Here is a 57,671-nt window from a genome sequence, read left to right as displayed (position 1 = left end):
GCAAGCTCCTAATATGTGCTTTTGTCATTCTTACTTTGAAGATATGAGCAAAAGCCGTTTGGTTAAATATTCACTTTAAGCGGCCTTCTGTTCTTAACCAGAATGAGTTCGTTACCGGAACTTATAGCGTGCCAAAAGCAAAATAGTTTAAAGCCCCGCCGACCCTTCCATTATAGGATGTCAGCAAAGGCATAATGAAATAGTGCTAGAAACGATGCTCTAGCTGTCATAGCGCCAGCTGTTTAATTGGCTGCGCATATATAATTCAGTGGTGTGTATTATACATAGTATTTCACTCATTGCAAGGGTAATATCGGCAGTGTTTTGAGATATCCCCCTTTATAAACAAGCGTTTTTATCGATAGTTTCCTTATCAAAACCTCATTTAAGATACTTTATAATGGTATAAGTTTACGCTGGCGCTAGTCCAAAACGATGTCATATTGCTCTTGGGTATAGAGATTTTCGACCTCAAAGGTAATCACTCTACCTAATAGATACTCTAAATCTGCCACGGTGTCTGATTCGCTGGTCAATAGTAAGTCAATGACGGCAGCATGAGCAACCACGGTAAACTTCTTAGGCGAGTTATAGGTGCGCGCACAGCGCATAATCTCGCGAAATATCTCAAAGCAAACGGTTTCAGCCGTTTTAACAAAGCCGCGACCCTGACAGGTTGAGCAAGGCTCACAAAGCTGCTGCCCAAGCGACTCACGGGTGCGTTTACGCGTCATTTCAACCAGCCCAAGCTCACTGACTTGGGTGATTTTGGTTTTGGCGTAGTCTTGCGCTAGCTGCGCTTGCAGGCTCTCTAAAATATCGTCTTTATGCTGCTGCTCAAGCATATCAATAAAATCCAAGATAATAATGCCGCCAAGATTACGCAGGCGTAGCTGGCGTGCGATGGCGTGGGTGGCTTCTAAATTGGTTTTATATACCGTATCTTCTAACGAGCGACCGCCGACAAAAGAGCCAGTATTGACATCGATGGTGGTCATGGCTTCGGTTTGATCGATAATCAGGTAACCGCCAGACTTTAAATCAACACGACGTTTTAAGGCATCACGCAAATCATCCTCGACACGGTGGACATCAAACAAGGAAGGCTCGGCGGTATAATGCACAATACGGTCATAGACGAAAGGCACAAACTCTTTAGCAAAATAACGGACTTGCTCATAGATTTGCGCGTTATCAATCACTACTTTTTCGGTATCGGCATGCACCAAGTCACGAATGGAGCGCAGCGGCAGTGATAATTCTTGATAAATAAGCTCAGAGCTTTGATTTGGTTTTGTTTCTTGGCGACGGGCGCAAATGGTGCGCCAGAGCTGCAATAGATAGTAAATATCTTCTTCGAGTTTATTAACCGGTACGCGCTCAGCGGCGGTACGCGCAATCAGGCCACCTTGTAGGTTGACCGTTTGCATCAGGCTCGCCAGTTCAGTCTTGAGACGAGAACGTTCTTCTTCGCCATCAATACGCTGCGAGATACCGATATGATCGCTCGATGGCAGATAGACCAAGTAACGTGATGGCAGCGATATATTGGTAGTTAAACGCGCGCCCTTGCTACCGAGCTGGTCTTTGGTCACTTGCACTAAGATACGTTGGCCTTCGTGCAGCCGATGCTGGATAAGAGATTTTGTAACGACCACGACCTCAGTACTGTGCGCACTGACCACAGGTGGCGTTACCGCCAAATCATCAGCGGTAGGTTCGATAAGAGGACGTTCGTTATCAGTATTTTCTGAGGTCTTACTTTTGCTCTCGCTGACAGGACGCGGTTCGCGCTGCATATCATTGACATGTAAAAACGCTGTGCGTGACTGGCCGATATCGACAAAAGCCGCTTGCATACCAGGAAGCACGCGTACTACCGTGCCCAAATAAATATTACCGACCAAGCCCAGTTTATGATGACGCTCGATATAAATCTCGCCCAACACCCCGTTATCTAACACGGCGACGCGCGATTCCATGGGACTAATATTAATCAGCAGCTCTTCGGACATAATATTTTCTCTTAGCACTCAGCTTTCTTGTGAAGCGTTCATCGTTTGGTAGCCTCACAGTGTACCAAATGCACCTTGGGTTTGCCCATTATCCTAGCGTGTCATTATGTGCAAATGATTGAGTGATAGCCTTTTGCCAGTTCATATAAAATTAGCCGTTTAATTGTCTTAAACCAAATACGCTCTACTCTAACCTATTTATTTGCCCAGTTTATTTCTTCAGTGCTTAGGCTTTATCGTTGGCGCTGATAGCTGTGATATTTTTAATCAACGCCACAGTTTGTGCCAGCGGTAAACCAACCACATTGGTATAGCTGCCATTAATGCGGCTTACCCAGGCGGCGCCCAAACCCTGAATACCGTAGCCACCAGCTTTATCAGCAGGCTCGCCGCTGTCCCAATAGTTTTCCATCATCTCTTCGGTTAAAGGAATAAAGGTGACATCGGTGCGCTCAGTGATTTGTTGTTGATTCACGATTTGAAATGTTCTGCCGGAGTTTGGAGAGCTTGAAGGCTTAACAGATAACAATACTTGAGTTGCTTGTACCGCTGTCCATACTTGGTGGGTGTCATCAGACATCTGTTGCCACATGCGATAAGCGTCTTCACGGCTATCAGGTTTAACCAATACCGTTTTACCATCGGCTAAGACGCCAATGGTATCAGCGGTTAAAATAATAATTGATTCAGATAAATCAGTTTGCCTGTCGTTTAACTTTTTATTTAGCTCTTTATTTAATTGCTCTAGCGCCGCTTCTGCTTTGCTAGCAACCATACGTTCAATATAATCTTTAGGAGATTCATTCACATGCGGCGTTTCATCAATATCGACGCTCATGACCGTAAAGTCGAGTTGCGCTCTGGTTAGCAGCTCATGACGACGCGGCGAGCCAGACGCTAAAATGAGATTCATTGTGTTAACTCTTATTTTATAAATTTATGGTTTTTCAGCTTTATGAAACAAATAAATGTAAAAAACTAGCGGGCAAATCTCCGTAATGCCAATAGCACCAATGGCCAGCTGATGATACTCATAAGCAACGATAGAGCAGATTGGGCAACAAAGGTATTTTGGATAAATAGTTGCAATATCCATAAGCTGACTTGGAAAACAACCAATCCTAGGCTTGCAATAAGCCAAGCGCTAATGGTATTAAGCTGTCTGATATAAATACTGGTGATTTTTATGACCATTGCGACCATAACGGCGGCGAACGCTTGCTGACCTAAGTGAGTATCCATTAATAAATCGGCGATAATACCAATAGCAAAGGCGCTGAAAATCCCGACATAGCGCGGCTGAAACAGTAACCAAAAAATCAGCACCATGACCATGACCATTGGGCGCAGTGCGGCCATACTTGGGCTTAAAGGATAGACGCTCAGCGATGAGGCAATAATGAAACTCAGTATAATCAAGGCTGGGAGTACGCCAGTTGCATCATCAAAATCCGCGTATGCCATGAATACTTACCTTTAGCGAGAGTTTAGCAGCTATTTAATCGTTCAGTTAATATTGAAAAGAGTAGCAGCGCTAGTTGACCAAACAATTTTGAATACTATTTATCTTATCTGTCTATCCAGACGTCTATGTAAATGTCTGTGCAAAAGTCTATGCTATCAATAATGACGCGCAATGCGGACTTATGAGTAAGCTGACAAGCCCTTAGTTTTCTTTAATACCCGCATTTCTTCTATTAACCAGTTTATCTTGCAGCACCAAGACATAAGCATTGTCGATAAAGTTTGCCGCTGGCGTGACTTCAATACTTCTAAAGTTATCTTCTTGCGTGTCTTCGACATGGGCGATACGACCAACGCGGTAGCCCGCCGGAATACGTCCGCCCAAGCCTGATGACACCAGCTCATCACCGACACGCACATCTGAGGTTTTAAAGACGTAGTTAAGGCGTAATGAGGTCGGTATGCCCTCGCCCGTGACGATAGCGCGCTGTCCCGTGCGTTTGACGGTCACAGCAACCGATTGCTGCTCATCGGTAATCAGCAATAAGCGACTGGTATTGGGATAGACATTAATAATCTGACCTAAAATGCCCACTTCATCGATGACCGTTTGACCGACTTGTACGCCATCTTGCTCGCCTTTATTCAGTACCACAATTTGCCTGAGCAGATTGGTATCCGTTCCAATCACTTGCGCTAGGTTTAAATCAAATTGCTCAGGGCGCGTGGTCGATAAGATACCTTGCAAACGCGCGTTCTGTGCCAAGACATAATCCTGCTGCTGCAGCTTAGCTTGGGCATGGATAAGTTGCGTTTTTAGCTGCATGTTTTCGCGGCGTAGCGCTTCTTTCGACTGCAAGCTACCACTTGACCAATGTTTTGCGTAACTTGGTAATAACGACAGCTCATAAATAGGCTGCATGGCGGCATGGGTGGTCGAGCGTATCGGCTTAAACCATTCTGGATTTTTGCTATCAAACCACATCAACACCAGCGCCACTATCAATACGATAGCAGTCTTACGAAGCGCGAGCGGCTGACGAGCAAAAATACTTGGAATCATAATTGGTCTAATCTAGAGGTTTTAAGGTGAGCAATATCTGCGACGCGCCATAAGAGCAACAAATATCAGCCTATAGCGTCAGTTTAAAATAATGTCGATATATTATTAGCGACGTTTAGCTGATATCGTACTGCTATCGCATTTTGGTATGGCTAAATGTCATTAAAGGCAACCTTATTGGCTACCTTTAATAAGAAAAAATAAATAGGATCAAACAATTTTTATAGCGCTTTAATATTCACAACTTAAACAAAAATCATATTTAGGCTTTTGTTGTTGATAAAATCAAGCGCAATACCGCCGCCACGGCTGACACAAGTCAATGGCTCTTCAGCGACCGTCACAGGCAGACCGGTTTCTTTAGAGATAAGCTTGTCTAAATCACGCAGCAACGCGCCGCCGCCAGTTAAGACAATACCGCGCTCAGCGATGTCTGATGACAATTCAGGTGGCGTTTGCTCAAGTGCTGCTTTTACTGCGCTCACGATACCGCTTAATGGGTCGCTGAGGGCCTTTTGTACTTCTTCAGAATTGACCGTAAAGGTCTTTGGCACACCTTCTGCCATGCTGCGACCGCGAACTTCAACTTCTAATTGGCTGTCTTCATTTAATGCCGAACCTACTTCTTGCTTGATACGCTCAGCGGTGGTTTCACCTATCACGCAGCCATGCGTACGGCGCACATGAGTAATAATCGCTTCATCAAACATATCGCCGCCGATACGAATCGACTCGGCATAGACGCAGCCTGACAGCGCGATAACAGCAATCTCAGTGGTGCCACCGCCGATATCAACGACCATAGAACCACTGGCTTCATGCACGGGCATGCCCGCACCGATTGCGGCAGCCATTGGCTCTTCTAGCAACAATACTTTGCTCGCGCCAGCCGACGATACCGCTTCACGAATCGCTTTACGCTCAACCAACGTCGATTTGCAAGGCACACAAACCACCACGTTGGGCTGCGCCATAAAACGCTTGGCTTTTACTTTAGTGATAAAATGCTTGAGCATTTTTTGTGTCACTTCAAAGTCTGCAATCACGCCATCTTTTAATGGGCGAATAGCCGTGATGTTGGCAGGCGTACGCCCTAGCATCTGTTTGGCATCAATACCAACGGCGGCGACGGTAGGGTTTTGGGTACGATTACTACGTAGCGCGACCACTGTAGGCTCGTCGAGCACCACCCCTTTACCAGGAATAAAGATAAGGGTGTTCGCAGTACCGAGGTCGATTGCGATATTATTTGATAAAAATCCAAACGGGTTCATGGCTAATATATCCAGCGTATTACAAATGAGGCGAACGAAATTGACTGAGGGTTACTCGTCAGTGTTGAGCAGGTCGTCGTAAGACATGACCGATGGTGCGAGTTTATCATCGCAGCAAGTCAAACCGAAGCAATAATGATGAAATGAAAAAACTGAGCTAAATTATACCGATTTAGCTCAAAAAAAACACAGAAATTTGCATAAGTACGCTAGGATTTTGCCGTTAAACGCGAAAAGATGTTACAAAGTTTGAAATGACAGAGCAGAGCATGCCATTTAATGAAACATCATTTAATTCAAACACTAACAAGGCGCGATCACCAAGTATTATTGCTGCGGCGGGTTTTGCTAAGTCATTTAAAGGCATTTACTTAACGTTTCGCTGAGCAGTGGCTGCATACTGTAACGTATTTCTGAACGCAATGCTGAGCAATTGACAATCAATCCATAACTATTCGGTCAATTTTGTAACGCTCTTATTTGAGTAAAGTTAGTAAAGATACAGCAGCAATCGATGCCCTGCTCTGTAATCTTCGGTGAGATGCTTTATAATAAAGGCACTCTTTATAAAATACTCAGGTAGATTGTTTATTTGCGTGTATTTTAGACATGATTACTTTATTTAGTTATTAGTCATTACCTATTTTTATCCCTACTCTAATAAAAACCATCCTTCACTGGAGAAACTATGTCACAGCAAACCCTCGCCGCTGAAAGCAATGTCAGCCGTCAAGAAATCTTAGAAGTCGCCCGTCTTGCACGCCTCGGTGTTGATGAAGACACCGCCAACAGCTACGCCGACGATATCAGTGATGTATTAAAATTGATGCAAACGCTTGGCAGTGTCGACACTACTGGTATCAAACCTCTATCAAACATTCATGAAGTTTGCCAAGATTTGCGCGCCGATGTCGCCAAACACGATATCAATCGCGAGCGTAATCAATCGGTCGCGCCTGCTGTTGAAGCGGGTTTATACCTTGTGCCACAAGTGATTGAATAATTTGCTCTACTTTTCCCACCTTTATTTATTCTATTTAATGTTATTCACATTTTGACGGACGACACCTTATGTCTGAACTTCACCTTTTAAGTACCCAGCAGCTGATTACGGGCTTGCAAGACAAACAATTTAGCAGTGCGGAATTAACTGAGCACTATATCAAGCGTATCGACGCGCTCGACAGTAAGATTAACAGCTTTATCACCCACACCTCCGAAACCGCGCGCGCGCAAGCAAAAGCCGCTGATGAAATGCGTGCCCAAGGTGACAAGCGCCCCCTGCTTGGTGTGCCAATGGCGCATAAAGATATCTTTTGTACCCAAGGTGTCTTAACGACTTGTGGCTCAAAAATGCTGCATAACTTTGTGTCACCTTATGATGCCACTATCGTCACCAACATCGATAAAGCCGGCATGATTAGCCTTGGTAAGCTCAATATGGATGAGTTTGCGATGGGCTCGGATAATGAAAGCTCGCATTATGGCGCGGTACACAATCCTTGGAATCTTGAGCGCGTCCCAGGTGGCTCATCAGGTGGTAGTGCCGCTGCCGTCGCCGCAGGATTTGTTCCGGTTGCTACGGCCAGTGATACTGGTGGCTCTATTCGTCAACCTGCTTCATTTTGTGGTTTAACCGGTATCAAACCGACTTATGGCCGTATCTCGCGCTTTGGTATGATTGCTTATGCGTCAAGTCTTGACCAAGCGGGTAGCATGGGCCGTAGTGCTATGGACTGCGCTTATTTATTGCAGCCGATGATTGGTCACGACCCACGCGACGCCACTTCTATCAAGCATGATATGCCAGATTACGTGCAAGACTTAAATAATGCCGTCACTGCCGCTGGCGACACCGCCAAGCCATTAGAAGGCTTACGTATTGGCGTTGCAAAAGAATACTTTACCAAAGGCTTAGATGCTGAGGTCGAGCAAGCCGTACGGGCAGCGCTAAAGCAATACGAAGCGCTTGGTGCGACGATTGTAGAGGTCAACATCACTGACCCTGAAATTACCCTTGCGACTTATTATATGCTCGCCCCTGCTGAAGCATCATCGAACCTATCGCGTTTTGATGGCGTGCGTTTTGGCTACCGCTGTGAGAATCCAACTGACCTGCTTGACTTATATACGCGCTCGCGCTCAGAAGGCTTTGGCCCTGAAGTACAACGCCGTATCTTGACCGGAACTTACGCGCTATCAGCCGGTTACTTTGATGCCTATTACACCAAAGCTCAAAAAGTACGCCGCCTTATCGTGCAAGATTTTGAAGACGCCTTTGCTAACTGTGATGTCATCGCCAGTCCAACCGCGCCAACAGCAGCTTATAAACTTGCTGAAGACCTCGACCCTGCAACCATGTATTTGGGTGACGTATATACCATCGGTGTCAACTTAGCCGGTCTACCTGCCCTTAGTCAGCCGGTTGGTTTAACCACAAACGGTCTACCAATTGGTCTGCAATTGATTGGTCAATATTGGCAAGAGAGTAAACTACTCTCTACCGCGCATTTATTTCAGCAGCATACCGACCACCATTTACAACACTCTACCATCGCGAAGGAGACGGTATAATGAACACAGCAACTACTACTGATAATGCCGCTCAGCAAGATATCGTCCGCAAAGAGCTGTTTGTCGACGGCTATGAAGTGGTCATCGGGATTGAGATCCATTGCCAACTTAATACTGAAAGTAAAATATTCTCCAGCGCGCCGACTGACTTTGGTCATGAGCCAAATACCCAAGCCAGTATCGTTGATTTAGGGCTGCCTGGCGTATTGCCTGTATTGAATACGGGCGTGGTCGATCGTGCCTTAAAGTTTGGTATCGGTGTCAATGCTGAGCTGGGGTTATTTAATACCTTTGACCGTAAAAACTACTTCTATCCAGATTTGCCTAAAGGCTATCAAATCACCCAAATGGCCAATCCTATCGTTGGCAAAGGTTACATCGATGTGGTAGTCAATGAAGGCGAGAAAAATGAATACCCTAAACGTATGGGCATCACCCGCGCGCACCTAGAAGAAGATGCGGGTAAATCCGTACACGATGCCGTCGATGGCATGACGGGTGTCGATCTTAACCGTGCTGGAACGCCATTAATCGAAATCGTCTCTGAGCCTGACATGCGCTCAGCTGCCGAAGCGATTGCTTATATCAAAGCCATTCACCAGCTGGTCACATGGCTTGGTATCTCAGATGCGATTATGGCAGAAGGCTCATTCCGCTGCGACTGTAACGTCTCTGTGCGTAAACCGGGCGCAGATTTGGGAACACGTACGGAGTTGAAAAACCTCAACTCATTCCGCTTTATCGAACGCGCCATCAATCGTGAAATCGAGCGTCAAATCGACATCATCGAGGACGGTGGTAAAGTTATCCAAGCGACGATGCTATACGATCCTGAGCGCGATGAAACCCGCACCATGCGTACCAAAGAAGACGCCAACGACTATCGCTACTTCCCTGACCCTGACTTATTGCCAGTGCGTATCGAGCAGCATACGGTCGATGCCATCAAGGCTGCGATGCCCGAACTACCTGTTGCTCGCCGTGCACGCTTTGAAGAAGCGCTTGGACTATCAGAATACGACGCTCGCATCTTGACCGGTAGCCGTACGCTCGCCGATTATTTTGAAAATGTCGTCGCTGAGGTCGGACAACAAGACGCCAAAATGGCGGCTAACTGGGTCATGGGTGATCTACTCGGTGCCCTTAATAAAGATGATACAGACATCGCCGACTCGCCTATCAGCGCCAAGCAATTGGCAGGCATGCTGGCACGTATCAAAGATGACACTTTATCGGGTAAATTAGCCAAAAAAGTCTTTAGTGCGCTTTATGAGCGCGAAGGCGGCGATGCTGATGACGCTGCTGATAAAATCATCGAAGAAAAAGGGCTTAAGCAAGAAACCGATACAGGCGCGATTAAAGCCATCGTCGAAGAGGTCATTGCCAAAAACCAAGCGATGGTCGACGAGTATCGCGGCGGTAAAGAAAAAGCCTTTAACGGTCTGGTTGGGCAAGTGATGAAAGCCAGCCGCGGCAGTGCCAACCCGCAACAAGTAAACCAAATCCTAAAAGAGCTATTGGGTTAAGGTTGAATAACTATGTATGCAACTGACTGTGATAAGTAAAATGCCATTGTAGATTTTGGCTAAAATAAATAGCCCTTGCAATATGCATAATTTTGCGTAAAATAGTCAGTCATTCGGGGCGTAGCGCAGTCTGGTAGCGCACTACACTGGGGGTGTAGTGGTCGCAGGTTCAAATCCTGCCGTTCCGACCAAACATAGTAGTTAAACAAAAAAGCCAACCATTGATATCAATGGTTGGCTTTTTTTATGCTCATTATTCTTCATAAAGTATTACAAAGACGCCTTAGTAATCGCACTTAGCGCTTCATTGATAACAAAGATTTTGGATTTGATATCTTTAAAACCAAATGAAGTCAGTCTTTGGGTATGCTTTTCTAAATAACGATTGGCATCGTCCAAATTATCAAACACATAGATACCGCCCGCTTCTTGCGTTGCTTCGTTTTCTGTCCATAGCTTATAGACCAAACCGTTTTCGGTTGCGATATCTTCAGCCAGCTCTTTCATGGCATCAAAAAACGCACTACCAAAAGGACCGCTATAAGGAAAGTCGATTTGCAAAAGGTACTTCATAATTTAGTCCTCTGTATTACTGAAAGGTTGGCAATCATATATTCTGCCAGATGACTACAATCTTAACATATTACGATTCGCTATAGACTTTTAGTAAGCAAGTCGCTAGGGTAAATACTTTATATTTACTCTGGTTTGTCCTATGTCTGAGCTTACGCCGCGCCTTTATAGCTATGCACCTTGGGAAGCTTATCGGCGACCTTTTGTGCGTGATTTGGCGTATGTACTCGCCTGCCCTAACGTCTTGACGACGTGGTTGGATTTCGCACCGCATCAAACTACCCACAAAGTTGCAATACATAGCGCAGACTTTTGGCAACAGCAGTTTGAAGCTTATAAGCCGCGTTTAAAAGAGTTGGATACCACCAATGACTATCAGGCATTAACCCGCTATTTATTAAAACGTCCTAGCCCCAATCGCTTGGGTTTTCACTTTGAAGGATTGTTATCGTTTTGGCTAGAAGATGGCTTTGCACGCAAATTACATCGGTACGAGACGCTTGCCAATAACGTGCAGTTATACAATGGCAAGCAGACAACAGGCGAGCTTGATTTGATTTTGTATAATCATGAAGACAATCTGGTTGAGCATTGGGAATTAGCGATTAAGTTTTTTATGGGGTCAGCGCCGTTTGCGCCGCTAAATTGGGTCGGTATCAACTCCAACGATAATTTACAGCGCAAAATGACCCACATGCAAACCAAACAGTTTCGTACAGTGTGGCTAGATACCAAAGCACATGGACAAGTGAAGATTGATAAACGTTATGGCGTCATTAAAGGACGTTTCTTTTTGCCAATTGGCACTCATAATTTTAATTACCCTGCGTGGCTAGCGCCAAGCTTTCCGATGCACGAATGGTGCGATAAAACTGATAATGCCACGCTTGCAACGATTGATGTAACCGCATTACGCGCCGCCCATTATATTGAATGGTTTAGCAAGCGCGACTTTTATGACAATCGTCAGTTATCCCTTATCTATTCTGAAAACAGTATTTTAAGAACAGGATTATATTTTGAAGGTGACAGGCTGATTGTGATTTATCCTAAAAAGCCTGACCCAGCAAAAGACATACGTTAAGCTTTTATTATAAACTTAATAACTCTCAATCACTTGCATCAGCTCATATCTGAGCATATCGGCACTCGGCATGCGTTCGGCGTGAAAACGTACGATAGCAATACCGGCACTGGCAAGCGCTTTGTCTTTTTTATCGTCCGCCTTTTGCCGCGCTTTACTATTATGTGTCCAATCATCAAGCTCGATAGCGAGCAAGGTAGTCTGCGCATCGATATCAACAATCACATAGTCGACGCTTTGGCGACAAATGCGATTAAACCAAAAGCTACGCTCCGAGGTTTCGTCACTGTTTGCTTCAATGATACGAGACAGCTGCACTTGCACAAAGATATGATATTCAGGCAGCGCATTTTTTAACTTTTTAAAAAAGATCACTTCCGTATCGGTCATGATAGGCATCGGCGCAAATGGCCAGATAGCCAGCTCATCACCGCGTACAGGTGGTGGCTCAGGCTCAGTGACCTGCTTATTAGAAAACAGTTTTGGCAGGGTGATCAGCCCGACAAATCCAACTGCCAATATTAAAAATATAACGCCAAATGACATGGTTTTACCTTATACATAATGAAAGCCGTCAGCTACGTAGAGGATGTCATTAAATAAAATGACGACACATAGCTAACCGCGACAGGGCAGCCTTTATAGGCTGACAGGTTATACAGTACAGAAAAGAACAGGAGGAAACAGAAAATAGCGGCGCACATCGTAACCAAGCTGGCCCCAATCGGCAAACGAAAAACACGACAATAGATGTCGTGTTTGAATAAAATTAAGGAGAAAGATGAAAGTAAAACGGGCGTAAATAAAATTGTGCGGTTTATTTAGCGCTAATGGCTATCATATTACAGCAACTTAAATCCATTTTAGCGCCAGTATAAAACCCAAGCACTGGTGGTATTCACTTTCGGGTCGCTATTAATCTTATCTTTTAGCGCCAAAGCGGCTACTTTGCCGCGCTCAGGGCCAACGATAACGCGCACACCACGACTGGTAGGACTGGTTTTGACTTGATAGCCCGCTGATTGGAATTTTTTTGCCAACTCATCCGCTTTGGCTTGGTCATTCGCCAGTGCCACTTGTACACCAAAACTGCCTTTAGCATCGGTTTCTTTCACCTCTTTACGCGCTGCGCTCAGTTTCTGCTGCGCTTCACGCTTGGCATCGGCCGATTTCTTCGCTAACGCTTCTTCTTTTTGACGCTTTTCTTCACGCGCTTTTTCAGCAGCCGCTGCTTCACGTGCTAGGCGATCTACCTGCTGGCGCGATGGGATGATAATATTTTGACCCAGTTGTAGCGCTGTCGATGGCGAAAGGTTATTCGCTTGTGCCAAGACTTCTACGGGCATATTGTGTTGCCGCGCCAGTTTAATCAGCCCATCACCCTTTTTGACCTGATAATCCGTAGGCGATTTTGGCGCCTCATTTTTAGCGATTTCTGCAGCTTTTTGTTTTTTCTCAGCTTCAGCTTGTTTTTTAGCCTCTGCCTGCTTTTTTGCTTCCGCTTCCTTTTTACTCTCTGCTAGCTTTTTAGCGGCCGCTTGTTCTTTAAGCACAGCTTGGCGCTGAGCTTCTTGTTGCGCTTGAGCGGCTTTTTTCTGCTCACGGGCACTATTATCATTCTCAGTTGTCGTGGCAGTATTATTGCTATCCGTCCTAGATTTGGTCGCTGTCAAGGTATCTGTTTCAGCGCCATTACTGTCCTCGGCTTCTTTGTCTTTAGCAGGTGCGGTGCTCGCCAAATACTGCTGACTTTCAGCGCGCGCTTTGGCCAATGCTTGCGCTTCAGCCGCTTCTTGCTCGCTTAAAAATTGCTGTGCACGTCTTTCTTGCTCTGCAACGCGGGCAGCACGCTCTTTTTGTTTTTGTGCCAAGATGCGCTTTTCAGTCTCGATATCAGTCGTCAAGGGCTGTGGAGATTCTTGCGCCGGGCTTTGTTTTTCTATCATCGTTGAAGCAGGTTTTGTTTTATTGCTATCGCCAATTTGTTGCACCATGGCGTATAGCATCACGCTACCGCCGATAATCATCCCAATGCCCAATAAGGCTTGTCTCGAAAAGTTCATCCGTTTACGTCTCTTAGTTGGTAATAAGGTTGATTGAGCGGCGCAACTATCGTCCCAAGCTATGTTTATATAGCTTTAATAAACAATTTTGAAACTTAATATCGCCGCCAGTTATGTCCAGCCATTTTTAAATGCTAAGACAAGCTGTTTATAGCCATTTTAATTTGTACATAACATTGTATAGCAGTATGGTAAAGCAGTTTGATTATAAAGCATATTTTTTATACTGTCTGCCATCATGCTTCTGCTAAGACTAACATTAAATCAGCAAGATTTTAATTTAAATTATCAGCAGCGAGAGCCGCTAGCACCTCGCCAATCGTATGGAACGAGCCACATACCACGATTAAGTCTTGCGCTTGGCTGCCCTTTATAACGGCAGCGGTCGCTTCTGGTAAACGTTTAAACGCATGTATTTGTGCCTTATCAACATAACTCGCTAAGATGCCTTGTAGCTGCTCAGTGCTGGCTGCGCGTGGATAATCGATCTCAGCGATAAACCAAACGCTAATAGGCAAGCCCGCTTCAGTCAAACGCTGCACGACTTTCTTGATATCTTTATCGCCCAACATAGAAAACAGCATTTTAATGTTGGCAGGTTTACTACTTAAGTGTGCGCAACTATTTTGCGTTGCTAGATGCTGCTGCCAAAGCGGTAATAATTGCGCCAATAAAAACTCAACGCCTTGCTCGTTATGCGCCACATCAAACAGCCAATGACGGTTATGGGTCTCACGATAATCAAAGCGACCGGCAAGCTTGACCGTTTGCAATGCCTTTTCAATAGCACTTTTATCGATATTTAACGGGCTTGCCAGCACCGCTGATAAAGCATTGGCCGTGTTAGTCAAGGATAGTGCGGGGCGCGGTAGTTGCATAGTGACAGCGGCATTACTATATTGCCAAACATCGTTATCTACTTCACGATAATCAAAGTCTTGCCCAACTTGATAACAGCTTGCCTGATGCGTGGTAATCGCTTGTTGTACACTAGCTGGCATCTCCTTGTCGCCATAAATTAGGGTAATACCATCGCGTAGGATTCCTGCTTTTTCACGGCCGATATCTTCGACATTATCGCCTAGCCAATCGACATGATCGATAGCGATATTGGTAATCACCGCCATATCAGGATCAATGATATTAACCACATCTAAGCGACCGCCGAGCCCAACTTCTAACACCCAGACATCGCAGTCTGCTTCAGCAAAGATTAATAATGCTGCCAATGTTGTCATCTCAAAAAATGATAAGGTTAAAGCGCACTGTAACCTTGCTACCTCTACTTTGCTAAAGGCATCAATCAACGTCTCGTCGCTGACCATCTCGCCATTGATACGCACGCGCTCGTTAAACACACTCAGATGCGGTGACTGATACAGCGCGGTTTTATAACCTGCCGCTTGGCACATCTGCGCGATGACCGCGGTCGTTGAGCCTTTACCATTAGTGCCCGCTACAGTAAACACATAAGCATCGTCTTTGGCTGACTGTACCACGCCTAACGCCTCAGCAACCGGCAATACGCGTGACAAGCCCATATCTATCGCCGAGACATGAATTTGCTGCATATAATCAAGCCATTCGGACAAACTCGAGTGCTCATTAGGAATATTAGAATTAGAAACGGTAGAGTCAGACATGGGCGGAACCTATATGAAATTTTTCGGGAAAATAGAGAATGAGAAAATGCTTAATTAGGAATTAGAGACAGTATATAACTACCTAGCCAAAAAGCAAAAATAGCATTTACCGTGATTGACGATAAATGCTATTAAGTCATAACGAGCTCAATTACCTGTTTGCTAAGCTGCTAAGCATCAACATTAGGCACGCGGCATAGTTTTGCTAGCAGACGGTAAATGGTATCAATGAGCTGATGACGGTGCACCACTTCATCAACCACGCCATGCTCTAACAAGAACTCGGCACGCTGGAACGGCTCTTCTAGCGTCTCGCGCACCGTTTGTTCAATCACGCGCTTACCAGCAAAGCCAATCATGGCCTTTGGTTCTGCCAAATGGATATCGCCAAGCATAGCAAGCGATGCCGTCACTCCGCCATAAACAGGATTGGTCAATACTACGATATATGGCACACCAGCTAAGCGCAAACGCTCAATCGCCGCCGCCGTACGAGCCATTTGCATCAAGGATAGCAGACCCTCTTGCATACGCGCGCCGCCAGAGGCCGCAAAGCAGACTAAGGGTACTTTATCTTTAAGGGCTTTTTCAGCGGCTTCTACAAAACGGTCGCCAACCACCGAGCCCATAGAGCCACCCATAAAACGAAAGTCAAAGGCACACGTCACGATATCAAGATTGCGCAATTTACCATACATCACAATCAGTGCTTCAGACTCGCCGGTTTTGTCTTGTGCTTCGCTCATACGCTGCGGATACGGCTTACTATCCACAAAGCTCAATGGGTCTTTGGCAGTGAACTGCTGTCCTAGCTCACCTTCTACTTGATCGAGCAACCAGTTTAAGCGCTCACGAGCACTCATCGGTAAATGATGGTCACAATGCGGGCAGACATAACAATTAAAAATCAGAGCCGTATTGGTAATCATCGAATGACAGCTGCTACACTTGGTTGACGGTTCAGTTTCGACAGCCGTCAAAGGTGCAGTCAATTGCTGTTTAATGCCCGGTATCGGGCGCTCAAACCATGATTGCCCAGCGGAACTGCCATTTTTTTCAGTCGTGCCTGTTTCAGTATTATTTGCAGTGGTCATATCAGGTTTTGTTATCGTATCAGTCATAATATTCGCCATTATCAAAGGCTTATCAACAAGTTGGCCAGGTTCGTTTAATTGGCTTAGTCTCTTGTCCCTAAGAAGTCCGTTTATAAGAATCAATTTAAAAGTCACATATCTTTATAACATCAGCAGTTATAAAGCACGCTTATGCGCAACTGTAACAATTTATATGTGATGTTAGTTTACACACGTAAACTAACTTTAGCAAAGTCATTTGCCTGTGTCTTTATAAACATTGTTATAAAAATTGCGCTGGCCTTCTAAGCCTCTCAAATTTTGATACCAATAAACTCGATATAATATTAGGCGGTTAAACTATCAAGTGCACCGCGTAGCTCGTCCATTTTTACCATAATTTTTTGCTGAGCAGTTGCAACTGCAGTCGCATCTTTAGCATCGATATCAGCAAAATTTTGCACCAGCGCACTACCGACAATAATACCATCGGCGTGCTGGCCAATTGCTTTGGCAGAAGCAGCATCACGAATACCAAAGCCCACACATACTGGCAAATCGGTTTCGGCTTTAATCGCTTGCACTTGGGTAGCCACATCATCGGTATCGAGCGTCGCCGAACCGGTTACGCCTTTTAATGACACATAGTAAATATAACCACCGCAATGGGTCAGAACTTGCTCGCGGCGCTCAGGCAAAGTCGTTGGCGATAATAAAAAAATCTCATTCATCGCATGCTCAGTCAAATGCTGCGTAAAGCTGCCCGCCTCGGCTGGTGGCAAATCAACCATTAAAATACCATCGACGCCTGATTGCTCACATAAGGCGACAAAATTGTCATAACCGATGATTTCCACGGGATTCAGATAGCCCATTAGGATAATTGGTGTTTGCGTATCTTGTTTGCGGAATTCTGCCACCATGTTTAGCGCATCACGCGTACTAGTACCGGCTGCTAACGCGCGCTCGCCAGCCAATGCAACAGTTGGGCCATCGGCCATTGGATCAGAAAACGGCAAGCCTACTTCAATCATATCTGCGCCATGCTCAACCAAGTCATGTAGTAAGCCAACAAAGTTAGCAGGCGTTGGATCGCCTGCCATGACATAAGGAATCAGGGCTTTTTTATTTTGCGCTTTTAAGGTTTCAAAGGTGCTTTCAATTCGGGTCATAGTGTTCTCTACAATTAATTCAAACTGGCTATATTGGCTCTATATATATTAAAAAGAGCCAATCAATTTATTTTATAAAAGTGGATTTATAGGGTGCAGTACAATACGTGGCTACAGCTCAATCCCTTCTGCCTTCATTACTGAATGCAAATCCTTATCACCGCGACCTGACATATTGACGATAATACTTTGCTCAGGCGTCATGGTTTTAGCCAGCTTCAGCGCATAGGCGACCGCATGAGCGGATTCAAGCGCAGGGATAATCCCTTCTTTACGTGTCACTTCATGAAAGCCCTCTAGCGATTCTTTATCGGTACAGCCAACGTATTCAACACGCTTCATGTCTTTTAAGAAGCTGTGCTCAGGGCCAACGCCCGGATAATCAAGACCCGCTGAGATAGAATGCGTCTCTTGGATTTGGCCTTCATCGTCCGCCATCAAATACGTACGATTACCATGCAGTACACCAATGCGACCAGCGGCCAATGGCGCTGAATGGCGACCCGTTTCTATACCGTCGCCCGTTGCTTCGACGCCATACATTTTGACGTCAGTATCATTTAGGAAATCAAAAAATAGACCAATCGCGTTTGAGCCACCACCAACACAGGCAACCAACGCATCAGGCAATTTGCCCGTTTTTTCTAAATGTTGAATACGCGCTTCTTTACCAATAATCGCTTGGAAATCACGTACCAGTAGCGGATAAGGGTGCGGCCCTGCAACGGTGCCAATAATATAATAAGTCGTATCGACATTGGTCACCCAGTCACGCATCGCCTCGTTCATGGCATCTTTCAGCGTCCGCGAACCTGAAGTCACTGGCACCACCGTCGCACCGAGCAAACGCATACGATAAACGTTCATCTTTTGGCGCTCGACATCATCGGCACCCATATAAACGATACACTCTAACCCTAGGCGCGCAGCTATCGTGGCCGTTGCGACGCCATGTTGTCCCGCCCCAGTTTCGGCGATAATGCGTTTTTTACCACACATCTTGGCAAGTAGTGCCTGCCCGATGGTGTTATTCACCTTATGCGCGCCCGTATGATTTAAGTCTTCACGTTTAAAATAAATCTGCGCGCCGCCAATCTCATCACTTAAACGCTTGGCATGATAAAGCGGCGTTGGACGACCGACATAATTGACCAAGTCGTTATGATACTCTTCCCAAAACGCCGGATTGGCTTTGACTTTGGTATATAAGGTTTCAAGTTCTTCAAGCGCTGCCATCAGGGTTTCAGAAACAAAACGACCACCGTGAACGCCGAAATGTCCGCGCGCATCAGGATATTGGTTAAAGTCTTGGACGTTTTCTGGATTGGTAAAGGTATTGATGGCTTTAGCAGTAGCAGATACATCTTTGCTTGCGACATGACTCATGATAATTCCTACTATAATAAGTGGTATTTTTTAGAATAAATAAAGGGAAAGATTTTAGGTAATGAGCTATTTAACAAATAGAAATCCACCGTTAAAAAGCTAATTACTGATATTCGAAGGTTCGCTCGGCGTCTCGTTTTGCCATCGATCGCGTTTAACTGCTTTCATAAAGGCACGCATTTTGGCAGCGTCTTTTTTACCTTTGTCAGACTCAATCCCGCCGCTGACATCGACGGCATAAATCGGCAGCTCTAAAGTAGCAGCGGCATTGTCGGCATCAAGCCCGCCCGCTAAAATAATAGGCAGCGAGCTGTCTTGCGGTAGCAAACTCCAGTCAAATCGTGCACCTGTGCCGCCATACTTATGCGGATGGTAAGCATCGAACAAAATACTGTTCGCGCCAGCGCCAGCAAACTCATCAATTTGAGCGCTTACGCTAGCACTGGTGTGCTGCTCAGTATTGATACGCAAGGCTTTTATCCAGCGTTTATTGACCGCGCTTGCCAGCTGCTGACACTGCTCCGGCGTTTCATCACCGTGAAATTGAATGATATCAAAAGGGACATGGTTTGCCAGTTCAATCAGTTCCGCTCGCGACATATTGACCACCAAGGCCACCACACTGATAAAAGCGGGCAAAGAAGCAGTTAGCAATTGCGCCTGCTCGATAGTAACAGCGCGCGGACTCGGTGGATAAAAAACCAAGCCGACGGCATCGACACCCAACTGAGCAGCCATTTTAATATCACTAGGCTGGGTAAAACCACAAAACTTAACCTGCATAATGTGACCTTAGATATAACATCAAATAGATATGACACTAGATATAACGTTGATAGATTGGCTCGAATACATAGACGACGATAAATATTGATTGCCAACGCTAAAAAGCGAATATGATGATTTGTTAATTGAATGGCAAATCCATTGCATCCAAAAACTTATCCTAGCATACTTTTATTCACAGTTTTGTTTATGATTGCGATTGATTAATATAGGAAAGGTGGAATGTCTAAAACGGTGGCGGCAACGTCTCAGCACATTGCTAGCAATAATACGGCGAGTGCAAACCCTGCACATTATTTAATGTGGTTTCGTCGTGACCTGCGAGTTCATGACAATACGGCATTGGCAGCGCTTTGCGAGCGTGCAAATGAAGATAATGCGCGAGTCAGTGCTATTTTTTTTATGACGCCTGAACAATGGCATGCACATGATATGTCACTCACCCAGCTCGATCATATCGCCCGTACCTTGCCACTCTTAGCAACCTCTTTGCAAAAACACTTAAATATCAACTTAACCGTCCAGCTCTGTGCCAGCTTTTCTGACTGTGTTGAGACGCTAAGCACGTTGTGTGAGGTAAATGATATCGATGTTGTCATGGCAAATCATGAGTACGAAGGTAATGAGATTGACCGCGACCAAGAACTAATAAACCAACTTGCTAAATCCGATATCGAATTTATCCGCTGGCACGACCAATGTATCTTGCCACCAAAAACCATTACCACCAATGACGATAGCATGTATCAGGTCTTTACCCCATTTTATAACAAATGGCGGCATACTTTAGATGTTAGCAGCTTACAAATGCACCAAGCCATGGCGGTAAACTATCAGTCAAAAATCAGCCAGTCAAAAACCACCCTAAAAACTGCAAAAGACAGCGCTCATACTGTTAAAGACATAGAAAAACTCAGTAAAAAAGCCGTCGAAGATTATCAAAAACGGTTAGAGACTGCCCTAGCGTATCAGCACATTGATTTTGGTGCTCAGCTTGAGCAAGCTAGAACGGCTTATCCAGCGGGTGAAGTGGTTGCGTGTCAACGTTTAGAGGATTTCATCGCTGACGACATTGATAACTATGACATCAACCGCGATGTACCAAATTTGCAAGCGACCAGCCAGCTATCAGCCTATCTCACTATCGGGGCAATTAGCCCAAGACTGTGCTATTTGCAAGCCACAAAAGCATTAGAGAGATTAGAGGGTAATGATAACGACAATTTCGATAGCTTTGATAAGTCAGGTAAGCCTGATAACAATGACATTAACCGCTGGATAAGTGAGCTGGCGTGGCGTGACTTTTATCGTCATGTTTTAGATGATAAGCCCGAGCTGATTCGTCATAAAGCTTATAAAGAAGAGACAGATAATAAAATTAACTGGTCATATAATCAGGATGATTTTAAGGCATGGTGCACAGGCATGACAGGCGTGCCATTGGTCGATGCGGCCATGCGCTGTCTCAATGCGACCGGATTTATGCACAATCGCTTGCGGATGGTGACGGCGATGTTTTTGACCAAGGATTTATTAATAGATTGGCGCTTGGGTGAGCGCTACTTTATGAAGCAGTTGATAGATGGGGACTTTGCGTCCAATAATGGCGGCTGGCAATGGAGCGCGTCAACAGGCACAGACTCCGCACCTTACTTCCGTATTATGAACCCTTTTAGCCAAGCTAAGAGTCATGATGCTGATGCATTATTTATTAAGACTTGGCTGCCAGAATTAAAAGACGTGCCAAGCAGTATTTTGCATAGTGAAGATAAAATGCGTAAAGCGCTCACAAAGGGCGGTCAGTTTGCTGACATTGCTTATCCTGTGCCGATGGTTGAGCATAAAGTAGCCCGGCAACTGGCGATTGCTGAATTTAAAAAATAATGATTAATCCAAAAGCGCCCACAGTTAAAAAACGACGCTGACATTTTTAGTAAAAAGCGCTAGTTGTCTACTTGAGTCACCTTTTGTAGCGTACTGCCAGTTTGTACCAAACTGCTTTGTGCTGCACTATCGATATCGATAGCTGACTTTACTATTCGTGTCTGAATGGTATAAATAGCATACGCAAGACAAGTAAAGCTTATGATGAGCAGCACCCACGTCGCAAAAGGTAGCGATTCTTTTGCTTTAGGCTGCTTGATTAATTCGCGTTTCTCATGAACGGAGGGCTGATTATTGGAAGTTGTCATATACGCCACCTCTTATATCATATAAGCTTATTTCAACGACAGCATTTATAAGGCTGTCGTTAATGATAAATAAGTCCTGCTATATAATATAGTAACCCTATTGCCAATAAATTCAAGCAACATCTGTTAAGTGGTGTGGCGCTTCGTTAACCCATTTTAAGTATTAAGCCGTTGGCATTTGACACGCCCCTGCACCCTGCGTGGTTACCGTTACCACAGCACCGGTCAATGAAAACAACTGCTGCAATTGGGTTTGCGCATTTTCTAATGCTAAATTCATCACATCACCGCGGCAAGCACGCTCAAGCACTTCTTTTTTCGCCATACTTTGCGCTTGTTGCAAGACCTTTGGATCGACCTGCATCATACCAAAAGCGCCCGTCTGCCAATCATAGATTTCGATATCATCTAGATAAACAGAAAATATTTCTGACGGCGGCAAGGTGATATTGATTTGCGGCATCATTGAGACAGGCGTATTAGCATCAGCTTCCTGCAGCTGTTCAACATCAATCTCTGGCTGCACCACCTGTACCATCTCTGGCGTTAATGCACTCAAATCAATCCCTGCTTCTACGCGTCCGCGTGCAATAAATAAGCCCTTTTGCTCATCTTGCCACAGCTTCATCCAACTGCCTGGTTTTTGGCTAGTGATAACGGTATCGACACTAAACGCCACCGTCTCCAAACGATTTAATTTTTGGATTTGCATCACCACCCCTTCACGGGTAATGGTTTCTATCGGTTTTTCCTTAGTGAGGTTTTGCAGGCTATAAATCGCAAAAGCGAGCGCGGCAAGACCGATAAGCAATACCAGCCACGATAGCATCGAGATGGGTTTTTTCGCTTGCGGGCGCTTGGCATTATTCTTATCTACTGAAGAGTGGTTATCAGGGTTGACCATGTAAACTACCTCAAGGTTTTATATTAATTCTTATCAGCATAAAATTGCTAAATACTAAGCCTTTAATGCTATTTGTTTATAAGCATTTCAAGCAGTTACTACCATTCTCCTACATAATTGATGAGTTCGATGCCACTTTAAAAAATAGCTTTTGCTTCACTATTTATCCCTTTATTCTTTTATGTCCAAAATCTATAAACCGTGCTGCTTTATCAGCTAACTAAAATTTTATCTTTGAGTCTCCAAAATTGGTGGATTTTGAGTTCAAAAAACAGCTTATTTTTAGCATTATTATTGAGTTTAGCCACTGTTTAAGCTGAATCAACAAAAAGTCATTGCGTCTTAGGCGAACTTTACCTAACATAGTCAGATTGTATAAGCAAAATGTTGGCATGCACCCATTTTTCTGGCTTTTTTACCAAAAATATGACGCTGTCGATATGGATGTATTCATACAAAAATAAAAGTTTCACCCTTTTTGTAAGGCGTTTTATAAACGCACTTTCTAATAACGTGCTGCTTGTTGCAGTACTTTTTAGCTAGGCAGGTCCTAGACTATTACCAAGTGATAAAAGGTAAGCTTGCGTCGGCCATCAAAGCACACGCTAAATATCCTCCTATTTCTTATTTATTTTATCGTTGATAAGGTTCCGCTTTATTTATGAAAGCCAGTCAATTTTTGTTTGCCACGCTAAAAGAAACGCCCAGCGACGCTGATATCGCCTCAAGCCAACTCATGGTAAGAGCAGGTCTTATTCGTAAAATCGCTTCTGGATTGTATATCTGGCTGCCGATGGGTTTGCGCGTGTTGCAAAAAGTCGAACGCATCGTTCGCGAAGAGATGCAAAACGTCGGCGCTCAAGAAGTGCTGATGCCAATGACCCAGCCTGCCGAGCTTTGGCAAACGACCGGGCGTTTTAATGACTATGGTCCTGAGCTGTTACGCTTTAAAGACCGTCATGACCGCGATTTTGTCTTGGGTCCGACACACGAAGAAGTCATCACCAACCTTGCTCAAGGTGAGCTGCGCAGTTATAAGCAGTTGCCGATTACCTTTTTCCAAATCCAAGGTAAGTTTCGTGACGAGATTCGTCCGCGTTTTGGCGTGATGCGTGCGCGCGAATTTACCATGAAAGACGCTTACTCGTTCCACGCTGACCAAGCGTCTTTGGCAAAGACTTACCATGAGATGTACGACGCTTATACGCGCATCTTTACCCGTTTGGGTTTAGATTTCCGTGCCGTGCAAGCGGATACCGGTTCTATCGGCGGTTTTGCGTCGCATGAGTTTCATGTGTTGGCAGACAGCGGTGAAGATGATATCGCTTTCTCTGACGTTTCTGATTATGCAGCCAACGTTGAGCTAGCCGAATCGGTCAGCACCGCTGAGCGTCAGCCACCAAAAATGGAACGCGAAGACGTTTTAACAGAAGACATGACCAGTTGTAAAATGGTTGCTGAGCATCTAGGCGTACCGTTAGAGACGACGGTGAAAACCTTAATCGTCCACGGTCATACCGAAGATGATGAACCGCAATTAATCGCGATTGTCTTACGCGGTGACCATCAGCTAAATACCATTAAAGCGGAGAAAATCGAAGAAGCCAATGTACCGCTAACGATGGCTTCTGATGAAGAGCTTAAAGCCGCTGGTTTGCATAAAGGCTATATCGGCGTTGATTTGGATATGCCCGTATTCGTCGATCGCTCGGCAGCTTCTTTGTCGGATTTTGTCTCGGGCGCAAACGCAGTCAATAAACATACCATCGGTATGAACTGGGTGCGTGATGCCAGCATTACCCGCGTCGTTGATGTGCGCAATGTACAAGAAGGCGATCCTTCTCCTGACGGTAAAGGCAGCCTAAAAATCAAACGCGGCATCGAAGTCGGTCATATCTTCCAGTTGGGTGATAAATACTCGCAAGCGATGAATGCGACTGTCTCTGGTGAAGATGGCAAGCCTGTGACCATGATGATGGGTTGCTATGGTATTGGCGTCAGTCGTATCATCGCGGCTGCTATCGAGCAGAACAACGATGAAAACGGCATCATGTGGCCACAAACGCCAAGCGTTGACGATTCAATTGCGCCGTTTGAAGTCGCTATCATACCGATGAAGTCAAAAGAAGACACCGTCATGCAGACGGCGACCGCGCTGTATGAGGAGCTAAAATCTCAAGGTGTTAACGTCTTGCTTGATGACCGTAATGAGCGCCCGGGCGTGAAGTTTGCCGACCTTGAATTGATTGGTATTCCGCATCGTATCGTGGTTTCAGACCGTAACTTGGCTGAAGGCAAATACGAATACGTCAATCGCCGCGAAACAGAAAAGCAAATGCTGAGCCGCGAAGAAGTGATGGCAAAAGTAAGCGGCAAATAGTTTTTAATAAAACTTGCTCAATAAAAAGCGCCTATCTGATTCAGATAGGCGCTTTTTTTAAACCAAACGCTGCAAAACCAATTTAAATAAAACCATTACCTTACTGGCGAATCAAGCGGCTTGGCTGCGGTAACAACTTTATATCACTGACGCGGCAAGGATTGATATCGATACCGCCGCGGCGTGTATACCACGCACGAACCATCAGCTCGCTTGGCTGATAGTACTGACTCAAATCAGCAAATATTTGCTCGACACACTGCTCATGAAAGCCATTATGCTGACGGAAACTTAAAATATAACGTAACATACTTGCTTCATCAAATGCTTTATTACTGATAATCGAAACCGCTAACGTACCCCAATCTGGCTGATTGGTCACCGGACAATTACTGCGCAGCAAGTTAGAATAAAAGCTAAGCATTTTACCAGCTTCTTTTTCAGAACCTACTGAACCACTTGCTAATAATGACGCGTCAGGATGTTCCGTTAGCGCGACTTTCTCGCTGCTATTGGCAAGCGCGTCATCAATACAAACGCCCTCAGGTTGAGCAATTAACAGCCCTGAATGCTTATCATCTAAGCCACACAACTGAGCGGTTACTTCTGCCTGAACGCATGACGATAAATCTTTAGCAATCAGCGCTTGTACTTCATCCCAACTAGCGAACTCGGTAAAGTTAATACTATTTAAATATAGTTTTAATGACTTTGATTCGACGATAAATGGCGAGCTGGCAGGAACAGCAAAGCGTGCAATAGCCACTTGTGAAACACCTTGTGCATTTAACCAAGACAGCTCAAAGGCGTGCCACCAATCGACGCCCACTGCTAGCTTATCATCTTGCCAGCCAATCACATCGCGCCCTAGATTGCGCGCTATTGGATAGAGGGTCTGGGGACTATACTCAGTTGGATAATCAGTGGTTTGTTCGCCCAAAATACCGTGAATACTCATGGCTACTTCCTAATAGTAAAACTGATGATAGTTAAAATGCTAGAGATTATAAATAGTACTCACAGCAATTTATAAACGAATACGCGAACCATCACTTAATAGTCGATAAGAGATGATATAAAAAATGACGCAAAAGGCAAAGATAGCCGCCATCGAATACCATACATTGACATCAGAATAGCCAAGGATACCGTAGCGGAAAGAGTTCACCATATAGACAATTGGGTTCAACAGCGAAATATTTTGCCAAAATGGCGATAAATTTTCCATCGAATAAAACACCCCGCCAAGATAGGTCAGCGGCGTCAACACAAAGCTTGGAATAATAGAAATATCATCAAATGAGCGTGCAAATACGGCGTTGATAAAGCCGCCAAGCGAGAATAAAACCGAGGTGCCAATCACCGTAAATAGGGTGATAAATAAGTGCTCAATACCCAGCTTGGTAAAAAATAACGCCACAATAAAGACGATGACCCCAACCGCCAGTCCGCGGAAAATACCGCCACTGATATAGCCCGTCAAAATAGCATGTTTAGAGATTGGTGATACCAGCAGCTCCTCAATGCTCGAGTGAAACTTAGCACTAAAAAAGCTCGAGACCACGTTTGAGTAACTGTTGGTGATAATCGCCATCATAATCAGACCGGGCACGATAAACTGCATGTATGGCACACCGCCCATCTCGCCCACGCGCGAACCGATCATTTTACCAAAGATGACAAAATACAGGCTCATCGTAATAACTGGCGGCAATAATGTTTGCGGCCAGATGCGTAATATGCGGCGAATCTCTTTAATCAGCAGGGTGCGAAAAGCAATCCAGCGTTGTGCGAAGTTCATGCGTTATCTCTCCTAAGCAGTCTGCGGGCTAATATCAAAACGCTATCATGGCCCGCAGATTGCCTATATGGTTGCTATATTTATAGTGGTCTATTTATGTGGGTAAATTGGAAAAATTATGAATAAAACAGCCTACGAACTTAAAGGTTCATGCAAGCTTTTATCAACCAGACGCATAAACAGCTCTTCTAAACGGTTGGCTTTATTACGCATACTGGCGACCAAAACGCCTTGCTTAGACAACTGCTCAAAGACACCGTTTAGCGACTCCCCTTCTGTCAGAGTCACTTCAAGCGTTAAATCATCGGGTTGTAGCGTATCAGTGACCCCTGTTAAAGCAATTTGCTTGGTCAATGGCGTCGCCAAATCAAAGACAAAAGTTTCAACCGATAACTGCGCTAATAAATCTTTCATTTCTGTATTGATACGAATCTCACCGTGATCCAAAATAGCGATACGCTTACAAAGCTGCTCCGCTTCTTCCAAATAATGGGTGGTCAAAATAATCGTGGTATTTTCTTCAACGTTAATCTGCTGCATAAATTCCCACATCGAGCGGCGCAGCTCGATATCGACCCCAGCCGTTGGTTCGTCGAGTATCAATAGCTTTGGTTTATGAATCAAGGCGCGCGCAATCATTAATCGACGCTTCATACCGCCTGATAGTTCGCGCGCTTTATTATCGCGCTTATCCCATAAGCCTAACGCTTTGAGCAGTTTTTCTGCTCGCGGTTTAGACTCTTTGGCAGCAATACCAAAATAGCCGGCTTGAGTAATCAAAATATCTTCAACTTTTTCAAACTGATTGAAGTTAAATTCCTGCGGTACCACGCCCAAAAACTGCTTGGCTTTTGAAGGTTCAGCCAACAAATCGGTACCAAAGATATGCACACTACCCGCCGTTGGCTTAAACAAGGAGCTAATGATACCAATCATCGTTGATTTGCCCGCACCATTTGGCCCAAGGAGCGCAAAAAATCCACCTTGTGGCACTGTCAAGCTGACATCTTTTAATGCCGAAAACCCGTTGCCATAGGTTTTAGATAAGTTCTGAATAGATAGCGCTGGCACCTCAGACATGAATACCTCTTTATTAGTGATGTATCTATAAAGGAATATAGAAGACGATTCGGGAAAAGTTAGTTTTCTATTATTTGCTCTCGTATCTTACGAGTCTCGTGTCTAGATGTGAGGCTCGCGGTTGCGGATTTCAACATTAGGATGATATAACCACGATATTAATAATATCAATCGTCGCCCACAAAAAAACGCCTACCTCATTAAATGAAATAGGCGCTCTATAAGCTTCTATATATGATTGCTGTTATCCGCAATACTGTAGCGTTTTTAGAATATTTTGACTATATTAAGCAGAATAATGATAAAAAAGCAAAATAGAAGACGATAACTAGTTTACCGTCTCCTGCTGTTTTTTATTACTGTTGCATATAAGTCAGCCAATTAAATTAGCTTGCTTCACCAACCATATAATCCACTGCGTTTTGTACTTCTTCATCAGGGATATCAGCGCCGCCTTTGGCAGGCATAGCGTTAAAGCCGTTGATAGCATGGGTATACAAGGTATCTTTACCTTTAGCGATACGAGGACCCCAAGCACCAGCATCACCTAGCATAGGAGAGCCAAGTAAGCCTGATGCGTGACACGTTTGGCAGACAGCGCTGTAAACTGCTTTACCATCACGCGGACCATCGCCTGCTGCTGGACCTGCAGAACGTGCAGTGACATCACATACTTCGTCGTCCTCAAAGCAGACTTTAGCAACCGGCTGAATACGAGCAATCAAGTTAGGATACAAAGCGATGAGCTTTTGTACTTGTGGCGTATCTTGCGGAATAGGCTCTTCTTCAGCGGCAGGTGCGGCAGCGGCTGTTGCTTCTTCAGCAGGTGCATCTGCATCGGTCGCGTCTGCTTGCGCAGCTTCATCGGTAGCTGCAGCGCCATCGGTAGTATCAGCAGCAGCTTTGGTATCGTCACCCAATTTTTCAGGCAAGTTATCGACAACCTCTTGCCCTTCTGCGACATCAGATACGGTTACAGGCGTGTCTACAACACTTTCGGCTTGGCTCACAGCGATACTAGCGATTCCTAGAATGGCAGCTGCCGATAACATAACTACTTTTCTCATTCGTCACGTTCTCTTATTGCGTATACAAGGGCCGACACGACTTGGACATTCTGTTTGTCCTCCTTTGATAACCAAGCAGTTATCAATAGCAAACAGCCATCCCGCATACGGGCGCGCTTGTAATCGGTGATTATAAATATGAATTCTCCCTGACATTATAAGGGAAAAGACAGGTAGATTGCCATGCCTGTTTGCCGACTATGGTGTTTTTTCTTAAAAAACGCCAATAGCGGCCTTCATTCATTGGCTTTATGACTTTTATTTGTTAGACTAAGCGGTCTCAATTTTTAGACGCCTTTTCGTTCTAACGACAACCAATTGCACTTATTTATATTTATACACATCATCAGTTTATTGGGTCTTAGTCGATCAATTATGCGCTCGTAGCTCAGTTGGATAGAGTATCGGTTTCCGAAGCCGAGGGTCGTGGGTTCGATTCCCGCCGAGCGCACCAATCATCATAATCACTCATGTTTTACCCTTTTTTAGTCCTACCTATTACCTCATAACACTTTAACGGCAACGCTTTACGCTGCTAACTGCTGCCTATCACTGTGCGCTATCAACGATAAAATGTTGTATATAAAGTTGTTAAATCTATTTAATTTATAAAAACCTACTCTGCATCTTGCAAATTCACCATTAGATGAGCACGGCTGGGGACACGGTGATAATTAATCACGGGTACGTCACCCAAACGGCGCTGACCGGCGGCAAGCTTTTTATCAATCGTAATCATAGCCACTTTTTTATCTTGCTTGCTAATCAATAAATGGTTGGCTTTACGCTTGACACGGTAGTCAGGAAAATACTGCTTAACCAGCTCTGCAGTTTTCTGTAAGGCATCATTGAGTGATGTTTTTTCGCGCTGTGACTTTAGGTTATGCTTATCAGCGGTTTTAGGCACGCGCGATTTTGCCAATAGCCATAGTCCCATGACCACCGCAAGCAATATGACAAGCCACCAAATACCATCTATCATAGAAGTCTATATCCAATCTTAAAAAAGGGCTGGCTCATGTTAACAGAATTATCACCTGCGTTAATAGCCGAAGTCGAGCGTGCGGCCAAATTGCTGCGCTCAAAACAGCGCATCTGTATTTTAACGGGCGCTGGGATTTCAGCAGAAAGCGGCATTCCAACGTTTCGAGATAAGCAAACAGGCCTTTGGGAAAATTATGTGGCTGAGGACTTGGCAACGCCTGAGGCTTTTGCCCGCGACCCAAAACTGGTGTGGTCATGGTATCAGTGGCGCAGGCAGTTGGTCGCTGAGAAAAAACCAAACCCTGCCCATGAAGCTTTAGCGCAGTGGCAATATCATAGCCAATCAACCGAGCAGCAATTGACGCTTATTAGCCAAAATGTCGATGATTTGCATGAGCAGGCAGGTAGTAGCGTCATTCATTTACATGGAAATCTTTGGCAAAATCGCTGCAGTCAATGCGATGCGCCTTACCAAGCGCAATTTAGAGGCTCATACAGCAGTGCCGATACCATGGATTATAGTGATACCCTGATTACTTGCTCGCATTGCGATGGTTATATACGCCCTGATATCGTGTGGTTTGGCGAAGCACTGCCCGTACAAGCATGGCAGACAGCAGAGGATGCGGCAGCCAATTGTGAGGTCTTTATGAGTATTGGCACCTCAAGCCTCGTTTATCCTGCGGCAGGCCTAGCGCAATTAGCAAAAGATAACGGCGCTAAAATCATCGAGATAAACCCACATCCAACACCGAATACTATCGTTGATATTACCTTAGCAGAAAAGGCTGGGATTATTATGCCGTTATTAATCCAAAAAATTACGGCCATGTAACTGTCGCCTAAAAAGCACTTTGTAAAAAAGGAAAAGGCTTAACGATTTATATAACTGTTAAGCCTTAATCAATGAAGATATTTTTAATCGCCCCTACCGGAGAGCAAGATCCACTCGCGCTAGGTATTTCTCTTTTAATTCATTATCTATAAATGAAGATTTAAAAGAGTTTTTTACCAAAGTAACGATATCATTTTCCGTAAGTGGCAGGTGTTCACATATATTGATAAAGTTCTGATTCATATAGCCTTTAAAATAAGCAGGGTCATCAGAGTTGACGCTGACATTCAAGCCATAATCGAGCAGCTCTTTAATATTGTGCTGTTTGTAACTCTCAAATACCTTGAGCTCAATATTAGAATTGGGACAAACCGTCAGTGGCATTTGCTCGTCTTTTAGGCGTTGCATCAGCGCTGCGCTCTTTATCGATTGCACGCCATGATCAATGCGATTGATTTGCAATACATCTAACGCTTCATAAATATACGAAAAATCGGCTTCCTCGCCAGCATGGGCGACTAGCTTAAAGCCTGCTTCTTTGGCCTTTTTAAAGACTTCTTTAAACTTGGCGGGAGGGTTGCCCAATTCTGAAGAATCCAGACCGACGCCGATAATATCGTCTTTAAATGCTAATGCTTGCTCTAAAGTCAAAAACGCCTCTTCTTGCGATAAGTGGCGTAAAAAACACATGATAATACAAGAGGTGATGCCGTATTTCTCTTTGGCGTCGGCCAGCGCTTCTTTGATACCAGTAATGACTGTCGCAAAATCAACTCCTCTTGCGGTATGGGTTTGCGGATCAAAAAATATTTCCGTATGGACGACATTATCTTCCACACATCTCAAAATATATTCCCACGTTAAATCATAGAAATCGTCTTTGGTAATCAGAACGTTAGCGCCCGCATAATAGATATCTAAAAAAGTTTGCAGGTTAGTAAAATTATAGGCGCGGCGAACATCTTCGATATCCTTATAAGGGATGGCGATATTATTTTTTTTTGCCAGTCTAAACATCAGCTCCGGTTCTAATGAGCCTTCGATATGTAAATGCAACTCTGCTTTCGGCAGTTTTTTTATCAGCTCAATCATGGTATTGGCATGGTCCTTTATCTAAATTTACTTGTTATTTCTTTAAGCGTTATTTTAAAAATACCACGGTATCGGACAGCTCATTACCCGCAGGGTCATGTTCAAGATGATAATACTGACGCAATAACTGACCTACCTCGTCCAACAACTCCATCAGACTTTCTTCAGTTTTTTGATTGGCGATACCTGAGACCGCCTTTTCGCACATGGCGCTCCACACGGTTGGACTGACATGCGTGCTGATACCGCGGTCAGCGACGATTTCTAGCTTATGCTCGCAAATATTGACATAAATCAAAACGCCGGTGTTTTCTTCGGTATCCCACACGCGATATTCGCTAAACAAATCAATCGCCCGATCGCGGCAGTCAAGATGATAAGCATCTTGGATAGGTAAGTGATTTTCGATAATCAAAAACACCTCGCCGCGATGTCCGCGCTCAGCCAGCGTCACCTGCTCTGTCAGCCGAGCCTTCGCTGCGGGCGTGAGCCACTTGCTATGCAACATAGGGACAAACAGTACTTGACGCCACCAACGAGCAAAACTTGCCTGCGACGAATTGCTTTTTACCATTATATTATATCCTCAAGTACGCCATTGCTGGCAATTTTCTAATGTCTGAGCCTAATTTACCCTTCTTACTCTTATAAAAATCGCCTCTACCAAGAGCCGCCCGCGCCGCCGCCGCCAAAGCCGCCGCCGCCGCCGCCAAAGCCGCCACCACCAAAACCACCGCCGCCAAAGCCGCCACTACCACCGCCCATACCGGGCAGGAATACTATACCGCCACCGCCGCCGCGTCCTCCACGACCACCGCCTGAGCCGCGCGAAATTAAAAACAGCCATATAAATATCGCCATAATTAACGTCATAAAGAAACCGCCACCCAAGGCAAGCGAGCCTACAAAGAAGCCGCCAGCGGTCAGGATAGAACCAAAGATGCGCCCAAAGATACTGGTAATAAAGCTACCAAATATCATTGCCATGACAAATAAAAACACCGGCGATGGGTTATCACCAATGTCATTTTGTTTTTGACCGCGTTCAGCCGCTTGCGCATCGGCACGCGCCAATACTTCAGGATCAGCGGTCAGGCGCGTTTGCAGCGCGCCAACGCCCGCCAATATCCCAGCGCCATAGTCATTTTGCTTAAATAGCGGTGTGATGTCTTCGCGAATAATACGGTTGACCGCCGAATCTGGCAACACCCCTTCTAGTCCGTAACCCGTTAAAATATAGATATTGCGGTCATTAACGGCAACGACCATTAGCAGGCCATCGTCAATATCTTTATTACCCAGCTGCCATTTTTCGGCAACTTGTAGCGCATAATCAAAGATTGGCATGCCATTGGTGGTCGGTACAATGACCACCGCAGCTTGCGCCAAACCTTGCTGATAAATGCCTCTTAGCTGCGCCTCTAAACGCTGCTTTTCTTGCGGGTTTAAGATATTGGCTTGGTCGATAACTGGCGAGTTTAAGATGAGCTTATCGGCATCGACGCCCTGAGCACTTGATTGTACAGGCGGACGATTAGAGGTTGTTGAGGTGGTCGTATTACTATTGGAATTAGCAGCATTAGGATTGATAGCTTCATTGCCAAGAATAGCTTCATTAATGGCTTCGTTACCTAAGACGGCATCGTTGATGGCTTCATTAGATTCGGCAGCTTTTGCGATCGCTACCAATTCCTCGACACTACGGTTTTGCATATCTGAGGTGCTATCGCTAGCGACCGCCGTATTATTAGCATCGGGTGCTGCATGCAGCAGCGAGCCACTCCCTATACTTAGAGTAAATAATAATGCGGATAAGAGTGCTGTTGAATGCTTCATCTAATCTATACCACCTCAAATAACATCTGTACTAATAAATGACGACAAAACCAACGGTTATAAAAAGCCATATAACAACGCAAGAACCGACTTACGATTAAGGCGTTCCATCATTTTTGAGCCAATAAACGGACTATTAAATAAACGCACTGTCACATAAACAGTAGCATTTATACGCCATCATGATAGATAGAACGCCTAAACTGAAAACTTGGCTTTACTGCGTTGTCTGCGCATTATCATCGCCGAAGTTGACACTTGGTGCAGTCGATATTTCTTTTTCGTTAGCGACGCTAAAGTTTGGCTTGGGATCCATACCAAATACTTTGGCCGTAATATTGGTTGGGAACTGACGCACGGTGGTGTTATAACCTTGAACTTCTTGAATATAACGGTTACGCGCCACGGTAATACGGTTTTCTGTGCCTTCAAGCTGCGCCTGTAAATCTTGGAACAAGGCATCAGATTTCAGCTCAGGATAACGCTCAGAAACCGCCATCAAACGCGATAGCGCGCCCGTCATCTGATCTTGGGCAGCAGCATAGCGCTTCATCGCCTCAGGGTCATTGAGCAGCTCTGGCGTGACCGTGATACCGCCCGCTTGTGAGCGCGCGGCAGCGACTTGAGTAAATACTTCTTGCTCTTGCTTAGCATATTGCTGCACGACTTTGACTAAGTTTGGCACCAAGTCAGAGCGGCGCTGGTATTGGTTGACCACTTCTGACCAAGCCGCGGTAACCTGTTCATCTTGCGCCTGCAAATTGTTATAGCCACAACCGCTCAAACCGACGGTAGAAGTCGCTAATACCGCTGATAGCAACATAGGTTTTAAAAAAGATTTACGCGTCATCGTTGACTCTCCTAATAATAAATAACAAACAAAATATTTTTTAATCGCTTTCTTAATTTTAACCACTTAAATGTACTTATAGTTTATCGGCTGCGACTTTCATAGCCTACAATATAGCAGCCGCAATATATTGTGCTAATAATGGCGCTATACCGTTACTTTTACAATTCATCGTTACCAAAACACAACCGCAAAACAGCGCTTATCGCACGGCCTTGGCGCATTTATAAGCAATTCTCACTACTATTAACGTAAGTGTTTTTTTAGCCGTCATCAACAATGAGTTAAAAAATAATGACAATTGTAAAATAAATGTAGGATTTCTTAGTCTTCTATAGGCAATCATACGAAGGAAACCATTTATAAATGTATGCCCTTATAAAGAAAATTCTAGTAATTGACTAAAAAATATGGCAAATTGCAGTTACGTAGCCGTACGGTTTGAATACATTTGGTAGTGGACTTATAAGATTTTTGGTACTAGCAGGTCGTCAATGTCGCATGAAAAAGGATTGATAGACGAGTAAAGACTGCTCTTTTACCCTACTCTACCATGTATATGTAGGCAGCCGATATGACTCATAAAAAGTTAAGTATCACCCTCTTATTGATTGAGGTGGTGGCTATTTATATTATAACCGCCTGTTTTATTCACTGGTTTATTTATAACCGCTTCACTTAGGGGCATTTTTAATAAACTGTCAACGCGATAAGCGGTTGGATACGCTTATTATTGTTAATAAACCAGACGGATAACAGCAGACAACTACAGTCCATCCTTAGTGGCTAAGCGCATATGAAACTTAATCTGTAGGGAGAATTTCTAAGACAGTTAAGCGCATGCAGATTATTTGAGTGGTTGGCTTTAATAAGGACATTAAAGCGAGCTTTCTCTTAGCATCGTCATATATAGCCACTTTGAGACAGTACTAGGAATATACATATGGAAGGTTTAGTTAATTTAGTAAACGGAATTATCTGGAGCCCAGCATTGGTTTATCTATGCTTGGGCGCAGGTTTATTTTATTCCATCATGACGCGCTTCGTACAAGTACGTTTATTCAGTGAAATGATCAGCTTGCTGTTTAAAGGTAAGTCAAGTGCACAAGGTATTTCATCATTTCAGGCACTCGCTGTATCCCTAGCGGGACGTGTGGGTATGGGTAATATCGCTGGGGTAGCAGCAGCTATCGGCTTCGGTGGTCCTGGTGCCGTATTTTGGATGTGGGTTGTGGCATTCTTAGGCGCATCTACCGCTTATGTCGAATCAACCCTTGCACAGATTTATAAAGAAAAAGACGTCGTCACTGGAGAATACCGCGGTGGCCCTGCTTATTACTTTGAGCGCGCTCTAGGTCAACGTTGGTATGGTATCCTCTTTGCGGTCGCTTCTATTTTAGCTTGTGGTATGTTCTTACCTGGTGTGCAAGCAAACGGCGTTATCAATGCCTTTGCACAGGTCATGGGTGAAGGTACCATCATGAACCTTGGGGGCTTAGAAGTTGGCTCTATGCGTCTTGTGGCATTGGGTATCATTCTAGTGGTGCTAGCGATTATTATCTTTGGTGGTATTAAACGTATCGCAACCTTTACCGAGTATGCCGTTCCTTTTATGGCACTAGGTTATATTGGTCTAGCCCTCGTTATTATGTTTACTAACTATGAGATGATTCCAGAAGTATTTGGCTTAATCATTGGTGATGCCTTTACTGCGCAAGCGGGTTTTGGTGCAGCCATCGGTTGGGGTGTAAAACGTGGTATTTACTCTAACGAAGCGGGTCAAGGTACAGGTCCTCATGCTGCTGGTGCTGCCGAAGTTGAGCATCCATCACAGCAAGGTTTGGTACAAGCATTCTCAGTCTATGTTGATACCCTACTGGTTTGTTCTGCGACTGCCTTTATGATTTTGACCATGGGTACTTATAACATCCAAGGTACGCTACCTGAAGGACAATACATCGTACAAAACGTTGCGGCGGGCGTTGAGATTAACTCACCTGCCTTTACTCAGATGGCAATGGAGTCCGTATACGGTCAGTTTGGTAATACCTTTATCGCTATTGCCGTATTCTTCTTTGCCTTTACCACTATTTTGGCTTACTACTACATCGCTGAAGTAAACGTTGCGTACTTAACGCGCTTTATCAGCCGCGGTGCCAACAGAACTGGATTATTCTTAGTTAAAGTACTAATCATGGTGATGGTTGCTTATGGTGGTCTTAACTCAGCAGGCTATATCTGGGCAATCGGTGATATCGGTGTTGGTCTGATGGCATGGCTAAATATCGTTGGTATTTTGGTTATCTTCTTTGTCGCGCGTCCAACGCTTACTATGCTGAAAGATTATGAAGCACAGCGTAAAGCTGGCGTGAAGCACTATACGTTTGATCCAGCAAAATTCGGTATCAAAAACGCGCCGTATTGGGAAGAGCGTCATCTAAAGCAGCAACAAAGAATGGCAGCCCAAGATCCACTTCATAAAGAACGTCTATAATTTACTAGGCTATAATGTTATCTAAACTGTATTGATGACATTAAAAGTAACGATAAAACAGGAAGCCTGAGGCGATGGTCTCGGGCTTTTTTATGGACGTAAGGTTGTCATACAAACTGTGATATATTTTGCGCTAAGTCATTAAATACAAAAAAGCCCAGCTCGGTGGCTGGGCTTCTTAGATGCTTTTATTGTTGTTTATAGCGATAAAATCAGCTTATTTAGGCAATAAGACCGTATCGATCACATGTACCACACCGTTGGTTGCCATCATATCGGTGCCAACGATGTTAGCGGTATTACCACTCGCATCGGTAATCACATTAGCATCACTGATAGAGATGGTTTGGCCGTTTGCCGTATCGATAGCTGTACCATAAGGGATGTCAGCCGCTTTTACCACCATCGGCACGACATGATAAGTCAATACGCTGGTCAGCATCTCTTTATCACCGAGCAGCTGCTCTTTAGTGACGTTTAGTTTAGTTAACAAAGCAGCAAAAGCATCATCGGTTGGTGCAAATACGGTGTACTGACCTTCTGCCATCATCATGTCATCAAGGTCAGCCGCTTGCAGCGCTTCGGTTAGGATAGTTAAATTCTCATTGCCAGCAGCCATTTCACCGATACTTTGTGTCGCTGCCGCATCTACAGCCATCGCATCGTTAGACTCAGCCACTGCTTCAGCTGGCATATCTGTGGTGGTTTCTGGCTCAACGGCTACGTCAGTAGTCGCGGCTGGCTCAACTGGCTCAGTAACGGCTTCTTTATCGTTACAAGCCGCCAGTGACATGGCAGCGGTAACGACAGCGATAGATAATAAATTCTTCTTTAACATAGGTCATTCCTTTGAAATAACGGGTTTATGGATGGTACTTTTTGGTTTCAGAGCGGTTAAAATATAAATACTGATGAATGAAAATTTCTGCATAAAGACTTCTAAATAAAAGCTTCTAAATAGAAATGTGGGTAAATTAGTAATACATTAAATAACGTCGCTCAATGCTTACCATCTTAGCTGATTATTTTTTACTTACTGCTTACTTAGGTAGCAACACTGTATCATTCACGTATAGCACATCATTGCTAGGCTAAAACCAATCTTCGTTTATAGTCTAGCAATGGTTTATATAGCATCTGAATTTATCCACTACCTAAATAAACGCTGTGACGCTCGTTGATTGCTTATCTAGGTGATAAATTATTTATTTAAGTAATGAGATTATTTAGGCAACAGCACTCTATCAATCACATGTACCACGCCATTACTCGCCGCGATATCTGTTTTTAAAATCTTGGTGGTACGACCATTTTCATCCATTAATCTGCCTTGGGGCGTAATCACCAGCGTGTCATTACTGAGCATGGTGTAATTACCAGGTCTGACGTGTTTTTGATAAACAGGCGTATTGCCTTTGAGCACATGGTAAGTCAAAATTTTGGTCAATAACGGCTTGTTAGCAAATAGCTCAGCCTTGGTCATGCCGGTTTCTTGTAGCGCTTGTACAAAGGCGGCATTGGTCGGTGCCAGTATTGTGTAACTTGCACTGGTATCGGTCAATGCGCCCGCTAGACCTGCTGCTTGCAAGGCTTCTACTAACAGTGAGAAATCAGCATTGCTCTGAGCAATCTGTACCACGTTCATACTGGCAGTAGATTGACTATGCATAGGCGCCTTTGTGGCAGGGGTTTTGGTTGGCATCATATTATTACAAGCGCTAAGGCCGGCAATTGAAAGTGCTAAGGTGCCAAGGGTAGCGATTTTGATCAGTTTCATAACATTGTCCTTAATGATTGAGTAAATGAATGGTTTACTGACTACAATTTATTGATTTTTATTACGGACTTACGGTCAGATTGTCTTTCCTTAGAACCCTTGCCTATCCCGTTTTTAATTCCTAATTGTTAATCACTCATAAATAAAAATTATTAACAGTTACTAATAAGCATTGCTTATGAAACGTCAATCCTTCTGAAATTAAACTAACATATCACAAAGCATTATAAACTTGCGTTTAGGCTAATTTTTGTAGCTTACGTGTAAACCAAAATAGGGTAATAAAGCGCTCACGCAAGTAATTGCTTTTGTTAATACAAATCAAAGCTTTAGGTAATCCTCTATTCAAATGATATTCATTTGTACCACGCAGCGTTATGCAATAGAATTTAAGGTTATGACGGTACTTTTAATACCATGCTAATTTCGTACAACGATAGTTGGTCATAGCAATAAGTTATTGATATGTTTGAATACGATGCCGTCAGTGATAGTGCCAAAATGGAATAAGCGGAGTAAGCACAATCCCGCGAGTAATAGCCGTTTCGTGCTAGAATAATCCAGATTTGCTTATCGATTTTTAAGCCAACGTTTTGTCAATCGTATTGTTTTATACGCCCTATTTTATCAGTAGCTAACTTAGTAAGCTCGCCCTAAAAAACTTTGAACGACTTTATTTTTTCCTTTTCTTATCTTGACTCTAATAAGCAGCGCTCCTATGACTCAAAACACCACCACTCCACCGACCTGTTCTCATAATCATACTGGTGTCGCCAATACCAATACAGCCAATGCCACCAATGTATCAAGCACGGCTAGTGACTTTATTTTGACGCCGCCTGCTGTATTTCCTTATAAAGAACAGCAGTTAACCGCGCGCGCACGCCTCACCGAGCAGATGGCGGCGCGAATTATAATGCTAGATGGTGCGATGGGTACCCATATTCAGACCTTTAAGTTAGAGGAAGCCGATTATCGCGGTGAGCGTTTTGCTGATATTGAGCAAGACGTGCGCGGTAACAATGATTTGTTGGTGCTCACGCAGCCGCAGATGATTAAGGAGATTCATAGCGCGCATCTGGCCGCAGGCGCGGATATCATTGAAACCAACAGCTTTAACGGTACGCGCTTATCAATGGCCGACTACGATATGCAGCATCTCGTGCCAGAATTGAATAAAACCGCTACTAAAATTGCCCGCGAAGCTGCTGATGAATACACCGCTAAGACCCCAGAAAAGCCGCGCTTTGTCGCAGGCGTAATTGGGCCGACGTCGCGTACTTGTTCGCTGTCACCTGACGTCAATGACCCCGCCTTTCGTAATATCACCTTTGATGAGTTGGTGCTTAATTATCGCGAGGCGACATTAGCTTTAATAGAAGGTGGCGTTGATATTCTATTAATCGAGACCATTTTTGATACGCTAAATGCTAAAGCAGCCATCTTTGCGGTGACGGGCGTGTTTGATGATATCGGTTTTGAATTACCGATTATGATTTCGGGGACAATTACCGATGCTTCAGGTCGGACGCTTTCAGGTCAAACGGCTGAGGCGTTTTATAACTCGATTCGTCATGCCAAACCGCTATCTGTTGGCTTTAACTGTGCGCTTGGTGCTGATGCACTGCGTCCGCATATTCAAACCCTATCAAATATCGCCGATACTTATGTCTCCGCCCATCCAAACGCAGGTTTGCCCAATGAATTTGGTGAGTACGATGAAACACCGGAGCAAACGGCTGCCCTGCTTGAAGGTTTTGCCAAAGCTGGCATTCTAAATATCGTCGGCGGTTGCTGCGGTACTACGCCTGAGCACATTCGCCTGATTGCGGAGATGGTCGCCAATTACCCACCGCGCGTGATACCTGAAATCCCTCCTGCTTGCCGCTTATCGGGACTTGAGCCATTTACCATTACCCCCGAAAGCTTATTCGTTAACGTCGGTGAGCGTACCAACGTGACGGGCTCAAAGAAATTCCTACGTTTAATCAAAACCGAGGCCTATACCGAAGCACTCGATGTCGCGCGTGACCAAGTTGAGGGTGGCGCACAAATCGTCGATATCAATATGGACGAGGGCATGCTCGACTCCAAGCAAGCGATGATTCACTTCGTCAATTTGGTCTCTGGTGAGCCGGATATCAGCCGCGTGCCCTTGATGATTGACTCATCAAAATGGGACATTATCGAAGAAGGACTTAAACGCATTCAAGGTAAATCCGTCGTCAACTCTATCTCGTTAAAAGAAGGCCATGCTGAGTTCGTCGAACGCGCCAAGCTTTGTATGCGCTATGGCGCAGCGGTCATCGTCATGGCGTTTGATGAGGACGGTCAGGCCGATACCTATGAGCGCAAAATCGAGATTTGTCAGCGCAGTTATGATGTCTTGGTCAATGAAGTCGGCTTCCCTAGCGAGGATATCATCTTTGACCCGAATATCTTTGCGGTTGCAACCGGTATTACCGAGCATAATAATTACGGCGCTGACTTTATCAATGCCACCAAATGGATAACCGATAATTTACCAAACGCCATGGTATCGGGCGGCGTCTCCAACGTGTCGTTTAGTTTCCGTGGTAACCCGATTCGTGAAGCCATCAATTCAGTCTTTCTATACCATGCAATTCAAAACGGCTTAACCATGGGTATCGTTAACCCAGCCATGCTAGAGGTTTATGATGATATTCCGAAGGAAGCTCGCGACGCCATCGAAGATGTGATGCTCAACCGCAATCAAGGCGAGAGCGGTCAAGAGGCGACCGAACGTTTGATGACCATCGCTGAAAGTTATCAAGACGGCGGTAAGAAAAAAGACAGCACCGTCGATATGTCATGGCGCGAAGGCACGGTCGAAGAGCGCATTGCCCATGCACTAGTAAAAGGTATCACCACCTTTATCGACGCCGATACCAAAGAGGCGTGGGAGAAATATCCTAAGCCACTAGAAGTCATCGAAGGGCCATTAATGGACGGCATGAATATCGTCGGCGACTTATTTGGCGCGGGTAAAATGTTCTTACCGCAAGTGGTAAAATCTGCCCGCGTCATGAAACAATCGGTTGCGTGGCTGAACCCGTATATCGAAGCCGAAAAAGTCGAGGGCGAAAAGAAAGGCAAAATCCTCATGGCAACGGTCAAAGGTGATGTCCATGATATCGGTAAAAACATCGTCGGTGTGGTGCTTGGTTGTAACGGCTACGAAATCCTCGATCTTGGCGTGATGGTACCGTGTGAAAAAATTCTTGATACCGCGCTTGCAGAAGAAGTTGATATCATCGGTTTGTCAGGTCTGATCACCCCAAGTCTTGATGAGATGGTCTATGTTGCCAAGCAAATGCAAGAACGCGGCATGACCCTACCCTTAATGATTGGCGGCGCAACAACTTCTAAAGCGCATACCGCCGTTAAAGTCGAACCGCAATATCACAATGATGCGGTTATTTATGTATCAGACGCCTCACGCTCAGTTGGCGTCGTCACTAAGCTGCTATCAAAAGAGCACCGTCAAGGTCTCATCGATGAGACGCGTGAAGAGTACATCAAAGTACGTGAACGTCTTGCCAAACGTCAACCGAAAGCGGCGAAAATATCTTATGCTGATTCGATTGAGCTTGGTTTTCAGTACGATTGGGACAACTATGTACCGCCAGTACCAAATAAGCTAGGTCAAGTCATCCTTGATGATTACCCAATTACCAATATATTGCCTTATATCGATTGGACGCCGTTCTTTATCTCTTGGGGACTCGCGGGTAAATATCCAAAAATCTTGCAAGATGATGTCGTTGGCGAAGCGGCGCGCGATTTGTTTGATAATGCCAATGACTTGATGCAAAAGATGATTGATGAAAGGTTAATCGTTGCCAAAGGCGTCTTTAAGCTCATGCCAGCCCGTCGTACCGGTGCCGATACCGTCACCGTCTATGACAAAGCACCGAATGAGGGCGGCACGGCAGAATATCAATTTGAGCACCTGCGTCAACAGTCAGATAAAGCCAGCGGCAAGCCAAACTTTAGCTTGGCAGACTTTATCTCGCCATCAGATGCTCATACCGACTATCTTGGTGGTTTTACCGTCTCTATCGTTGGCACAGAGGCGCTTGCTGAACAGTACAAAGCAGCTGGTGACGACTATAATGCCATTATGGTACAAGCCTTATCTGACCGCTTAGCCGAAGCCTTTGCCGAACATCTACATGAGCTGATTCGTAAAGACTATTGGGGTTATCAAGCTGATGAGTCCTTAACCAATGATGAGATGATCAAGGAAAAATACGTCGGTATCCGCCCAGCACCGGGCTACCCTGCCTGCCCTGAGCATACGGAGAAAGGCAAGCTATTCGAATGGCTAGGTACTACCGATGCCATCGGTACGATATTGACAGAAAGCTATGCGATGTGGCCGGGCTCATCGGTTAGTGGATTTTACTACTCGCATCCTAATAGCGAGTACTTTAACGTCGGTAAAATCAGCACCGATCAGTTAGAGAGTTATGCTGAGCGTAAAAGTTGGGATATGAAAACGGCTGAGAAGTGGTTAAATCCGAATTTGTAGTCGATTGGTTAATGCTATTATAGAAACCTGATAGTTATTTTTTGGCTTACTCATTTAATATGGGTAAGCCATTTTTTATAGTATTTCATTTTGCCCACCTTCAGCAAACTTATCGCTAAGTTAATAGCAAAATACTTTTATCATTTACTAACAAGAACCATGCTAGATTATTGTCTATTCTATTATTTTTATCTTTGTGAGATAGGCATAGGCTATGAATCAGATTGCATTACTTTCTAGTTGGATTGGCAAAACCTTTGCAATCTGGGCATTGGTCAGTGCTGTTTTGGGATTTATTTTTCCTGAATTCTTTGCCTCATTGGCTTTTTTGATCGTTCCCATACTTGGCATCATTATGTTTGGGATGGGCATGACACTCAAAACGGAAGATTTTCTAGAAATTGTCAAACGCCCCAAACCTGTACTGGTAGGATTGTTGGCACAGTTCACGCTCATGCCGTTGATCGCTTACCTATTAACGGTCATTTTCAACCTTGATCCTTTAATCGCGGTCGGTGTCATCTTGGTTGGCTGTTGCCCTGGCGGAACGTCTAGTAATGTGATTACGTTCTTAGCCAGAGGTGATGTGGCATTGAGTGTGGCGATTACCTCTATCTCTACCCTACTTGCACCTTTTCTGACCCCTATTCTGCTCAGTGTTTTTGCGGGTCAGCTGATTGATATCGATTTGGCCAGTATGATGATAACCATTACAAAAATCGTAATCTTGCCCATATTGCTAGGTGTTATCTTTCATAAATTTTTGGGTAAAAAAATCGATTTCGTCACCGAGGTATTACCAATGGTATCGGTATTGGGTATTTCCATTATTATAGCGGCGGTGGTTGCCGTGTCTAAAGCGACTATTCTAGACAGCGGTGCTATCGTGTTTATCGTGGTTGCCTTACATAATATGACCGGTTATGCCTTGGGGTATTTGATCGCCCGTTTGTCTGGCTTTACGGAGAGACAACGCCGCGCGATTATGATAGAAGTGGGCATGCAAAACTCTGGTCTGGGCGCTGCCCTTGCGGCAACTTATTTCAACCCTGTCGCGGCCTTACCTAGCGCAATCTTTAGTGTATGGCATAACTTTAGTGGTGCGTTAGTTGCGAATATCTTTGCTAAAAAAGATGCTAAGTGAGTGTTTGTTTTATAAGTTGCGGCCTTATTATAAATACTTTAAATTTGATAAAAATATTTAAGATTAGTTGGATAAATAATATTGATATTAGAGTACAAAAAACTCTGGAAAACGTTTAAACTCGAATTAGCAAACAGTTCATTTTCTTCTTGCTCTTACTATAAATTTTAGGTATAATGCGCTCAACAGCACCGCCACCTCTACTTACTGAGCATGTCTCGATAAGAAATGTGGCGGTCTTCTTTTGTCTCAATACTTTACAAGTTCCAATCTTCCCAACTTTTTAATCCCATGTCTTCCTCAGAAATCGCCTCATTGGCAACTATTGGAAAGTTCAAGAGTAATAACTCAACTCGCTTATCCCATGTTGCACATGGATTTATAATACTTAGAAAATGCTTCATAAGACATAAGTAGAAAAATATCTTCCTTCTATCTAAGTCATGCCAAGGTTTTATATCTTTTGATTTTTTAGCTGGCTTAGGTATATTAGTGTTCCATAGTCTAGAGTGGTGAGCACAAATATTCCGGACGATATTTAATGAATGTATCCAACTCGTAAATACATCCTCACTAGTTTCATATTTTTCTGCAATTTGCTGACGATGCTTATATTTAAGTCCTGAATACAGTATAGATATAGAACCAAAATCAATTACCTCTACTGCTACCCAGATAGGTATGCCATTGTAATATTGAAGATGATGCTGAATTAATGCCTGTTTCTTGGAACGCTTGATTTGTTGATGATAATGCTCTAACCAAATTTCATGTTTAGATTTACCAAGACGTTTATCATATCTTGTAAAATCTCCATCTAAGAATTTTCCATACAAATGAGCTTGAGGGTCTGAACGACCCAATAGATACGCAACTTCAGTTCTAATAGCCATTTCAATACGCTCTAACGCATCTAGGCATATCAATCTCAACTTTTTGTCAAACTGATAAATATTTAACACATCATTGAAACATGTATTTTCTACGAAGAAATCATCTCGTTTTTTATGACTAACTGGCAAACGAAAAGGATACCAGTAGCCACTTAAACGGTAATAACCTATGCATGAAAGATAATGTTTGGAACGTTCAAAATCCTCAATAACTAATCCTCTACTTTGCAAAATATTTAACTGTTGCTCAAAAGTATTCCAAATTTTTAGAGAGCGTTTTTCATTAGTGTGAGATGACATATTGAGACCCAATCTTAGAGTAGATTAATTTTTTGGCTTTTAAAAAGTAGATAATAACTTAGTTACTCTCACCTTTTCACCTCGCCGACACCGCTCAGAACAATAAATCACCTGCTCCCAATCCTTCTCCCACTTTTTACGCCACGTAAACGGGCGCTGGCAGACGGGGCAGGTTTTTTGCGGTAGGTTTACTTTTTTATGTGCCATCGTCTGCTCCTTTCTGCCGTATATCTAACATCTATGGTTAATGTTTACTGCCTACTTAGCTTCTTTTTGATGATCCAGCCCTTCATACTTTTTAACGCGTCGGCATTGGTCGGAGCAATAGACCATGCTCTCCCAGTTTTTATCCAGCTTCTTAGTCCAACTAAACTCGCGCTCGCAGACAGGGCAGAGTTTTTTGCGGACGTTTTTCTTTTTGTGCGCCATATTTTTCTCATTGGTTTGTTTGATGCATCAATAGTTTACCTCTCTTATCAATACGACTATTCATAATCATCAAATATTTTGTTCAGCCTATTAAGACTATTGACGATAAGTTTGCCAGATTGATCGGTGCTGCTATCAATTGCCAACTTCTCGTCCATTCGCATCGTCAGTGGCGCAAGCGCCTCTTTAAGTGCGTTTGCCATCAGTACAGTCTGTTGATGAATATCAGGGATATTACTATCTATTGTTTTATTCTCATCACTCTTAGATAAGGTTTCAGATAATCTATCAGCCATTTTTTGCGCCAGTTGTTCAACGGCGTCAACCAGCTGTACCATCAGTGCTTTTTGCACGTCTTGGTTTTGCTTGAGATACTCGCTTTCCGCCTTTCCAATATTATGATCATGCTTATAGATTTTTATCAGCTGATTCATACTTTTTTCAAAGCCATTATCGATGCTGTCGCTGACGACTTTGGCATTGCTAAGGACGCTATCGGCAAGGATTTTCTGTGCTTCTAATTGGTTATCGAGTTGCACTTGTTGTGCCGCTTCTCGTAAGCGAGCGATTTGCTCTGGATTATTTTGCGTGAGGTACGTTTCAAACTGGCTGCTAATAGCATTAAAGCCACTCGCCAAGTCGACCAATTGAGCGACAATGCGCGCGCCTGTATCACCGTCTTCGCCGCCCATGGCTTTATTGCGTAAGAAGTCAGCCTTGATTTGCATCCAACGTGTGGCTTCCGCTTCAGTCAAGACACCGCGTATCTCAGCGAGCTTCAGTAGATTGCTTTCTGCGCCTTGGGTCAATAGCTGCGACTCGCCTAGATAATGATCATCGATTAGCTGATTCAGCTCGTTCTCATTCATGACTGCCGAGAGTTTTTCAGTCATCTTATTCATATTACGGTAACTGCCTTGCAGCTTAAATATCGGCTCAACGCGATATTTATCATCCTGCGAGGCGGACGTAATATAGGCTTGGTTGACATCGAGAATAACTTTTTGCACGGTAAACATATGGCGCAAGATGGCGATAACCTCATTAATCTCCGAGGTGCTATAGGGATAAGTCAGCTCGCTGCTTTGTGCTTGGGCAAGATTGGTATTGTCTACCTTTGCCATCTTTATAAGACGATGAACATCGCTCAAATCACGGTTGGCAAGGGGCGCTAATACCGCGTTAGAGGTGAGCGAATTTTCAATATAGCTGAGAGCGAATATCTCTTCCATACCGCTCATGATATCGCCTAAATTGTAGATATCGGCGCGGTTGGCAAGCATATCAGGTACTTTAAACGCTTCGCCACTTTCGGTATATGGGTTACCCGCCATGACCACGCAGAACTTTTTACCACGCATATCATAGGTCTTGGTCTTGCCTTGCCAGACGCCATCGATACGGCGTGTACCATCGCCAAGTGAGATGAATTTCTGCAAAAATTCTGCATGGGTATGCTGAATATCATCGAGATAAAGCATGACGTTATTGCCCATCTCAAAAGCTAAGTTAATTTTATTCAGCTCTTCGCGGGCGGTGGCATTGGGTGCTTTTTCGGGATCTAAAGACGTCACATCATGACCGAGTGACGGACAGTTAATCTTCATAAAGATGAGACCAAGACGGTTCGCAACGTATTCCATCAAGGTGGTTTTACCGTAACCTGGCGGCGATATCATCATCAGGATACCCATCAAATCGGTACGCTTATCTTCGCCAACCGTGCCCATTTGCTTGGCGAGATTATCACCGATAAGTGGCAGATAGCTTTCATTAATCAGACGGTTACGTACAAATGAGGATAACGGACGCGGCATAAATTCATCAAGTCGCAACGTTTCTTTTGATGTATTTAAAATCTCTGAGCGCATCGCTAGATAGCGCCGATAAGCAGGAATAACTTGGGTGTCGTGATGATGCAAACGACTTAAGAAATCATCAACGGCAAAGGTTAAGGTTTGCTGATGAATGCGCTCATGCTCACCTAGCAAATTATTGACTTGAATTTCAAGCGAGACCTTACTTATGCGACGCTCGAAGCTTTGCGCTTGATTAAGTGGGTTATTGAGGCTGGTTAACGAGGTCGATAAAGAGGGCGTCGAAAACGAAGTGCTCGTTGCGCCTTTATTAATACTATCAAAGCTTACCCCTGACTCGATAAGATGCTGTACCAAATCTTTTCTTTGAGTATCATTTAGCTGAGTAAGTAAAACAGCAATTGCTTCGGGCACGTAATGACGATCACTTGCCAATTGCTGTTGGCGTAAGATATTTTCTTCATCGATTTTTGCTTGCTGATCTTCGCTAAGTGCATTGTCACCGCTTGCATGGCTCTGACTGTCAGCTATTTTATCATTGCCATAAGTTTGATCGATCAGCGCATAAAACCATGTGGCTAGTAATTCATAGGCTGATTTTGGCTGTAAACCAAGCTTGCCAATCGAGTACTGTAGTTGCTCAAAACCCATGTTATTTTGCGCATTGGCTGACGCGCTATTTAGTGTTTTGCTCAATAGCTCACATAACTGCTGCGCTTGTTGGCTGGTCTGCCACTCGATATTGCCATTGGGCGTAGTAACTTGCCCCATAACACTGACCAAATATTCACAAGCTTGCTGCACGTAGCCTTGCTGAAAGACAGTCGTATTACTAACCATAGCGGGTTGATGAATTTGGCTAATCTTTGAAGCTGAGCCGTCCTCTAAAGCAAATTTATCGGCGTTATAAGCGGCAACAAAGCTCTGCATCACATGCGTCATATCTTCAACCAGCAATGCTTTTGCAGTATCGCTGCCCAGGCTTCGATGCAATTGTTCAGCTGTAATGGCTCTATCTTGCCAGTTATGTACCCGCGTCAGTACCAGCTCATTTAACCAAGTATCATAACCAAATTGACGTAGCGCTTCTAAGCCGAGCGCTTTGGTTAAACTTAACTGCCAGTAAAATAGTTGCGCCAACGCCCGTACTTGCGGGGTATAAATCAGTAGCCCAGCTTCACGTAGGGTGGGTAATATTTGTAGCAATAACAGCGTCGCATCATGGTCATGAATACCTTTGTCATAACCGAGCTGATAACGCGGCGTGGCATAGGCCCTGACGAGTTTAGGTAGCGGACTGTCCTCATCTATCTCACCCTTGCTATCGAAGGTTAACCGCGTCGCATCATAGGCCTGATATAAACGCGCTTCCGTCAAGCCGTCTTGGCTTTTTTTGGCACTTTCGATAATGCTATACGCCAAGTACTCAGCGCGATAAACGGTGTCAGACTCAGAGGCGATATTGATATCCCAATAAGGGCGCAAGGCATTTAACTCAGCATTATTGAGCACTTCATAATAATCGGTGCCTGTTAGATGCAAATTGAGCACACGCTTGCCATCTGACTGCTGACGACTGAGCAACGTTAAATCTAAAGGCTGAGTATTAACCGAAAAGCGGTGTTTGCCCAATTTAATAATCTGACCGCCATCTTCGAACAAGTCAGACTTATCTTTTAGACTCTTATAACTCTCAACTTGTATGGCTTTTAAGCGCGCATCAATATCATCGGCTTTGACACTAAAGCCCATCGCTTGCAAGTTCTTAGCGATAGCGCGTACTTTTTGGACTAAGCCATCTGAGGCAAAATAGGTATTGAGCGCTTCTTCTTCCTTAAAGCCAGTGACGCCTGTGCTCTGCGTACGCTTTTTGATACTCTCAAGCATCCGCAGCGCACCATCCCCTAAGTTCTGGGCTTTACGATTTCGGGTATCAAGCAGCTGCTGTTTATGATTTTCAAAGGTTTCGTAAATCTCTTCACGCTTGGCTATGATATCTGCTAAAAACTGATCACCACTACCGCTCTCTGGATCAGCGAACTGGCTTTCTAGTTCTTCTAGCTGTACCAGTAATTTCGCCATTTGCTCGTCGGATTTCTCAGGCGTATTGGCAATCGACAAGGCATTAGCAATGGACTGACCAAATAGCTTAAACTGCGCGCCAAATTGCGCGACTGCTTCGGCAGAACCTAAGTTTTTACGCTTATGATTAAGCTTGGCTTTGCTTTGATTGAGACTCGAATAAATGGTCGATATGTCATCGATAATTTGGGTGCGTACCGTGGCATCGGCAACATCTAATGTGCCTAATAGCTCGGTCAATAAATCTAAGCCTTGTGCTGTCTCATCAATTTTATCTAGTACTGGCTTTAGCTCGCTATTGGTTTCAGCAGCATTTAAGCGTTCGCTGACCTCTGCTAATATGTCTTCGTAGCTTGATAATGCTTTGTCTTCACTTAAAAATAAGACGGTTTTTTCGGCGAGCTCGCTTTCTGCTGCTTCTAACTGTGTTTGCAATGCCTGTAGCTTAGCTCTATCTAAGTAACGCAAGTCCTCCAAGCTGACCAGGCGGCCTTTTTGTCGTCTTAACGCCGACAGCTGCTCCACATAATCACCGGCAGACTCAAAGGTGGTCACACGTATTTGCCGTAATATCTCATTTTGCTGCGTATCGGCATCGGCTAACGCCGTTTGGGTTTGCTTTTGGATGCTTTGTACTTTGGCAAACTCATCAATGACCAATTCAGCAGTCGCCGTTACGTCCTTAATACTACTGGCAACGTCATTAAGCTCAGGGTCAGACAACCAGTAATAGCTATCAAAGAGGCGGCTGGTATTATCCGCTAGCTCCTCATAGAGTTTTTGTGACACGCTTTGATTATCAATCAGGCGGGTGATGCTATAAAGGTCGGAGATACCCCGTACCAATTCTTTATTGCCAATTTTGCCATAAAAACTGCTGCTTTCAGGCAACTCACTGACATACTCAGGTGACGCATAAGGCGTATGCCATATCTGCATCGGGTGAATGCGTGACGGCTCACTTTGGTCATTAAATAGTACCAAACGCCCATTGTCTGCCAATGCCATACCATTGCAGTAAATGGGATTTGCCAATTGTTTTTTAATAAGGTTGTAAGGAAATAACCCTGTGATACCTAAAGCGACATCGTAAAATAAAAACAACACGTCTTCACCATTGGGCGATACGATTTTACGTTTAAACTTTAAGTCATTAGCACCGACATTATTGGCATCGAACAGCTTGTACTCACCCGTCTGTAGATAATAACCGCCGGGAAATATAATACCGTGATCTTCAGGCAGCTGTACACACGACTGCCCAATTGCATCTAAACGCAATACGGCTTCAGTCAAGGTGTTATAAACAAAATAACGATAACTGTCTTCGCGATACGGCAGTATTTTCAGCAGTATTAAACTGCCAACTTTGGCATAAGCAATTTCAGCGTCAGTCAACGACTGGGTGCGATCATTCACAGGCTCGCTATAAATACCCTGCCCTGATTGAGTATTATCCTCAATCTTAATGGTCAAATCGCCACCAATGGTTTCTACAAAGATGGTATCTAAGATATTCATATGTGGATATTTACCATTGACCATCTGCTCACGCGTGGTATCTACCCAATCAAAATCGTAAGCAGGAGGCAACTCGATATCACGCTCGCCTCGATTGTCTACGTAGGCAATTTGGGCTGACTCTGGTGTGCCTTGGCTAAAATCTAGAGCAAAACGAAAGACGCGAATATCGGTGATACGCTCGCCAATTTGAAAGGCCAATAGCAATTTGCTGTCTTTGACGGTCAGCTGAATCAGGCGCGTGTGCTTGTAATAACGATATAGCTCATTAAAATCTTGGACAAATGCCTCTTGATCTAAAAAGGTATTTTTTAGATCCACTTCTTCCAGCTGATATTCTTGCTCAGCGCTTTCCTTATCCATGCTATCGTTACTATCGAGACCATTCTGCTGACTTTCATCACCACCATTTTTATTAGTAGGCTCTATCAATCGATATAGCGACAACACATCTTTGATATTACTCGCCCGCTTTAGCCCCATAAAGACGTTGTAGCCAAATAACAGATAGTCGCCCACTTGTACCATATCTTGCGCCACACAGTTGTATTCGGTACGAATACGGGTGCGGGCGATGACTTGCATCTGCGTGCTGCCAAACTCTTGCAGACGCGCATGATTCAGCTTAGCGGTCTGTTGCTCTAGCCGACTACCCTGCTCAATAAGACGCTTTTTAATAAGCTCATAAGCATTACCTGAAGCGACCGCTTGATCCGTTTGCTCGGATTGATTTTGGCTATTGGTGTTATTTGAATTGGTTGCGTTTTGCGTATCCGCCATCGTTGCTCGTCCATTTTTAGGCAATCAGATAAATCTAAGGTTTTTCGAACTAAAGAAGCACTTGGCTCATCTAAAAAAACGAGTGGTTACCGCTGGTTTTTTTAGATGAGCCATCTCTAGTCAACTCATGGTTAATAGTAGTCATTAACTACTGCTATGTTAAAGCGTTTAGATTGAGTTGGTTAAAACAATCCGCCACTTAAGTGACAGATTGCTTATTAATGAAAAGTTATGGGTCAAATCTTGCTGATAATAAATCAGTCATGTCGACTAATGATGTTACTAAGCCGTTTCATCATCATTCTGCTTGTTCGCTTTGGTTATTACTTGATTGGCCATCATTGTATTGATAATGCCGCTTAACGTATCTGACTTGCCAGCGAGACCATCAATGGCTTTACCGATAGATAGCGACTTAGCAAAGTTATCGAAGAAGTGCGCTTCGCCACCAACGATATCGATTTTGGCTTTTTGTAGCGCGACCGCCAAGACTTCAGCATTTTCTTTGGCAATCTCTTTACCGGCTTCAATTGATGCCATGGCTTCTTGTAGCGCAGTTTCAAGTCCCATACGGAACTCCTCGTGCTCGCGTGCTTCCTTGCTCATACTACCCATAGCATTGAATTTCTCGACCAAACCATCTGCTTCGGCTTGGAAATGCGCACGGGTAACTTCCGCTTTTGCCAGCCCAACTTCACGTTCCGCCTTGGCATTTGATTCACCACGAGCGGCAATCACTTGCGCGTTTGCCATACCGATGTCACGCTCGGCTTTGGCATTAGACTCACCGCGAGCGGCGATAATCTCAGCATCAGCCATACCTTTTTCACGTTCTGACTGCGCTTCCGCTTGACCAGTCGCTTTGATAATATTAGCCTTGGCAAGTCCTTCTTTTTCTAAAGATACCGACTTGGCTTCTTGAATGGCCGCTTCAGCAAAACCATGCGCAGACTCTTCAGCTTTGATACCTTCCGCCATTTTCATTTTGGCTTCCGATTCTTTGGCAGCTGCCTCAAGATTGGCCGTCGCAAGTGTGGTAATCTCAACCGCTTTATGCTTAGCAGACAACTCTTCTGCTTCAGCCTTTTTCACCTGACGTACTTTGATTTCTTCGGCATCGGCTTCGGCGGCTAGGACACGCGTTTGCTTCGAGCGTTCGGCTTCACTCACTTCGCGAACTTCTTTGATACGCTCTTCTTCTTGTGCGACCGTTTTGTCTACCGCGATACGCTCACGAATGACGTTAGCAATTTCTTTTTTCTCAAGCTCAATGGCGCGTTCAGCTTCAATACGCTGCAAGTCGACTTCCCGCTCACGCGAGACGATTTCTAAATCACGAGCGCGGGTGACTTTTTCTTCTTCAATCACAACGGCACGCAAGCGGTTCTGTCCAGCGACTTCAATTTCACGCTGCTGATTTTCACGCTGAATCGCCAAATCTTGCTCAACCATGATAACGGCTGTTTCGGATTTTTTACGCTCTTCTTCTTCAATTTTGCGAGTTTCAGCGGTTTCACGGGCAATCACTGACGCGATTTCACGGCGCTGTTTGGCTTCAGCATCGGCTTGTTGGCGCTCTAGCTCCAGCATCGCCTCTTTGGTCTCGACGTTTTTCTTCTTAACGGCCAGCTCTTCGTCACGCTCAAGCTCATTGGTGATGACGTTTTGGAAAGCTGTTAGCTGGGTAATCTTTTTGATACCTTCAGCATCCAAAATATTGCTTGAATCGAGTGACGCTTTCGGCGTTTGCTCTAAGTAATCAATCGCCACGTCTTCTAAGACATAGCCATTAAGATCATTACCGATTTCTTGCACGATGCTGTCACGAAACTCGCTACGATTTTCAAAGAGTTTGACGAAATCAATCTGCTTGCCTACTGTTTTTAACGCTTCTGAGAACTTAGCATTAAATAGCTCATTGACGGCAACTTTGTCTGAAGCTCTTTCAACCCCAACCGATTTGGCAACTTTAAGGACGTCTTCTTCTGTTTCATTAACACGCAAGTAAAACGCCACTGTAATATCCGCACGCATATTATCGGCGCAAATTAGCCCTTCTTTACCGCGTCTATCGACTTCTAAGGTGATAAGGGAGATTCTCATCAATTCTTTTTTGTTGATGATTGGCCAAACAAAACCACCATCAAAACGCACGGCGATTTTACTCACGCCATTGATAATCAGCGCTTTGCCCTGCTCTACCTTAAAATAAAAAGCCTTGAGCATTAACAGCGCTGCCATAATAAAAACAAACGCCAGCACCACAACCACGCCGACGATAATGAGTATATCCATATTCATTCCTTTAATGAGAACATTGCAACCAAATTTAAAACAGTTAATACCATACTTAGAAACAAACTATTAGTTATCTCTGTACCGCCAATCAGCCAACTTATAAAGCGAATGGAGAAATGTTATTTATTTCAATTTTAAAGTTATTTATAGCGGCGGTTTATACGACTTTTCTTTTACAGGAGCGACTCGGTAGGTGTTGCTATCTTCTAAATATTCTATCAACGTCACTCTATCACCCTGCCTGAGCAAATCATTATTGATGTCTGAACGGATTTTGAGTATCAAGCCTGCGCCGCCATCATTTACTTCTGCTTCACCATGTTTGTCAGTCACACTCAATGTACGTACCACGGCGATTTTACCGATATTACTAGATGCGTTACGTTTGGGTATTTTGGCGATATTTTTACGGATGGGTGCAATGATCATACCAGTTAGCCACATGGATACGACCAATACAAAAATGAGCGCCCCGGTACCGAATAAATAATACAGAACGCCTGAGTCAAAATACTGGTGTAAAAAGCTCGTATATAAGTAGCTTAATAGCCAACCGATTAAGCTGATTAAGCTTAGTATGATGATGAGTGGCACGCCATAAAGACCAAATTTGAGCATGAGACCAGTGAAAAACGCCGTCGATGACAAGGTAGAAACATCACCATCTGGCTCACCAAAATCTACGCTATCCATATCTGCCATGCCGAGTAATGACACCAGCCAATATAACGTCACAAACATGACAAGCCCCGTAAAAATAATCGTCGGGTACAAACTGATTTTAGTGATAAAAACTAAAAAGGACTCTTGCATAAACCGCTCTCTCCTTTTGCTCGCCTAATCCAAAATTTTGATGACTCAGTTATACGATTTTTTATATGACTGAAAGTTACTCGACGTTTCTTTAATGAGATTTACTTCATTCGGATTTATTCATTCAGCTTCAACTATTGCCTTAGTGCGCAAGACTTTATTTCAGAAATTTTGCTTGTTGTATTTTGAACAATAAGACATTACTGCCATACAATCTTGGGCTATAAGGAATTTAACGTACGGTTATGCGACCTCTAAATCGCAGGTTATTCAATCAACTTATGTTTCTTTGTTAGTGATTATATATACATTCCATTACATAATACATAGGTTTTGCCCTTAACGACCCCAAATGGGTGAGCGCACCACGCCGCCTGTTTTACTACTAATCGCGTAACTTGAGTTTCCAGCTAAAGAATGAATCACTAAACTGCTACCATTTTGACCGCTCACTTGCGAAAGCTTTGTGGGATAGACAGCATACTGTGCAGAAGGCGACAGACGCGCGGGCTCATCAAGTCCTGTCTCTGCTAGATTAACCACTTGCCTTGTAGCCAGTGTCATGACCGCCGCCTTACGACCATTAAGATAGGCTAAATACTGTCCATTCAAGCTCAGTTGCGGGCTGGCTGCATAGCCTGCGGTCGGTATCAATGTCGCCTTACCGGTAGCAAAGTGATAGCGATAAATACTGGGACGACCAGCGCGCACTTTGTCGCTGGTATAGACAAAGCTTTGCCCGTCGCTTGCGTAGCTTGGCTGCACTTCCGTGCTCGCTAAGGTCGTAAGCTGTTTGGTATGACCGTCACTTAAGCGCATCTCATAGATATCAGCATTGCCGCCGACGGTTGAGCTATAAAGCAGTTTTTGCCCGTCAGGCGAAAATGAGGCTGATAAGTTACTGCCCTCGGCATTGACGATTAGATTTTGGGTGTTGCTGTTGCGATCATAAATATAAATCTTTGGAGACTGGCGCGCGACTTGTTTGCTATAGACGAGCATTTGACCATCGGCAGACCACGCTGGCGCATAAATATAACCATTGAGCTGATCTATCAATTGGCGGTCGCTACCATCAGGACGAATACTATATAGCGTTGATATCTTTGCAGCTCCTGCTCCCTGCTCTTCGACATAAGCAATGTGCCCGTGCCGATCTATCGCTGGCATGCGCGCCGTCAGCGGATTACTCGCACTTGTATCAATAGGTGTTTTGGTTGCATGATTCGCTTTAGGCATCGTACTTGGCAACGTCTGACAGCCCGTTAACAAACTAAAAGCCGTTATCGCCGTGATGCCAGTTATTGTGCGTAGGTTGACAGATGATTTTTCTCCAAATATTTCTAACATAAATGACATCCAATAAAATGCTGATAAATACAAAATGAGAGTTTTGATAAGGTTAAAAAGTTGATGGCATAAGAAATATCTTAATGGCTTAAACATTTGACCTTAGCGACTTATGACAGTGTAGCGGAAAGCGTCACGAATTTTAGATAAAAAAATGCCCCACTGTTTAGTGAGGCATTTTTAAATGGTCAGATTTTAAAACGTTTATATTAAACGATTAACTTATTTAGAAACGGCTTTAAAATGAGCCACTTGATTGCTATTAGTAATCGTCAAGATAGGCGTGTTATTGGCATTCTTATTAATGCTATATTTACCTTGTACCGTTGCAAGTGTCGCTGTATCAAAGCTGGCTTGTGGCTCAGGGCACGCCATCATTGTTGATAAAACATTACCGAGTACGACATTGCCATTTACCACACTATAGTTGGCACCCATATTATTGCAGGTATTGATAAAGCTCACGCGGTCATTACCGTTATCTTTAAAAAAATTAAGCGTCAATGGTTTGCTTGGATCAAAGAATAATTGGCTAACTTTGTCGCCATTGGTGCGCTTAGCATCGACAAGCTGCCAGTTATACGCTTGTAGGGCGTCAACAGTAATTGGCTGGGTCACAGGCGCGGTCACGCTAGGTGTGGTTTGGCAGCCGGCAGCAGCAAGTGTACCAACCGCAAGGGTTGCAAATAGTTAAATAAAAT

The 57,671-nt window shown here is 44.3% G+C and carries 44 protein-coding genes and 2 tRNA genes; 12 read left to right on the top strand and 34 right to left on the bottom strand.

All coding sequences use genetic code 11. The features are described from left to right. Nucleotides 1-422: 422 nt before the first annotated feature. The 5 genes from CXF58_RS11120 to CXF58_RS11100 all read right to left on the bottom strand — a co-directional run bounded on the left by CXF58_RS11120 (nucleotide 423) and on the right by CXF58_RS11100 (nucleotide 5,825). Nucleotides 423-2,015 (bottom strand): Rne/Rng family ribonuclease, encoded by a 1,593-nt coding sequence (locus CXF58_RS11120; RefSeq protein WP_102077549.1) that lies wholly within the window; start codon nucleotides 2,013-2,015, stop codon nucleotides 423-425. A gap of 226 nt (nucleotides 2,016-2,241) precedes the next feature. Further along, nucleotides 2,242-2,928, bottom strand: coding sequence for a Maf family protein (locus tag CXF58_RS11115; protein ID WP_102077548.1), 687 nt, complete (start codon nucleotides 2,926-2,928; stop codon nucleotides 2,242-2,244). A 65-nt stretch (nucleotides 2,929-2,993) separates the two neighbouring features. Beyond that, entirely contained in the window at nucleotides 2,994-3,479 is a 486-nt protein-coding gene (gene mreD / locus CXF58_RS11110; protein WP_102077547.1) for a rod shape-determining protein MreD, read from the bottom strand. A 202-nt stretch (nucleotides 3,480-3,681) separates the two neighbouring features. Beyond that, complete coding sequence (gene mreC, locus CXF58_RS11105; protein WP_102077546.1) at nucleotides 3,682-4,542, bottom strand: rod shape-determining protein MreC; 861 nt, start codon at nucleotides 4,540-4,542, stop codon at nucleotides 3,682-3,684. A gap of 245 nt (nucleotides 4,543-4,787) precedes the next feature. Beyond that, entirely contained in the window at nucleotides 4,788-5,825 is a 1,038-nt protein-coding gene (locus tag CXF58_RS11100; RefSeq protein WP_414706782.1) for a rod shape-determining protein, read from the bottom strand. 679 nt (nucleotides 5,826-6,504) lie between these two features. On the opposite strand from CXF58_RS11100, the gene gatC reads away from it, so the two are divergent. The 4 genes from gatC (at nucleotide 6,505) to CXF58_RS11080 (ending at nucleotide 10,107) form a co-directional block, all read left to right on the top strand. Then, nucleotides 6,505-6,819, top strand: a complete 315-nt coding sequence (gene gatC / locus CXF58_RS11095; RefSeq protein WP_102077544.1) for an Asp-tRNA(Asn)/Glu-tRNA(Gln) amidotransferase subunit GatC — start codon at nucleotides 6,505-6,507, stop codon at nucleotides 6,817-6,819. Nucleotides 6,820-6,887: 68 nt separating this feature from the next. Further along, nucleotides 6,888-8,390, top strand: a complete 1,503-nt coding sequence (gatA, locus tag CXF58_RS11090; protein WP_102077543.1) for an Asp-tRNA(Asn)/Glu-tRNA(Gln) amidotransferase subunit GatA — start codon at nucleotides 6,888-6,890, stop codon at nucleotides 8,388-8,390. Continuing rightward, complete coding sequence (gene gatB / locus CXF58_RS11085) at nucleotides 8,390-9,916, top strand: Asp-tRNA(Asn)/Glu-tRNA(Gln) amidotransferase subunit GatB (RefSeq protein ID WP_102077542.1); 1,527 nt, start codon at nucleotides 8,390-8,392, stop codon at nucleotides 9,914-9,916. Before gatA ends, gatB begins: the two co-directional genes overlap by 1 nt. 114 nt (nucleotides 9,917-10,030) lie before the next feature. Next, nucleotides 10,031-10,107, top strand: a tRNA-Pro gene (locus CXF58_RS11080). Nucleotides 10,108-10,186: 79 nt separating this feature from the next. Here the strand turns inward: CXF58_RS11080 and CXF58_RS11075 are convergent. Further along, a complete protein-coding gene (locus tag CXF58_RS11075) occupies nucleotides 10,187-10,489 on the bottom strand; it encodes a monooxygenase (protein ID WP_102077541.1) in 303 nt (100 codons plus the stop codon). 142 nt (nucleotides 10,490-10,631) lie between these two features. Between CXF58_RS11075 and CXF58_RS11070 the strand changes: the two genes are divergently transcribed. Then, nucleotides 10,632-11,573, top strand: a complete 942-nt coding sequence (locus CXF58_RS11070; protein ID WP_102077540.1) for a DUF1853 family protein — start codon at nucleotides 10,632-10,634, stop codon at nucleotides 11,571-11,573. A gap of 15 nt (nucleotides 11,574-11,588) precedes the next feature. Here CXF58_RS11070 and CXF58_RS11065 read toward each other — a convergent pair whose 3' ends face one another. From CXF58_RS11065 to CXF58_RS11035, 7 genes are all read right to left on the bottom strand, one after another. After that, nucleotides 11,589-12,119: a DUF2726 domain-containing protein gene (locus CXF58_RS11065; RefSeq protein WP_102077539.1), complete on the bottom strand. Its 531-nt coding sequence runs from the start codon at nucleotides 12,117-12,119 to the stop codon at nucleotides 11,589-11,591. A 317-nt stretch (nucleotides 12,120-12,436) separates the two neighbouring features. Further along, complete coding sequence (locus CXF58_RS11060; protein WP_102077538.1) at nucleotides 12,437-13,636, bottom strand: LysM peptidoglycan-binding domain-containing protein; 1,200 nt, start codon at nucleotides 13,634-13,636, stop codon at nucleotides 12,437-12,439. A 275-nt stretch (nucleotides 13,637-13,911) separates the two neighbouring features. Then, a complete protein-coding gene (gene folC / locus CXF58_RS11055) occupies nucleotides 13,912-15,279 on the bottom strand; it encodes a bifunctional tetrahydrofolate synthase/dihydrofolate synthase (protein ID WP_102077537.1) in 1,368 nt (455 codons plus the stop codon). A gap of 170 nt (nucleotides 15,280-15,449) precedes the next feature. Continuing rightward, entirely contained in the window at nucleotides 15,450-16,412 is a 963-nt protein-coding gene (gene accD, locus CXF58_RS11050; protein WP_180952576.1) for an acetyl-CoA carboxylase, carboxyltransferase subunit beta, read from the bottom strand. 287 nt (nucleotides 16,413-16,699) lie between these two features. Then, nucleotides 16,700-17,524 (bottom strand): tryptophan synthase subunit alpha, encoded by an 825-nt coding sequence (trpA, locus tag CXF58_RS11045; RefSeq protein ID WP_102077536.1) that lies wholly within the window; start codon nucleotides 17,522-17,524, stop codon nucleotides 16,700-16,702. A gap of 111 nt (nucleotides 17,525-17,635) precedes the next feature. Continuing rightward, nucleotides 17,636-18,910, bottom strand: coding sequence for a tryptophan synthase subunit beta (gene trpB / locus CXF58_RS11040; protein ID WP_226928799.1), 1,275 nt, complete (start codon nucleotides 18,908-18,910; stop codon nucleotides 17,636-17,638). A gap of 99 nt (nucleotides 18,911-19,009) precedes the next feature. Then, nucleotides 19,010-19,693, bottom strand: a complete 684-nt coding sequence (locus CXF58_RS11035; RefSeq protein ID WP_102077535.1) for a phosphoribosylanthranilate isomerase — start codon at nucleotides 19,691-19,693, stop codon at nucleotides 19,010-19,012. A 225-nt stretch (nucleotides 19,694-19,918) separates the two neighbouring features. Here CXF58_RS11035 and CXF58_RS11030 point away from each other — a divergent pair, with 225 nt between their 5' ends. Beyond that, entirely contained in the window at nucleotides 19,919-21,580 is a 1,662-nt protein-coding gene (locus tag CXF58_RS11030) for a cryptochrome/photolyase family protein (protein WP_102077534.1), read from the top strand. 59 nt (nucleotides 21,581-21,639) lie between these two features. On the opposite strand, the gene CXF58_RS11025 is transcribed toward CXF58_RS11030, so the two are convergent. Next, the gene (locus tag CXF58_RS11025; protein ID WP_102077533.1) at nucleotides 21,640-21,888 is read right to left on the bottom strand and encodes a hypothetical protein; all 249 of its coding nucleotides are present in this window, start codon (nucleotides 21,886-21,888) and stop codon (nucleotides 21,640-21,642) included. A gap of 163 nt (nucleotides 21,889-22,051) precedes the next feature. Continuing rightward, a complete protein-coding gene (locus CXF58_RS11020; protein ID WP_102077532.1) occupies nucleotides 22,052-22,792 on the bottom strand; it encodes a DUF4230 domain-containing protein in 741 nt (246 codons plus the stop codon). Between the two features lie 661 nt (nucleotides 22,793-23,453). On the opposite strand from CXF58_RS11020, the gene CXF58_RS11015 reads away from it, so the two are divergent. Next, nucleotides 23,454-25,172: a proline--tRNA ligase gene (locus CXF58_RS11015; RefSeq protein WP_068408521.1), complete on the top strand. Its 1,719-nt coding sequence runs from the start codon at nucleotides 23,454-23,456 to the stop codon at nucleotides 25,170-25,172. Nucleotides 25,173-25,272: 100 nt separating this feature from the next. Here CXF58_RS11015 and queF read toward each other — a convergent pair whose 3' ends face one another. From queF to CXF58_RS10995, 4 genes are all read right to left on the bottom strand, one after another. Then, the gene (gene queF / locus CXF58_RS11010) at nucleotides 25,273-26,130 is read right to left on the bottom strand and encodes an NADPH-dependent 7-cyano-7-deazaguanine reductase QueF (RefSeq protein WP_068408523.1); all 858 of its coding nucleotides are present in this window, start codon (nucleotides 26,128-26,130) and stop codon (nucleotides 25,273-25,275) included. Nucleotides 26,131-26,199: 69 nt separating this feature from the next. Next, the gene (locus CXF58_RS11005) at nucleotides 26,200-26,973 is read right to left on the bottom strand and encodes an ABC transporter permease (protein WP_068408525.1); all 774 of its coding nucleotides are present in this window, start codon (nucleotides 26,971-26,973) and stop codon (nucleotides 26,200-26,202) included. A 132-nt stretch (nucleotides 26,974-27,105) separates the two neighbouring features. Continuing rightward, nucleotides 27,106-28,053 (bottom strand): ABC transporter ATP-binding protein, encoded by a 948-nt coding sequence (locus CXF58_RS11000; RefSeq protein WP_068408527.1) that lies wholly within the window; start codon nucleotides 28,051-28,053, stop codon nucleotides 27,106-27,108. 386 nt (nucleotides 28,054-28,439) lie between these two features. After that, complete coding sequence (locus tag CXF58_RS10995) at nucleotides 28,440-29,105, bottom strand: c-type cytochrome (protein ID WP_228706602.1); 666 nt, start codon at nucleotides 29,103-29,105, stop codon at nucleotides 28,440-28,442. Nucleotides 29,106-29,497: 392 nt separating this feature from the next. On the opposite strand from CXF58_RS10995, the gene CXF58_RS10990 reads away from it, so the two are divergent. Then, nucleotides 29,498-29,574, top strand: a tRNA-Arg gene (locus tag CXF58_RS10990). Nucleotides 29,575-29,736: 162 nt separating this feature from the next. Here the strand turns inward: CXF58_RS10990 and CXF58_RS10985 are convergent. Then, on the bottom strand, nucleotides 29,737-30,102 hold the full coding sequence (locus CXF58_RS10985) for a hypothetical protein (RefSeq protein WP_102077531.1): 366 nt from the start codon (nucleotides 30,100-30,102) through the stop codon (nucleotides 29,737-29,739). Between the two features lie 36 nt (nucleotides 30,103-30,138). Between CXF58_RS10985 and CXF58_RS10980 the strand changes: the two genes are divergently transcribed. Beyond that, on the top strand, nucleotides 30,139-30,939 hold the full coding sequence (locus CXF58_RS10980) for an SIR2 family NAD-dependent protein deacylase (RefSeq protein WP_102077530.1): 801 nt from the start codon (nucleotides 30,139-30,141) through the stop codon (nucleotides 30,937-30,939). Between the two features lie 93 nt (nucleotides 30,940-31,032). Here the strand turns inward: CXF58_RS10980 and CXF58_RS10975 are convergent, their stop codons facing one another. The 4 genes from CXF58_RS10975 to CXF58_RS10960 all read right to left on the bottom strand — a co-directional run bounded on the left by CXF58_RS10975 (nucleotide 31,033) and on the right by CXF58_RS10960 (nucleotide 34,717). Further along, a complete protein-coding gene (locus CXF58_RS10975) occupies nucleotides 31,033-32,031 on the bottom strand; it encodes an adenosine deaminase (protein WP_102077529.1) in 999 nt (332 codons plus the stop codon). Nucleotides 32,032-32,080: 49 nt separating this feature from the next. Next, the gene (locus CXF58_RS10970; protein WP_068408537.1) at nucleotides 32,081-32,605 is read right to left on the bottom strand and encodes a TPM domain-containing protein; all 525 of its coding nucleotides are present in this window, start codon (nucleotides 32,603-32,605) and stop codon (nucleotides 32,081-32,083) included. Nucleotides 32,606-32,691: 86 nt separating this feature from the next. Next, nucleotides 32,692-33,867, bottom strand: a complete 1,176-nt coding sequence (locus CXF58_RS10965) for a TPM domain-containing protein (RefSeq protein ID WP_102077528.1) — start codon at nucleotides 33,865-33,867, stop codon at nucleotides 32,692-32,694. 217 nt (nucleotides 33,868-34,084) lie between these two features. Beyond that, nucleotides 34,085-34,717, bottom strand: coding sequence for a LemA family protein (locus CXF58_RS10960; protein ID WP_102077527.1), 633 nt, complete (start codon nucleotides 34,715-34,717; stop codon nucleotides 34,085-34,087). Between the two features lie 943 nt (nucleotides 34,718-35,660). Between CXF58_RS10960 and CXF58_RS10955 the strand changes: the two genes are divergently transcribed. After that, nucleotides 35,661-37,211 carry an alanine/glycine:cation symporter family protein gene (locus CXF58_RS10955; protein WP_102077526.1) on the top strand — a complete coding sequence of 517 codons (1,551 nt, stop codon included), beginning with the start codon at nucleotides 35,661-35,663 and terminating at the stop codon, nucleotides 37,209-37,211. Between the two features lie 217 nt (nucleotides 37,212-37,428). Here the strand turns inward: CXF58_RS10955 and CXF58_RS10950 are convergent, their stop codons facing one another. After that, nucleotides 37,429-38,049, bottom strand: coding sequence for a fasciclin domain-containing protein (locus CXF58_RS10950; RefSeq protein WP_102077525.1), 621 nt, complete (start codon nucleotides 38,047-38,049; stop codon nucleotides 37,429-37,431). Nucleotides 38,050-38,433: 384 nt separating this feature from the next. Then, entirely contained in the window at nucleotides 38,434-38,988 is a 555-nt protein-coding gene (locus CXF58_RS10945) for a fasciclin domain-containing protein (protein WP_102077524.1), read from the bottom strand. Between the two features lie 898 nt (nucleotides 38,989-39,886). Here CXF58_RS10945 and metH point away from each other — a divergent pair. Both metH and CXF58_RS10935 read left to right on the top strand, forming a co-directional pair. After that, nucleotides 39,887-43,543 carry a methionine synthase gene (gene metH, locus CXF58_RS10940; RefSeq protein ID WP_416375579.1) on the top strand — a complete coding sequence of 1,219 codons (3,657 nt, stop codon included), beginning with the start codon at nucleotides 39,887-39,889 and terminating at the stop codon, nucleotides 43,541-43,543. Nucleotides 43,544-43,757: 214 nt separating this feature from the next. Then, nucleotides 43,758-44,687 (top strand): bile acid:sodium symporter family protein, encoded by a 930-nt coding sequence (locus CXF58_RS10935; protein WP_102077522.1) that lies wholly within the window; start codon nucleotides 43,758-43,760, stop codon nucleotides 44,685-44,687. A 257-nt stretch (nucleotides 44,688-44,944) separates the two neighbouring features. Here CXF58_RS10935 and CXF58_RS10930 read toward each other — a convergent pair whose 3' ends face one another. From CXF58_RS10930 to CXF58_RS10895, 8 genes are all read right to left on the bottom strand, one after another. Next, the gene (locus CXF58_RS10930; protein ID WP_102077521.1) at nucleotides 44,945-45,880 is read right to left on the bottom strand and encodes an Abi family protein; all 936 of its coding nucleotides are present in this window, start codon (nucleotides 45,878-45,880) and stop codon (nucleotides 44,945-44,947) included. Nucleotides 45,881-45,919: 39 nt separating this feature from the next. Further along, entirely contained in the window at nucleotides 45,920-46,087 is a 168-nt protein-coding gene (locus CXF58_RS10925) for a DUF2256 domain-containing protein (protein ID WP_102077520.1), read from the bottom strand. A gap of 51 nt (nucleotides 46,088-46,138) precedes the next feature. Then, nucleotides 46,139-46,309, bottom strand: coding sequence for a DUF2256 domain-containing protein (locus tag CXF58_RS10920; RefSeq protein ID WP_102077519.1), 171 nt, complete (start codon nucleotides 46,307-46,309; stop codon nucleotides 46,139-46,141). 56 nt (nucleotides 46,310-46,365) lie between these two features. Further along, nucleotides 46,366-52,509 carry a DNA repair ATPase gene (locus tag CXF58_RS10915; protein WP_102077518.1) on the bottom strand — a complete coding sequence of 2,048 codons (6,144 nt, stop codon included), beginning with the start codon at nucleotides 52,507-52,509 and terminating at the stop codon, nucleotides 46,366-46,368. Nucleotides 52,510-52,791: 282 nt separating this feature from the next. After that, the gene (locus CXF58_RS10910; RefSeq protein WP_102077517.1) at nucleotides 52,792-54,804 is read right to left on the bottom strand and encodes a flotillin family protein; all 2,013 of its coding nucleotides are present in this window, start codon (nucleotides 54,802-54,804) and stop codon (nucleotides 52,792-52,794) included. Between the two features lie 147 nt (nucleotides 54,805-54,951). Further along, the gene (locus CXF58_RS10905) at nucleotides 54,952-55,620 is read right to left on the bottom strand and encodes a DUF1449 domain-containing protein (RefSeq protein WP_102077516.1); all 669 of its coding nucleotides are present in this window, start codon (nucleotides 55,618-55,620) and stop codon (nucleotides 54,952-54,954) included. A gap of 339 nt (nucleotides 55,621-55,959) precedes the next feature. Next, the gene (locus tag CXF58_RS10900; protein ID WP_102077515.1) at nucleotides 55,960-56,970 is read right to left on the bottom strand and encodes a PD40 domain-containing protein; all 1,011 of its coding nucleotides are present in this window, start codon (nucleotides 56,968-56,970) and stop codon (nucleotides 55,960-55,962) included. Between the two features lie 222 nt (nucleotides 56,971-57,192). Continuing rightward, nucleotides 57,193-57,600, bottom strand: a complete 408-nt coding sequence (locus CXF58_RS10895; RefSeq protein WP_228706601.1) for an META domain-containing protein — start codon at nucleotides 57,598-57,600, stop codon at nucleotides 57,193-57,195. Nucleotides 57,601-57,671 lie beyond the last annotated feature (71 nt).

Source organism: Psychrobacter sp. Sarcosine-02u-2, from assembly GCF_002836335.1.
GTDB lineage: Bacteria > Pseudomonadota > Gammaproteobacteria > Pseudomonadales > Moraxellaceae > Psychrobacter > Psychrobacter faecalis.
The sequence above is the reverse complement of the archived record's forward strand: the minus strand, read 5'-3'. Positions and strand labels throughout refer to the sequence as shown.

Bases quoted from the DNA above. Each gene is read 5' to 3' on its own strand.
- CXF58_RS11120 (WP_102077549.1), bottom strand. From the start codon at position 2,015: ATGTCCGAAGAGCTGCTGATTAATATTAGTCCCATGGAATCGCGCGTC.
- CXF58_RS11115 (WP_102077548.1), bottom strand. From the start codon at position 2,928: ATGAATCTCATTTTAGCGTCTGGCTCGCCGCGTCGTCATGAGCTGCTA.
- mreD (WP_102077547.1), bottom strand. From the start codon at position 3,479: ATGGCATACGCGGATTTTGATGATGCAACTGGCGTACTCCCAGCCTTG.
- mreC (WP_102077546.1), bottom strand. From the start codon at position 4,542: ATGATTCCAAGTATTTTTGCTCGTCAGCCGCTCGCGCTTCGTAAGACT.
- gatC (WP_102077544.1), top strand. From the start codon at position 6,505: ATGTCACAGCAAACCCTCGCCGCTGAAAGCAATGTCAGCCGTCAAGAA.
- gatA (WP_102077543.1), top strand. From the start codon at position 6,888: ATGTCTGAACTTCACCTTTTAAGTACCCAGCAGCTGATTACGGGCTTG.
- gatB (WP_102077542.1), top strand. From the start codon at position 8,390: ATGAACACAGCAACTACTACTGATAATGCCGCTCAGCAAGATATCGTC.
- CXF58_RS11075 (WP_102077541.1), bottom strand. From the start codon at position 10,489: ATGAAGTACCTTTTGCAAATCGACTTTCCTTATAGCGGTCCTTTTGGT.
- CXF58_RS11070 (WP_102077540.1), top strand. From the start codon at position 10,632: ATGTCTGAGCTTACGCCGCGCCTTTATAGCTATGCACCTTGGGAAGCT.
- CXF58_RS11065 (WP_102077539.1), bottom strand. From the start codon at position 12,119: ATGTCATTTGGCGTTATATTTTTAATATTGGCAGTTGGATTTGTCGGG.
- CXF58_RS11060 (WP_102077538.1), bottom strand. From the start codon at position 13,636: ATGAACTTTTCGAGACAAGCCTTATTGGGCATTGGGATGATTATCGGC.
- folC (WP_102077537.1), bottom strand. From the start codon at position 15,279: ATGTCTGACTCTACCGTTTCTAATTCTAATATTCCTAATGAGCACTCG.
- accD (WP_180952576.1), bottom strand. From the start codon at position 16,412: ATGGCGAATATTATGACTGATACGATAACAAAACCTGATATGACCACT.
- trpA (WP_102077536.1), bottom strand. From the start codon at position 17,524: ATGACCCGAATTGAAAGCACCTTTGAAACCTTAAAAGCGCAAAATAAA.
- trpB (WP_226928799.1), bottom strand. From the start codon at position 18,910: ATGAGTCATGTCGCAAGCAAAGATGTATCTGCTACTGCTAAAGCCATC.
- CXF58_RS11035 (WP_102077535.1), bottom strand. From the start codon at position 19,693: ATGCAGGTTAAGTTTTGTGGTTTTACCCAGCCTAGTGATATTAAAATG.
- CXF58_RS11030 (WP_102077534.1), top strand. From the start codon at position 19,919: ATGTCTAAAACGGTGGCGGCAACGTCTCAGCACATTGCTAGCAATAAT.
- CXF58_RS11025 (WP_102077533.1), bottom strand. From the start codon at position 21,888: ATGACAACTTCCAATAATCAGCCCTCCGTTCATGAGAAACGCGAATTA.
- CXF58_RS11020 (WP_102077532.1), bottom strand. From the start codon at position 22,792: ATGGTCAACCCTGATAACCACTCTTCAGTAGATAAGAATAATGCCAAG.
- CXF58_RS11015 (WP_068408521.1), top strand. From the start codon at position 23,454: ATGAAAGCCAGTCAATTTTTGTTTGCCACGCTAAAAGAAACGCCCAGC.
- queF (WP_068408523.1), bottom strand. From the start codon at position 26,130: ATGAGTATTCACGGTATTTTGGGCGAACAAACCACTGATTATCCAACT.
- CXF58_RS11005 (WP_068408525.1), bottom strand. From the start codon at position 26,973: ATGAACTTCGCACAACGCTGGATTGCTTTTCGCACCCTGCTGATTAAA.
- CXF58_RS11000 (WP_068408527.1), bottom strand. From the start codon at position 28,053: ATGTCTGAGGTGCCAGCGCTATCTATTCAGAACTTATCTAAAACCTAT.
- CXF58_RS10995 (WP_228706602.1), bottom strand. From the start codon at position 29,105: ATGTTATCGGCAGCTGCCATTCTAGGAATCGCTAGTATCGCTGTGAGC.
- CXF58_RS10985 (WP_102077531.1), bottom strand. From the start codon at position 30,102: ATGATAGATGGTATTTGGTGGCTTGTCATATTGCTTGCGGTGGTCATG.
- CXF58_RS10980 (WP_102077530.1), top strand. From the start codon at position 30,139: ATGTTAACAGAATTATCACCTGCGTTAATAGCCGAAGTCGAGCGTGCG.
- CXF58_RS10975 (WP_102077529.1), bottom strand. From the start codon at position 32,031: ATGATTGAGCTGATAAAAAAACTGCCGAAAGCAGAGTTGCATTTACAT.
- CXF58_RS10970 (WP_068408537.1), bottom strand. From the start codon at position 32,605: ATGGTAAAAAGCAATTCGTCGCAGGCAAGTTTTGCTCGTTGGTGGCGT.
- CXF58_RS10965 (WP_102077528.1), bottom strand. From the start codon at position 33,867: ATGAAGCATTCAACAGCACTCTTATCCGCATTATTATTTACTCTAAGT.
- CXF58_RS10960 (WP_102077527.1), bottom strand. From the start codon at position 34,717: ATGACGCGTAAATCTTTTTTAAAACCTATGTTGCTATCAGCGGTATTA.
- CXF58_RS10955 (WP_102077526.1), top strand. From the start codon at position 35,661: ATGGAAGGTTTAGTTAATTTAGTAAACGGAATTATCTGGAGCCCAGCA.
- CXF58_RS10950 (WP_102077525.1), bottom strand. From the start codon at position 38,049: ATGTTAAAGAAGAATTTATTATCTATCGCTGTCGTTACCGCTGCCATG.
- CXF58_RS10945 (WP_102077524.1), bottom strand. From the start codon at position 38,988: ATGAAACTGATCAAAATCGCTACCCTTGGCACCTTAGCACTTTCAATT.
- metH (WP_416375579.1), top strand. From the start codon at position 39,887: ATGGCGGCGCGAATTATAATGCTAGATGGTGCGATGGGTACCCATATT.
- CXF58_RS10935 (WP_102077522.1), top strand. From the start codon at position 43,758: ATGAATCAGATTGCATTACTTTCTAGTTGGATTGGCAAAACCTTTGCA.
- CXF58_RS10930 (WP_102077521.1), bottom strand. From the start codon at position 45,880: ATGTCATCTCACACTAATGAAAAACGCTCTCTAAAAATTTGGAATACT.
- CXF58_RS10925 (WP_102077520.1), bottom strand. From the start codon at position 46,087: ATGGCACATAAAAAAGTAAACCTACCGCAAAAAACCTGCCCCGTCTGC.
- CXF58_RS10920 (WP_102077519.1), bottom strand. From the start codon at position 46,309: ATGGCGCACAAAAAGAAAAACGTCCGCAAAAAACTCTGCCCTGTCTGC.
- CXF58_RS10915 (WP_102077518.1), bottom strand. From the start codon at position 52,509: ATGGCGGATACGCAAAACGCAACCAATTCAAATAACACCAATAGCCAA.
- CXF58_RS10910 (WP_102077517.1), bottom strand. From the start codon at position 54,804: ATGGATATACTCATTATCGTCGGCGTGGTTGTGGTGCTGGCGTTTGTT.
- CXF58_RS10905 (WP_102077516.1), bottom strand. From the start codon at position 55,620: ATGCAAGAGTCCTTTTTAGTTTTTATCACTAAAATCAGTTTGTACCCG.
- CXF58_RS10900 (WP_102077515.1), bottom strand. From the start codon at position 56,970: ATGTTAGAAATATTTGGAGAAAAATCATCTGTCAACCTACGCACAATA.